Genomic DNA, 57,671 nt, shown 5'->3' with positions numbered 1-57,671 from the left:
CAACACCTCGCTCAAGGTCAATCCGCCGCTGCGCACTGACGAGGATGCCGAGGCCATCCGTCAGGGTGTCATCGACGGTACCGTCGACGCTATCGTTACCGACCACGCTCCCCACACCCCGTGGGAGAAGGCCCGCGAGTTCGAGCTCGCGCCCTTTGGAATGATTGGCCTCGAGACCACGTTGTCGCTCGTGCTCACTGAGCTGGTCAACACGGGCAAGATGAGCGTGAGCCGCATGGTCGAGCTCATGGCCATCAAGCCGCGTGAGATTCTGGGCCTCGATCAGGTTCAGGTCAAGGCGGGCTCTGTCGCCGACCTGACCGTGTTCGACCCCTCCGCAACCTGGACGGTTGGCGAGGACGGTTACGAGTCGCGCGCCGAGAACTCCGGTTTTGCCGGCCGCACGCTCACCGGTCGTGCCACCGATGTATTTGTCGGCGGTAAACAGACGCTTGCCGACGGCTGCATCTGCTAGCATAGCCTTATCGCTTTTGTGCGCGGCGCCCTTGCGGTGCCGCGCTTTCTGTTCGTTTAGACCATGCAACCGCATGGGGGATTGGAGCGTCTATGCCCACACCTTCCACTGCACGCATGCACGACTTCGAGGTCGTCTCGAACCGGGAGATCGCCGACGGTATCTTCTCGCTCGTTATCTCGGCCCCCAAGCTTGCAAGTGCGCTCAAGCCCGGTCAGTTTGTGAACATCGCCGTCCCCGGCGATGCGTCTTCTCTGCTTCGTGTGCCCTTGAGTTTCTACCGCGCCGACGCCGAGGCCGGCACCGTCGAGCTGTGGTACGCTGTCGTGGGCGACGATACCCGCCGTTTGTCCCAGATGGGCCCTGGCTCCACCTCTAACCTGTTGGGCCCCGGTGGCCGTGGCTGGATGGTACCCGAGGGCACCAGGAAGGCACTGCTCGTCGCCGGTGGCATCGGCGTTCCGCCTGTGCTGTGTCTTGCCGGCATGCTTGCCGAGCAGGGTGTTGATGTGGACGTGTGCCTGGGCTTTGGCACCGCTTCCAAGGCCGTGGGTGTCGATGAGTTCCGTGCGCTGGGCGCCACGGTTAACGTGTGCACCGACGACGGTTCGCTCGGCACGCACGGTTTTTGCACCGATCCGGCAGCCGAGCTGCTTGGAGAGGGCGGCTACGACTACGTCGCCAGCTGCGGCCCCGCCGTCATGATGAAGAAGGTCGCCGCCGCTGCCGCCGAGGCCGGTGTGTACTGCGAGGTGTCGCTCGAACGCATGATGAGCTGTGGCTTTGGCGCCTGCAACACCTGCAATGTCGAGACGGTCGACGGTATGAAGGGTGCTTGTATGTGCGGCCCCGTGTTCGATGCTTCCAAGGTGGTGGTCTTCTAGTGGGTACCGTGAACATGGCCGTCGATTTCGGCGGCGTCAAGATGCAGAACCCCATTAACACCGCAGCCGGTACCTTTGGCTACGGTTGGCAGTTCCAGAACTTCTTTGATGTTTCCCAGCTGGGCGCCATCACCACCAAGGGTTGCGCTGCCGAGCCCTGGCCCGGCAATCCCGCGCCCCGCATGGCCGAGATTCCCGGCGGTATGATCAACTCCGTGGGTCTTCAGAACCCCGGCGTGGCCGCCTTTGCCCGCGAGTCCGGTCCGTGGCTCGAACAGCTGTCCAAGGACGGCTGCCAGGTCATCTGTCAGGTTGCCGGTCACTCCGTTGACGAGTTTGTCCGCGCACTCGAGATGTATGTCGAGCTGTGCCCCTGGGCTGCCGGCTACGAGATCAACGTGAGCTGCCCTAATATCGCCGCCGGCGGTGCCGCCATGGGCTCCACGCCCGAGGGCGCCTCTTCCGTTATGGCTGCTTGCCGCAAGGTGACCGATAAGCCGCTGTTCGTGAAGATGGCGCCGGTCAACGTCGCCGAGATCGCCAAGGCCCTCGAGGCTGCCGGCGCCGACGGCCTTTCGGTCATCAACTCCATCCAGGGCATGGCCATCGACGTCCATACCCGCAAGTCCCGCGTGGCCAAGCCCAAGGGCGGCCTTTCGGGCCCGCTGTGCCACCACATCGCCGTGCGCATGGTCTGGGAGGTTGCCCAGGCCGTCGATATCCCCATCAACGGTGTCGGCGGTGTCATGACTGGCGAGGATGCGGCTGAGTTTATCCTGGCCGGCGCCACCTGCGTGTCGGTCGGCATGGCCAACTTCGTCGATCCGTGCGCTTCGCTTAAGATCGCGCATGAGCTCGAGGCCTGGGCCGAGTCCCAGGGCGTAAAGGACATCAACGAGCTGGTGGGTGCTTTCGAATGCTAGAGAATGATGCCCGCGACCGTGTTATCGTCGCCCTCGACTGCGACCGTGAGCGCGCGCTCGAGCTCGCCCACGAGCTTTCGGGCCATGCCGCCTGGCTCAAGGTCGGCATGACGCTCTATTACGCTGAGGGTCCCCAGATCGTCAAGACCTTTAAGGACCTTGGCTTTAAGGTCTTCCTCGACCTTAAGTTCCATGACATTCCGCATCAGGTGCGCGGCGCTGCCCGCTCGGCCTCGCTTGCCGGTGCCGACCTGCTTTCGGTCCACGGCCTGGGCTCGGGTGCTATGCTCGCTGCCTGCCGCGAGGGTGCCGAGGAGGCGCGTGAGGACCGCGCCAAACTCGTCGCCATCACCGTGCTCACGAGCATGAATCAGGATGCCTTGAGCGAGATCGGCGTCGAGTCGCCCGTGGCCGAGGAGGCCGCCCGCTTGGCAAAGCTTGCTCAGGACAGTGGCATCGATGGCATCGTGTGCTCACCGATGGAGGCTCACGACATGCGTGAGCTGCTGGGTCCTGATGCCCTGGTCGTGACTCCGGGTGTGCGTCCGGTGGGTGCCGCCCTTGGTGACCAGTCTCGCGTGGCGACGCCTTCCCAGGCTATCGAGCGTGGCGCAAGCCACATTGTGGTGGGCCGTCCCATCACCGGTGCCGACGATCCGGTTGCCGCCTTTGACGCCATCGTCGCCGAGCTGGTCGAAAACGTCGCGTAAAAGATTCCCCTAAGTCACCACTTTTGGGTCTCATTAGCACAAAATAGCCCCTGTGCCTGCGTAAACTTTCCCATCCTTTGTGTGGAATCGCAGGTCAGGGGCTTAACTTTGGGCGCAGTATATTGCACTTTTTGCGGGTATCGTCTAACCTATGGAGCCGCGATTAGGCATTTTGTACGTTCTACGTGCTAAAATGCCAATTATTGAATCAGATATAACCCAACTATTTGGAGGTACGAATGGCACTCCCTCAGCTTACCGACGAGCAGCGCAAGCAGGCTCTTGAGAAGGCTGCTGCCGCACGTCACGCCCGCGCTGAGCTTCGCGAGCAGATCAAGAAGGGCGAGAAGTCCCTCGAGTCCGTGCTCAACTCCGATGACCCCATCGCTTCCCGCATGAAGGTTTCCACCCTCATCGAGTCTCTCCCCGGTTATGGCAAGGCCAAGGCCGCCAAGATCATGGAGGAGCTCGGTATCTCCGCTACTCGTCGCGTCCAGGGCCTCGGTGTCCGTCAGCGCGAGCAGCTCCTCGAGCAGCTGACCAAATAAGTGAGCGCTCAGGATTCCAAGCTCTTTGTGATTTCTGGACCGTCAGGCGCAGGCAAGGGTACGCTCGTCACTCGTGTGCGCGAGCGCCGCTCGAACCTGGGTCTGACGGTTTCGGCTACCACGCGAGCACCACGCAAAGGTGAGGTCGACGGCGTCAACTACTTTTTTCTGACGCGCGAGGAGTTCGACCGCCGCGTGGCAAACGGTGAGTTTGTTGAGTGGGCCGAGGTCCACGGTAACTGCTACGGCACGTTGGTGAGCGAGGTCACATCCAAGCTCGCCTCGGGCTCGTCTCTGATTTTGGAGATCGATGTCCAGGGCGCCCTGCAGGTGAAGGAGCGTTTCCCCGAGGCCGTGCTGATCTTTATCAAGCCGCCTTCGCTTGAGGTGCTCCGCGAGCGTCTAGTCGGTCGCGGTACCGAGACGCCCGAGACGATTGAGCTGCGTATGGCAAACGCCGCCGATGAGCTTGCCCTTGCCGACCGCTACGACGACGTCGTGGTGAATGACGATCTCGACCGCGCGACCGATGAGCTCGTTCGCGTTCTCGATATGCATGAAAGGATCTGAGGTCCGTGTCCGTTGTAAAGCCTTGCATTGACGATCTTCTGGAGAAGACCGATCACAACCGCTTCCTGCTCGCTTCGCTTGCCTCCAAGCGCGCCTGCGACATCAATAGCATGCTGCGTGGCCAGCACAACCGCGTGCTTGCCGTTCAGGATGTCGATGACATCACCATCGGGCTTTCCGGTGCCGATACCATCTCGATGGCTATGGACGAGATTGTCGACGGCGACATCTCTTACGACGAGGCCCGTTACGAGAAGGCGCTCGGCCACAAGGTTGCTGAAGCCTAAATGGCGGCTCGCGTCTGCCTAGTCCACTATCACGAGGTTGGGCTGAAGGGCAAGAACCGCGCACATTTTGAGCATATCCTCATGGATAACATCAAGGCGGCCTTGGCCGCCTTTTCCGTGAACGCCGTGTCTCGAATTTCCGGTTATATCCTCGTGACCTTTAACGAGCATCAGGCCGACGAGGCGGCGCGTGTCATCCGCACCGTCCCCGGCGTTGCCCGTGTGTCTTTGGCGTATCACACCAACCGCGACCCGCAGGAGTACTGCGCCGCCGCTGTGAAGGCGCTGCGCGAGTTTGGTTCCTTCGATTCGTTTAAGGTGCACGCCAAGCGCTCCAATACTGACTATGAGCTCACCTCGATCGATATCAATCGACAGGTTGGCGAGGTGCTGTGTGAGGTGTTTCCCGATAAAAAGGTCCAGATGCACGACCCCGACGCGATGGTGCACGTTCTGGTGGTTCAGGGTAGTGTCTACGTGTATGCGCGCTCCGAGCGCGGCGTTGGCGGCCTTCCGGTGGGTTCTGCCGGCAAGGTCGTGACGCTTCTGTCGTCGGGTATCGATTCTCCGGTGGCGACCTGGATGCTCGCGCGTCGCGGCGCGGTGTGCGTGCCGGTGCATTTCTCCGGTCGTCCGCAGACGCCCGACACGAGTGAATACCTGGTGCAGGACATCATCCGTGCGCTTGAGCCGGGTGTCCAGATCGGCCGCCTGTACGTGGTGCCGTTTGGCGACTGCCAGCGTGAGATTTCGGTCACCTGTCCCAGCAACCTGCGCGTGATCATGTATCGCCGCATTATGTATTCGGTTGCTGAGCGCATTGCACACATCGAGGGTGCCAGGGCCATCGTTACGGGCGAATCGCTTGGGCAGGTTGCCTCCCAAACGCTTGAGAACATCATGGCCGTCAACGAAGCCGTGAAGATTCCCGTGTTCCGTCCTCTCATCGGTTCGGACAAACAGGAGATCATCGCACGCGCCGAGGAGATCGGTACGTTCGATATCTCGACTGAGGCCGCTCCCGACTGCTGCACGCTGTTTATGCCGCGTCGTCCCGAGACGCACGCCAAACTCGATGCCGTGCACGAGGCCTGGGAGCTGTTCGACCACGAGGAGATGATTGAGCGCCTGCTCAAGCAGACCGAGTACATCGACTTCGAGAGCAACACATATAAGGCCCCTAAGACCTTAAAACGCAAACATTCGGAGCTTGCTCCGCGTGAGATTTACCAAGATCACGAGTAAATTTGTGCATAGACCGACGATGCGCCTGCATCGTCGGTCTTTTGCTATCTGGGCATTTTGCGGCTAAGTGTTCATTTGCTGACGTTTGCCTGAATAAATGGACAGATTTGTGCAAGGTTTTGGTCGGTTTTTGGTTTGACCGCAAAAACCGGTTTTGGGGCGTGGCTGTTGTGGAGCTCCTTTCCTGACACGATGGTGTTGGGAGGTTTTGCTATGGCGCAGCGCGAACAACACGAACGAGTCAAAAAGATGGACCGCTGGGCGGGCAAGCTGCTCGGTCATAAGGCAGTGGTGATGGCGATACTGGTCGTCATTGCGATGGCGAGTGGGCTGGCGATGGCGAACCTTGGCGGCGGTGCCGGCGGTGTGTCGTTTGAGCGCACTGATGGTTCGGGCACGTTAGTGGTGCCGGGATCCGGCGATGCTTCGAGCGGAAAGACATCCGAAGGCTCTTCGCCTAAGGTGTCTGCCGCGGCAGAGGTCTATGTCGATGTTGATGGCGCCGTGGTGTCACCCGGTGTATATCGCCTCAAAGACGGGGCGCGGGTGGCTCAGGCGATTGATGCCGCCGGCGGGCTGGCGCCCGAAGCAGACGTTACGGGGCTTAATCGTGCATCCAAGGTCACTGATGGACAAAAAATTCACGTTCCAACGGTAGGGGAGCAGCAGGTGTCCATTGCGGAAGCCGGTGTTGATGGTGGGGCTTCCGCATCATCAGGCGTCGGTGGCGCAACAGGCCTAGTAAACATTAATACGGCAAGCTCGGCAGAGCTGCAGACGCTCTCGGGAATCGGTCCCTCAATGGCACAGTCGATTATCGATGAGCGGACAAAGAACGGTGCTTTTGCTTCGGTTGACGATCTGATGCGCGTGTCGGGAATCGGCGAGAAGAAGCTTGCCAAAATCAAAGATTGCATCTGCGTATGAGTGCGACCGAGCGAGAGCACGTGATACCTCCGCGGCCCCTGATTCCGTGGACGATGGCCCTGTGTGCCGGCATGTGCGTGAGCTGCGCCTTGGTGCTCAGCATAGCCGCTGATGCGCTGCTGAGGGAGCGGGCGACGGCGGTCGGGCCGCTATGGGCCATTCCCGTTGCGGCAGCGGTTTTCGTTGTGCTGGCTCACTCTTGTGCGAGGCTTGCCCCTTTGAAGCGGTGGCTGTATGCCGCGTCCGTCGGTCTCGTGGCGGGAGCGGTCGTCTCGGCGTGGTGGGCTGTGGGTGCGCTCAGCGCCTCGAGGGCGCTCGACGGTCGAGCGGCAAGCGGCCTCGAGTTTGTCGTGCAGGGTGATCCATCCATAAACGACGACGTGTATTCCTATACCTGCGAGGCACGCGCGGACGGTAAGAACTTGGCAACGGTTCGCCTATCGTGTGATCGTGAGCTCAAGGTCGGGGCGCACGTGCGTGTTATCGGTCGCGTTTCACGTTTTGAGAACGATGCATATGGACGATCGCGCGTGCTCCGAGGCGAGGTGCGCAAGGCTAAAGCCGTTCGAGTCGTGTCGGTCGATGAGGGCTCTCCGGTGCCGCTGCTTCGGCTGAGAAATGGGCTGCTTGCGTCCATCGCGCCTGCGACCGACCCGGCGCGGGCGCTCATAGCCGGTGTCGCCTGCGGTCGTTCGGCCGAGCTGCGCGCCCAGCCGGCGGGCGACTGGTTTTCGGTGACGGGAACGGCGCATCTTATCGCCGTCTCGGGCAGCCATTTGGCTATCGTGGGGTTTGTAATCGAGGGTGTATTGCAAAAGACTCGGTGCTCACGTGGTCTTCAGCGGGCGATATTGGCGATAACGCTTGTCGGCTATGCTGCCTTTACGGGGGCGTCTCCCTCGGCCGTGCGTGCGTGCTGCATGGTGTTCGTGACGCTTGTCGTAAACGGCGCGGGGCGTCGTCGGCACGGCCTTTCGGCACTCTTCGTAACCATGTCCATCTTTGTGCTACTGCGGCCGACGGTGCTGTTCGAGATGGGCTTTCAACTCTCGTGTGCCAGCGTCTTAGCCATTCTGTGCTTTTGTCCCTATGCGACCTACGCTTTGGGTGAGCTAGGTGTGCCATCAGGCTTTGCCAGCGTGCTTTCCGTCACGCTGTGCTCACAACTGGCGACACTTCCCATTACCATTCCTGCCTTCGGTACATTCTCGCTCATTGCTCCGTTGGCAAATGCGGTCATCGGTCCGGTGGTGAGCGTACTGCTCGCTGTGTCGATCGTGCTGGCTCCCTTTTCGCTCGTGGGACCGTTGCGGACTTGGGCGCTCGTTGTGCCCATGATTGCCGCCCGTTGCGCGCTGTTCTTCGAGCAGCTGTTTGCCGCCGTGCCGGGTGCATACGTGAGCGTGCCGCCCGATAGCATGTGGATTTACCTAGTGCCGTGTTTTCTGGCGGTTCTGCTGGTCTGGTGGCCGCGTCCCCGTGCACGTCCTATGGCGGCGGGGCTTGCATGCCTGATGCTCTTGGCTGCGATTCCGTACGTCTATTGGGATCGATTCGCTCCGCCTTCGGTGACGGTGCTCGATGTGGGCCAGGCCGATGCGATTCTTATCCGCCAAGGCGGCGCAGTAGCTCTCGTCGACTGCGGGCTCGACGAGCGTGTGGTTGCGGCGTTGGTTCGCAATAACGTGCACCATATCGATGCCGTTTTTGTGACGCATTGGGATGAGGACCACTGGGGTGGTTTGCCTGCCGTGCTCGAACAGTTTTCGGTCGGAACGATTGCCGTGGCGGCGGATGCGCTGGAGGATGCTCCTGCCGAGGTATTGAACCGACCTGGCGTGGAGTATCGGCAGGTGCGCCGTGGGGATACGGTCGACATCGGCTTATTTTGCGCTCGCGTGATGTGGCCATTCGAGTTCGTGGATGGCGAGGGAAATGAGGACTCGCTTGTCCTGCTGCTCTCTTATGTTCAGGAAGGCAAGGGCCTGCGAATACTTCTCACCGGTGATGCCGAGCTCGACCAAGAGCGGGAATTCGTGCAGGAGGTGGGGGATATCGATGTCCTTAAACTTGGGCATCACGGCTCCAAGGTTTCAGTCGATGGCGAGTTGCTGGACGTCCTGAAGCCCGAGCTTTCCCTCGCAAGCGCCGGTGAGGGGAATCGATACGGCCATCCGTCCGATGCCTGTATCGATGCCGTTAAGGAAGCGGGTGGTGTGTTCGCGTGTACCATCGAACACGGCGACATTACCGTCACACCGACTGCGAATTGCTTTGCGATGCGATGCCAGCGACCGTGACGACGTCGTTGGCGTGTGGTGGGCCTCTGGGCTAGAATGGCACGGAACGAATACGAAGGCCTGCGGGAGGGGGGCGCAATGTCCGAAACCGGTTTGCTGCCGGCATATCTGATCGTCGGTACCGACGGAGTTAAGCGCGACCACGCCGTCTCGCGTATGAAAGCGCGTCTGGAAAAATCGGGTATGGTCGAGTTCAACCTCGACGAGCGAGACATGACCAAGGACCCCGATATCGAGTCCATTATCGGATCGCTTAACACCTTTCCGATGGGCAGTGAGTTTCGTCTGGTAATCCTCGATGGCTGCTCAAAGCTCGCCAAGGCGGTCTCGGAGCCGCTCGTTGGGTATCTGGCGAGTCCCAGCCCCACAACGGTCTGCCTCATCATCGCCGACTCACTTGCCAAGAATACGCGCCTGTATAAGGCAATCGCCAAGATCGACAAGAAGGCTATCGTCGATTGCTCGGGTACCAAGCGCTGGGAACTGCCGCGCCGTGTTCAGCAGATGGCGACGCAGCGCGGTAAGTCGATTTCGACGGCGGCCGCCGAGGAGCTCGTCTCGCGTTCGGGCGAAAACACGCGCATGCTCGATAACGACTTGGCTAAGCTTGCCCAGATGGTCGAGTCGCCTCAGATTGAACTTGCCGATGTTGAGCGCTGGATTGTTCGTACGGCCGAGGTCCAACCCTGGGACTTCCTCAACGCCGTCTCGGCTCGCGATATGCGGCGTTCGCTCGAGCTCTTTAAGCTCCTGCCCTCCAAGAGCTACGTGTGGACTTACACATTGCTGTGCGGTCGCATTCGCGAGCTTATCGTCGCCAAGGCGCTCGACGCGCGTGGGCAGGGTCGCGAGCTGGCCGCAACGCTCAAGCTCCAGTCCTGGCAGGTCAAGAATCACCTGACCTGGGCACGTCGCTTTTCGATGGCAGAGCTCATCGCAGCGCTCGAGGGTGCGGTCGATGTGGAGCTCGCGCTCAAGGGTTCGGCCGATTCTCAGACGGCGCTTTTGCTCTGGATTACGAACATCTTGAGAAAATCGTGATGATACCTGCCTATTTGACAAATTCGTTCTATCCCTTTGAGAGGGAGCGTGCTATAGTAGGCGCTTGCATGACCTCACCGTGTCTCAGAGGTGTCATACATTTTTTGCAAGGAACTCGAAAGGAACTCCAGAAGTGGCAAACATCAAGTCTCAGAAGAAGCGTATCCGCACCAATGAGGCAGCTCGCATGCGTAACAAGGCTGTCAAGTCCGAGCTCAAGACGCTGACCAAGCACGTCCAGTCCGCCGTCGCCGAGGGCGACGCCGAGAAGGCCCAGGCTGCCCTCAAGACCGTCACCAAGCGTCTCGACATGGCTGCCGCCAAGCATGTTATCCACAAGAACCAGGCTTCCAACCGCAAGTCCGGTCTTGCCAAGCTCGTGAACAGCATCAACGCCTAAGTTGTAAATTTCACACCACACAGATTACGCGCATAAATGGAGCCTGTTTTATGGAACAGGCTCCATTTTTGTACCGCTCGGGTAAGATAGTCCGCATGAATACTTCAATTGACATTTCCCACATCCGCAACTTCTCGATCGTTGCGCATATCGACCATGGCAAGTCCACGATCAGCGACCGCATCCTCGAGCTCACCCATACCGTCGACGAACGCGACATGGAGTCGCAGCTGCTCGACACCATGGATATCGAGCGCGAGCGCGGCATTACGATCAAGTCCAATGCCGTCCGCGTTTCCTATGACGCCGACGATGGTGAGACGTATCAGTTCAATCTGATCGATACGCCGGGCCACGTTGACTTTACCTATGAGGTCTCGCGCTCGCTGGCAGCCTGTGAGGGCGCGGTACTCGTTGTCGACGCCACGCAGGGCGTCGAGGCGCAGACCGTTTCCAACGCGACGCTCGCCATGAACGCCAATCTGGACATTGTGCCCGCCATCAACAAGATCGACCTGCCCTCGGCCCATCCCGACGAGGTTAAGACCGAGATCGAGGACGACCTGGCGATTCCCGCCGATGATGCCGTGTGCGTCTCGGGCAAGACCGGCGAGGGCATTCACGATCTGCTGGAGTCCATCGTCTTTTTGATTTCGCCGCCTAAGGGCGATGCAAACGCTCCGCTCAAAGCGCTCATTTTGGATTCGTACTTTGACGAGTATCGCGGTGTGGTGGCTACGGTGCGCGTCTTCGATGGTTCCATCAAAAAGGGCGATACTCTGCTTATGATGCAGGCCAAGGGTGACTTTTTGGTCGACGGCGTGGGCGTCAAGCGTCCTGCCGAGACCCCGGTCGACGCGCTGACCGTCGGCGAGGTTGGCTATGTGGTCACGGGTCTGAAGGACCCCGAGGCTGTGCGCGTGGGCGATACCCTTACGTGGGCTTCGAACCCCTGCCCCGAGCCTCTGCCGGGCTACCGCGAGGCCAAGCCCATGGTCTACACGGGCCTGTTCCCGATCGACAACAAGGACTACGAGAACCTGCGTGACGCCCTCGATAAGCTGCACGTCAACGACCCGTCGTTGGTGTGGGAGCCCGAGACGTCGGTGGCGCTCGGTTTCGGCTTCCGCGTGGGCTTCCTGGGCCTGCTGCACATGGAAGTCGTCAAGGAACGCCTGGAGCGCGAGTTCAACCTGGACCTCATTGCCACGAGTCCCTCGGTCGACTATCACGTCTACAAGACCGACGGCGAAATGATCGATGTCCGCAGTCCGCAGGACCTTCCCGAGGCCACGCGCATCGAACGTATCGAGGAACCCTACCTCAAGGCAAAGATCATCTGCCCGCCTGAGTACACGGGTGCCGTCATGCAGCTCGCCATCGAGCACCGCGGCGTCACAACCGACATGATCCACCTGACGAGCAAATCGGTCGAGATGCGCTTCGATATGCCGCTCGCTGAGCTCATCTTGGACTTCTTCGATCAGCTCAAGAGCCGCACCAAGGGTTACGCCTCGCTCGACTATGAGTTCAACGAATATCGCCCCTCTGAGCTCGTCAAGCTCGACATCCTGCTTTCGGGCGACGAGGTGGACGCGCTTTCGTTTATCGTCCATAAGGACAAGGCATATGGCCTGGCCCGTGGCCTGTGCGACAAGCTCAAGGAGATCATCCCGCGTCAGCTGTTCGAGGTGCCCATCCAGGGTGCTATCGGCAACAAGATCATCGCCCGTTCCACCGTCAAGGCGCGTCGCAAGGACGTTCTTGCTAAGTGCTACGGCGGCGATATCTCGCGTAAGCGCAAGCTGCTCGAGAAGCAGAAAGAGGGCAAGAAGCGCATGAAGGCCATCGGATCGGTCGAGGTCCCGCAGGAGGCCTTTATGGCGATCCTCAAGGTGGACGAGTAGGTCTATGGCGCTTTCTGAATACAGCAAGCGGCTGCTGGGCGCCTATGCCGAGCAGCCGTTCCTTATGGCTCCCATGGCGGGCGTGACCGACCCTGCCTACCGTATCATGTGCCGCCGCCGCGGTGCCAACCTTGCCTACAGCGAGATGGTGAGCGTGGCGGGCCTTGCCTATGCCAGCAATAAGACGTGGCGCCTGGTGCTACCGGCCGACGAGGAGCAGCAGATTTGCGTGCAGCTCTTTGGCTCCAAACCCGATCAGTTTGCGAGCGCCGTCGCTGCCGTCGAGGAACGTGTGGGCGATCGCCTGTCGCTCATCGATATCAACATGGCATGTCCCGCCCGCAAGGTCGTTACCAAGGGCGAGGGCTCGGCGCTCATGCGCACGCCCGACCTGGCCGAGAAGATCGTCGAGGCCACGGTGGGCGCGGCGCACGTGCCCGTGACCGTCAAGATTCGCAAGGGCTTTTATGCCGAGGACCGCAATGCCGCGACATTTGCCCAGATGCTTGAGAGTGCAGGGGCTGCCGCAGTCGCCGTGCATGGTCGTTGCGCCACGCAGCTCTACACGGGCCAGGCCGATTGGTCTGTCGTCGATGAGGTTGCCGACGCTGTCGAGATTCCCGTGATTGGTTCGGGCGATGTGTTCTCGGCCGAGGACGCTGCTGAGCATCTGCACGGCTCGGGTGCCAGCGCGGTGTTTATCGCGCGCGGCATCTACGGCAATCCGTGGGTGTTCGGCGATGCCCGAGCCCTTGCACTCGATGGCACGCCGGTTCCTTCTCGCTCCTCGGTCGAGCGCCTGGAGGCTCTGCGCGAGCACCTGACGTTGACGCACGAGCTTCTGCCGCTCATGTCGCGTGCTCGCACGTACGCAAGCTGGTACTTAAAGGGTATGCCCCATGCCGCCGCCTGGCGCGCTCAGGTGGTGCGTTGCTCTACGTACGAGGAGTTTATGGCGCTGGTCGATGATATCGAGCGCGACGTGGTGGCCTGCGAGGCCGCGCTTGCCGCCGGCGAGTCGGTGCCTGCTCATCCGCTGGAGGCCTAACGGTGGCCGTTACCGCGCTGTACGTGCACGTGCCGTTTTGCGCTCAAAAGTGCCGGTACTGCGACTTTGACTCGCGCAGCTTTGCTGCGTATGATTTGGATGCCGCGCTTGATTCCTATTTTGAGCAGTTGTATGCGCGCCTCGATTCCTTTGGCGACGCCGGGGCGCTTGCGCAGGTCTGCACGGTCTATACTGGCGGCGGCACGCCATCGCTGGCAGGGGAGCGCCTGGTGGAACTTGCCCGGCGTATCTCCATGTGGTGCAAACCCTTTGAATTTACTTGCGAAGCCAATCCTGAGTCCCTGACCGCTGAGCTCGCCACCGCGCTTGCCGAGGCGGGTGTCACGCGCATCTCTCTGGGCGTGCAAACCCTCGACAATACCGAGCTGGCTGCTATTGGCCGCATTCACGATGCTAATCGCGCACTTGCGGCTATCGCGACGGTGAAGGACGCTGGCCTCGATGTGTCGTGCGACCTGATGTGCGGCCTTCCCGGGCAGACGGCCGCAAACTGGCGGAGCACGCTCGATGGCGTGTTGGCGGCGGCGCCTCATCATGTGTCGGTCTACCCGCTCACGCTCGAGGAGGGGACGCCCCTTTACCGCATGGCGTGCCGTGACGAGTCGCTCGAGCCCGATGAGGATTTTCAGGCTTCGTGCATGGACGCGGCGCGTGAGCGCCTGGGTGCGGCCGGCTATCATCCGTATGAGGTGGCGAGCTACGCGCTCGACGGCCATGAGTGCGCCCATAACATTGCCTACTGGACCGGACGGGGCTACCTGGGCCTGGGCCGTTCTGCCGCCGGTATGCTTGATACTGGGGATTTCGACCGTCTTGCAGGTTTGTTCCCCGGCGTGTCTGCTCGAGGCGACGCGTACCGTGTGCGTTTGGTTCAGCGCGACGATGACGCGACGTCGTTTGAGGCCGAATACCTGTCGCAGCGAGAGGCTGCGGCCGAAGACCTGATGCTCGCTTGTCGCATGACGCGCGGTATTGCGTCCGACCTGTTGGTTCGCGCGGCTCGTGTCATCCCGGCCGATGAGCTGACAGCCGCTTGTGATCGCGCGCTCGAATTGGGTCTTGCCACTTGGGTGCCCGAGACGCTCGGGGTCCATGAGGGACCCTTTACTTCGGCAGGTGTCGTCGCGGGCCATGTTCGAGCTCGTTTAGCACCGACACACCTGGGCTGGCTCGATGGAAATGTTCTGTTCGAGCTGTTTTGGGATCTAGCTTAGGCCGCTCGGGTAGAATTACCGGAATATATACGCTGCTGTGAGCAGGAGGTTGCCGCGCATGGCGACGATGAACGAAAAAGATTACTACGAGATTTTAGGTGTCTCCAAGGACGCCACCTCGCGTGATATTCAAAAGGCCTTCCAGCAAAAGGCCCGTAAGCTCCATCCGGACGTCAACAAAGAGCCGGATGCCGAGGAAAAGTTTAAAGAGGTTTCCGAGGCCTACGCCGTGCTTTCGGATGAGCAAAAACGTGCGCGCTACGATGCCATGCGTTCTGGCAATCCCTTTGCCGGTGCCCCTACGGCTTCGCCCTATGGTGGCGGCTATGCCGGCAACACGGGCTATGGCAATCCCTTTGAGGGCGGCTTTCCTTTTGGCGGTGCCTGGGGCCAGCAGCGTCGCGGCCAGGCTGCCTACAATCCCGAGAACGGCGCCAACGTGGTCGTCGATATCAAACTGGACGCCAAGGAGGCCAAGGACGGTGCCCGCAAGACCGTCCGCTATACGCGCTTCGATACCTGTGGTCACTGCGGCGGCTCGGGTTCTGTCTCCACCGAGCATGCCCATACCTGCCCGAGCTGCGGTGGCCGCGGGCACATCGACGTCGACTTGTCCTTCCTGTTTGGTGCGGGCACGTTCCAGTCGGTCTGCCCCGAGTGCGGCGGTTCCGGTAAGGTCGTGGCCGACCCCTGCCCCGATTGCGGTGGCAGCGGTCGTACTCGCGTAACCTCCGAGCAGACGATTGAGTTTCCTGCCGGCACGCACGATGGCGACGAGGTCCGCATTAGCGGCATGGGTCACGCCGGCACTAACGGTGCCGCTGGCGGTGATCTAGTCGGCCGTGCCCATGTCGAGTCCGAGCGCTTGGAAGGCAAAGCTCGTACCGGTTTTTACCTGATGGGCATCGTGGCGCCGTTTTTGGTACTCTCGGCCATCTCGGGCGTGTTCTCGGCCTTTGCTGTGATGTGCTTTATTCCGTTTACCATGGGCCTGTTCATGGTGCTTTCGGACGGCGTGCTTCATCGCAGCCTGCTGTGGTGGAAGCGCGGTGCGATGCAGTTTGCCAACGGTTTTGCCAATGGCTTCATGTTCGCGCTCGTGTCGGTTTGGTTCGCGAGCTGCTCGCAACGGGCCATGCTTTCGCCTTACGGAATGCAATAACATCAAACCCTCTGTTTGCGGTTGGCCCAGCTTGGGTATAGGACGCACTGTGACAATAATGAAAGTCGGAAGGATTCGGTCGTGTCGGAAAATAGGGATTACTACGAGGTACTTGGCGTCGACAAGGATGCCGACGCGCGGACGATTAAGCGCGCGTTTCTAAAGAAGGCCCGTACCGTACACCCGGACGTTTCGGACGACCCCGAGGCCGAGGCCAAGTTCAAGGAGCTCAACGAGGCCTATTCCGTTCTTTCCGATGAGCAGAAGCGTGCTAACTACGACCGTTACGGCACTGCCGACGGCCCTGGTGGTTCGGGCTACGTCGATATCAACGATATCTTTGGTGGTATGGGCATGGACGACTTGTTCTCGTCGTTTTTTGGCGGCGGTGCCGGCGGTGGCGCCCGCAGCCGTCGCGAGCGTCGTCGCGGTCGTGACATGGCCATCTCGCTTTCGGTGACGCTCGAGGAGGCGGCGCTCGGCTGCAAAAAGACAATCAGCTATGACCGCTTTGCTCCTTGCGAGGACTGCAATGGCACCGGTAGGGCAGAGGGCGCACAGGAAAAGCAGTGCGGCCGCTGCCACGGCACGGGCTATGTCACGACGGTTCAGCGATCGTTTTTGGGCCAGGTTCAGTCTTCCTCGCCTTGCCCCGACTGCCATGGCGAGGGCACGGTTATCGACCATCCCTGCGAGACCTGCGATGGTCAGGGCCGCACGCCTTCGCATGAAAAGATTGACATCGATATTCCCGCCGGCGTTTCGACCGGTCGACAGCTGCGTGTGAGCGGCTTTGGCGAGGCCGGTCTTCGCGGCGAGCCTTCGGGCGACTTGATTGTCAACGTGCGCGTTGCCGACCATGAGCGCTTTAAGCGCAACGGTGACGACCTGTACCTGGTGAGCGATATCTCGATTGCGCAGGCTGCGCTCGGCTGCGAGATCGATGTCGAGGGCATTATGCCCGACGAGGTCGTTAAGGTGTGCGTCCCCGCCGGCGCCCAGTACGGCGACACCGTGAGCGTCAATAATTACGGCATGCCGCGCATTGGCGGTGGCGGTTCGCGTGGCCGCTTGATCGTGCAACTGCGCGTGGTCGTTCCCACCAATCTTTCCAATAAGCAGCGCGAGCTGCTCCGTGCTTTTGCCGATGAGATGGGCGATGACGTCGCTTCCGGTAAGAAGTCGGTGACCGACCGTATCAAGAGTGCCCTCGACGATATCCTCGATTAAGGAGCCCGCGTGCTCGCACCCCATATTTCCGTCGTCAACCTCGGCTGCCGTGTCAACCGGGTTGAGTCTGACCGTATCACTGCCGATCTTATGCGCCTGGGTTTTGCTATGGTGGAGCCCCAGGATGCCGACCTGATCGTCATTAACACCTGTGCCGTTACGGGCGAGGCCGAGGCCAAGACCCGTAAGGCCGTCCGTCATGCGCTGGCCCATCCAAATGAGCCCTATGTAGTCGTGACCGGATGCGTGGTCAATTTGCATCCCGAGGAGCTGTTGGAGCTTTCGGATCGCGTGATTGCCGAGCCGTCTAAGATCGATGTCGCCGAACGTGTCTGCGATGTGCTGGGTGTCGAATCCGATAGTGTGGCCGCCTGCAGCGACAGCGATGTGGTCGACGCTCTGGGTCGCTCGCGTCTGGGTGTGAAGATCCAGGATGGCTGCAACCACCGTTGCACCTATTGCATCGTGTGGAAGGCCCGCGGTCCCGAGCGTTCCGTGCCCGTCGAGTCCGTGCTTGAGCAAGTTCGCGAGGCCCAGGAGGCCGGCGTGCCCGAGGTGGTGCTGACCGGTGTGAACCTGGGTGCCTACGATGGCAAGAGCGCGACCGACGAGCATGTCGAAATCGATGAGCTGCTCGAGGCCATCATGGAGCGCACGACTATTGCGCATGTGCGCATTTCCTCGGTCGAACCCATGGATATCTCTGAGCGCCTGCTTAAGGTTATGGCGCGCTATCCGCAGCGTATTGCCCCGTTTTTGCACCTGCCCGTACAGTCCGGCTGTACGGCGACGCTGCATCGCATGGGTCGTCCCTATAGTGCCGAGGCCTTTGAGGACACGGTGCGCATGATTCGCGCCATCCTGCCGCAGGCGTCTCTTTCGTGCGACGTCATCGTCGGTTTTCCTGGTGAGACGGACGAGGAGTTCGAGGAGTCGCTGGCGCTGTGCCGCCGCGTGGGGTTCTCGCGTATGCACGTGTTCCGCTACAGTAAGCGTCCCGGTACCCTTGCTGCCGACATGCCCGACCAGGTGCCGCCCGAGGTTATGGCCGAGCGCAGCCGCCGTATGCGAGACGCGGCGCAGGAGCTCGCTATCGCCGACGCTCGTCGTCGCGTGGGCACCGTTGAGCGCGCCGTGCTCGAGTATGGTGACAACCTGACGCTCGGTTCGTTCCATCATGCCCGTCTTGACGATACCTGTGGACTTACAGCCCCGTGCCTGCTCGATGTTGCTATCATCGGAGTCGATGATTCCGGCTTGGTCCATGCGCGCAGGGAGGTCCATGGAAGCCTCGAAGATTAGACTTACCGTTCCCGAGGGAGTTGATCCCTCGCGTGTTTTGGGCGCCGGCGACGGCGTCCTTCGTGCGCTCGAGAGCTTGGTTCGCGCTCACGTGGTCGCCCGTGGCGATAGGATCTCCGTGAGCGGCGACCCGGACGAGGTCGAGCTCGTGGCTCGCTTTTTCGAACATGCTTTTCGCGAGGCGGCGGCCGGTCGTACCCTGTCTGCCGACGATGTCTCGCGTTGCCTGGCCGTCTTGCGCGACGGCGAGCATGAGGCCACATCGCTTCGCGATGACGTGCTGCTTTCGTATCGCGGTCGCGTCATTCGTCCCAAGACGCTTGGGCAAAAGCGCTATGTGGATGCCATTCGCTCGCATACCATCACCTTTGGCTTGGGTCCTGCCGGTACCGGTAAGACCTATCTGGCCATGGCGCTCGCCGTTGCCGCGCTCAAGCGCCATGAGGTGGGCCGTTTGATCTTGACGCGTCCGGTTGTCGAAGCAGGGGAGAACCTGGGCTTTTTGCCCGGCACCCTCGAGGAAAAGATCGATCCGTACATGCGCCCGCTCTACGATGCCCTTTTTGACATGATGGATCGTGAGCGCACCGATGAGCTTATGGAGCGCGGCGTGATCGAGATCGCCCCGCTCGCCTACATGCGCGGTCGTACGCTGAGCGATGCTTTCGTGGTGCTCGACGAGGCGCAAAATACCACGCCCGAGCAGATGAAGATGTTCCTGACACGCCTTGGATTCAACTCCAAGTTCGTGATTACCGGCGACCTCAGCCAGCGCGACCTGGTGGGTCGTCGTGGTGGCTTGGCGGATGTCGAGAAGATTTTGGGCCGTGTCGACGATGTGGCATTTTCTCACCTCGAGCGTGCCGACGTGGTGCGTCATGCCCTAGTGGGTTGTATCGTTGAGGCATATGATGCTTATGATGACGTGCGTGAGCAACGCTCACGCGACCGAAAGGAGTCCCGTTGAGTGTATTGATCAGCAACGATGCCGAGCTCGATACGCTGCTCGATGCTCAGGAGGTGGAGCACATCTGCGAGGTCGTGCTTGCCGCCGAGGGCGTTGAGCGTGAAGTCGAGATTTCCCTTTCGTATGTCGACGAGGACGAGATGCACGAGCTCAACCACGAGTGGCGCGGTATCGACCGCACCACCGATGTGCTCTCGTTTGAGTGCGATTCGGCCTTTGACGATGACATTCCCGCCGATGAGACGCTCGAGCTCGGCGATATCATCTTGGCCCCGCAGGTTATTGCCCGTCAGGCCCCCGGTTTTGGCAATAGCCCCGCTGACGAGTGCCGTCTGATGCTCGTTCACGGCATGCTGCACCTGCTGGGCTATGACCACATCGAGGACGACGAGGCCGAGGTTATGGAGGCCCGCGAGGACGCTATCCTGCGCGATCTGGCGCTCGAGCGCGGCGAGGATCCCAAACTGGTTCACGTCGGCCCCATCACCAATCATGCCCACGACTAGGAGCCGTTTATGATTCCCGGATCGAACAAGGACCATCCGTCCTTTTTAAAGTCGTTCTCCTACGCCATGGAGGGCTTCGTCACCGCCGTCAAGACCGAGCGCAACATTAAGGTCATGCTCGTGGCGGGCGTGTGCACCGTCATTGCCGGCTGCATCGTGGGGCTCGACATTGCCGAGTGGGCCACGATTATCATCTGCTGCGGCCTGGTGATTCACGGCGAGCTGTGCAATACCGCCATGGAGGCCATTGTCGATCTGGCGACCCAGGAGCTCCATCCGCTGGCAAAACGCGCCAAGGACATCGCCGCCGCCTCTGTATACGTTCTTTCCATCACCGCCGCGATTGTGGGCGTGCTGGTATTTGCCCACGCGCTCGGCTTTATTTAGAAAGGGATTCCCATGTCCGACAATATGCAGTCTACCGATGAGATTTTGGACGACGAGTCCCCGGATGCTAAGGCGACCGAGGCCTATGAGGAAGTCGAGGAGTTCGACCCGTTTGAGGGCATGAGCGACGAGGAGCTCGACGCCCTGTGCGATGAGGACGACAGCCTCGCGGGCTTTGGCGACGTTGAGCCCGGTTTCCGCAGTGGCTTCGTGGCCTTGGTCGGCCGCCCCAACGCCGGTAAGTCAACGCTGCTCAACGCCTGCTATGGCAAAAAGGTCGCCATCACCTCGCCGGTGGCCCAGACGACCCGCCGCCGCATGCGCGCCGTCGTCAACCGCCCCGGCTACCAGCTGGTCTTTGTCGATACCCCGGGTATCCACAAGCCCAAGGACGGTCTAGGGTCCGAGCTGAACAAGAGCGCGCTGTTCGAGCTGAACGATGTCGATGTTGTCGCGTTTTTGATTGATGCCACCAAACCGATCGGCAGGGGAGACGCCTGGGTTGCCGAGCGTGTCAAGAATGCCCGTTCCAAGAAGGTCCTGGTGCTCACCAAGGCCGATGAGGCCGACCCCGCACAGGTCATGGAGCAGCTTAAGGCAGCCCACGAGCTTATGGACTTTGACGACGAGATCGTGACGTCGTCGGTCAAGAACTTCAACGTCGATGCCTTTATCGAGACCGTTGCGCACTTTTTGCCCGAGGGCCCGCGTTGGTTCCCCGAGGACCTGGGTACCGACGCTTCTGACGAGACGCTCGTTGCCGAGTTTGTGCGCGAGAAGGTCTTGCGCCGCACCCGTGATGAGATCCCTCACTCCGTTGGCGTAATCTGCGACGCGCTCGAGCAGACCAAGAAGGTGCTGCGCGTGCACGCCACTATTTACGTCGAGCGCGAGGGCCAAAAGGGCATCATCATCGGCAAGGGCGGCGAGATGATCAAGCATATCGGTATCGACGCCCGTCGCGATCTTGAGCGCATTTTTGGCACGCAGGTCTTTTTGGAGCTGGACGTGAAGGTCAAGGCCGGCTGGCGTGACGACGAGGCCCAGATTCGCCGCTTTGGCTACAACGCCGAGGACTAAGGACGCGCAGCGCGCATGGCAGGCTCCCGGACATATCGCACGAAGGTGCTCGTGCTCGACAAGACCAAGCTCAAAGAGACCGATCTGATTCTGACGATGCTTGACGAGCGGGGTCGTCAGGTTCGTGCCGTGGCAAAGGGGGCCCGCAAACCCGGTGGGCGCTTGGCGGCGCGCTGCGAATTATTCTGTACCGTCGATATGCTGCTCGCACATGGACGCTCGCTCGACGTTGTTTCTCAGGCCGAGCTTTTGGAAGCGCCGGTTGGCGCCGCGCCCGATTACGAGACGACCTGCGCCGCAAGCGCGATTGCCGAGGTCGCGCGCGTGTGCTCATTCGAGGACGCCGAGGACCCGTTTACCTTTGTCATCACGCAGCGGGCGCTCACGCTTGTCGGCTGTGGGCTCGACTCGGCACATATGGACCTGCTCGTGGCGGCCTTTGTCTTTAAACTTCTGTCGCACGTGGGCTATCGACCCGATTTTTCGGCCTGCGTGCTGTGCGGAGACCCCATGCTGTCGTACTTTTCGCCCCAGGCGGGCGGGCTCATGTGCGGTTCGTGCGCGTCGAGCGTTCCGGGTGCCGAGCTGGTTTCGACCGGTGAGGTCGAGTGGCTGCGCGCCCTCATGTCCATGACCTTCGATGCACTCATGGTCGAGCGAATCGACCCGCATACGGCGGCGTTCTTGCTCGGGCTTTCGCATGTGTGGGCTGCGACGCACACCGACCAGCGCCTCCGTGCGATGGAATTCATGTTGGGTCGGTGATGATGCGCATGGGCGGTCTGCTTGTGGTAACATACCGACCTGTTGGTACCTCGACCTTGGATGCTCGCTCCACCGACGGCTTCCCAGTCCGAGGCGAATAGTGTCGCCCGCGGGCGACAAGAAACGAAAGGTGAAACAATGACTGTTTCCAAAGAGCGCAAGGCTGAGCTGACTGCCCAGTTCGGTAACACCCCGGTCGACACCGGCAACCCCAAGGTTCAGGTCGCCATCCTGTCCGAGCGCATCAAGGAGCTGACCGAGCACATGAAGTCCCACCAGAAGGACTTCCACACCCGTCGTGGCCTGCTCATGCTCGTCGGCCGTCGTCGTCGTCTTCTCTCCTACATCAAGAAGAACGACATCGTCGAGTACCGTGAGCTCATCAAGGCTCTGGGCATCCGCGACAACATCCAGTAAGGATTTGTACATGCTAAGAGCGTCCTGCGCAGCGGGGCGCTCTTTTTGTGTAAGGGCGCGAACAATCACGCTCTGAAGCGTGGCGGGGGCAGGGGGCCCGCGTCACATGAGAAGCCCACAGGCAAGGGGCCTGTGGGGTAAAGGAGAACAATGACACTCGTATCCAAGACCTTTGAGCTGTACGGCAAGACCTACACCTTTGAGTCCGGCGAGCTTGCCAAGCAGGCCACCGGCGCCTGCCTGGTCAAGCAGGGCGACACCACGATGCTCGACACCGTGGTTGTCTCCAAGGAGCGCAAGAACTACGACTTCTTCCCGCTGACCGTCGACTTCAACGAGAAGATGTACGCAGCCGGCCGCATCCCGGGTGGTTACCTCAAGCGTGAGGGCCGTCCCAGCGAGAAGGCCACGCTCACCGCGCGCATGATTGACCGTCCGATTCGCCCGAGCTTCCCGGACGGCTTCCGCAACGAGGTGCACATTGTCGCCACCTCGCTCGTCGCCGACCAGGTCAACCCCTTCGACGTCATCAACGTCATGGGTGCCTCCCTGGCCATGACGCTCGGCGGCGTGCCCTTCGAGGGTCCGCTTGCCTGCGTGCGCATCGGCCGCAACGTGGAGACCGGCGAGTTTATCGTCAACCCCACCTATGAGGAGCGCGAGAACTCCGATCTGGACCTGGAGCTGGGTGGCTCCGCCGACTTCATCTCGATGGTCGAGGCCGGCGCCGAGGAGATCTCCGAGGACGACATGCTCGCCGCCATGAAGTTTGGCCAGGAGGCCCTTGCTGCCTTCTGCCAGGCTCAGGACGAGTTTGTCGCCGAGTGGGAGCAGGTCAACGGCGCCATCGTCAAGAAGGAGTACCCGCTCGACCAGCCCGTCGAGGAGGTCCAGGAGCGCATCTTCGCCCACTACGACGAGATGGCAGCCGCCCTTCGCGACGCCGACAAGCTCTCCCGTATCGGTAAGGTCGAGGCTCTGAAGGAGTCCATCCGTGCCGAGTTCACCGAGGAGGAGCAGTCCGCTTGGGAGCGCGAGATTCCCGTGGCGCTCAAGAAGCTCGAGAAGAAGGCTATGCGTACCATGGTCGTCGAGACCGGCGAGCGCGTCGACGGCCGTGCCGCCGATGAGATTCGCCCCATCATGGTGAAGGATAACTACCTGCCGCTCGTTCACGGCTCCGGTCTGTTCCAGCGTGGCCAGACCCAGGTGCTTTCCGTCCTGTCGCTCGGTATGCTCAACGAGGGCCAGCGTCTGGATACCATCGAGCCCACCGAGGGCAAGCGCTACATGCACCACTACAACTTCCCGCCGTTCTGCACCGGCGAGACCGGCCGCATGGGCAGCCCCAAGCGCCGCGAGATCGGCCACGGCAACCTAGCTGAGCGCGCTTTGCTTCCGGTGCTCCCCGACGAGAACGAGTTCCCCTACGCCATCCGCGTCGTCTCCGAGGTCATGGAGTCCAACGGCTCCTCTTCGATGGCTTCGACCTGCGGCTCCACGCTCGCCCTTATGGACGGCGGCGTGCCCATTAAGCGCCCGGTCTCCGGTATCGCCATGGGCCTGATCCAGGAGGAGGGCAAGACCGTGGTCCTGTCCGACATCCAGGGTCTCGAGGACTTCCTTGGCGACATGGACTTTAAGGTCACCGGCACCACCGAGGGCATTACCGCTCTGCAGATGGACAACAAGGCCACTGGTCTTACCTTTGACATCTTGGCCCGCGCCCTGCAGCAGGCCAAGGAGGGTCGCGCCTTCATCCTGCAGAAGATGCTCGATGTGATCCCCGAGCCGCGCCACACCACGCGCAGCACCGCTCCGCGTATCGTCTCCATCCAGGTTCCGACTGACAAGATTCGCGACGTCATCGGTTCCGGCGGTAAGGTCATCCGCGGCATCCAGGACGAGACCGGCGCTTCGGTCGACATCCAGGAGGACGGCACCGTCTTTGTCGGCGGCACCGGCGAGTCCGTCGATCAGGCTGTCGAGCGTATCAAGCTCATCATCAAGGTTCCCGAGCCGGGCGAGGAGTACACCGGTCGTGTGGTCTCCATCCAGCCCTTCGGCGCCTTCGTCAACCTGCTGCCCGGCAAGGACGGCCTGCTGCACATCTCCCGCGTCGCCAAGGGCCGCGTGGAGAAGGTCGAGGATGTCCTTAACGTGGGCGACGAGGTCAAGGTCGTCGTCATTGAGGTCGACGATCGCGGCAAGATCTCGCTCGATCGTCTTGACAAGCCCGAGGCTCCGGCTCGCGCCGAGGGTACCTCCGAGGGCGACGGCGAGCACTTCCAGCGTCGTGAGCGTCCGCGTCGCGAGCGCTCCGAGCGCAGCGACCGTCCGCGCCGTCCCGGCGACAACGGAGGCCGCAAGCCCCGCCGTCACCACGACGCCGAGTAACAGCCGTACATAAGCAGCACCGCAAGGGCGACTCCGGACAGGGGTCGCCCTTTTGCTTGCGCCCGGGAGGGCCGCATATGAAATTTCCTGCTCTACAGTCCTGCGCAAGACGGAAAGCACATTAAGTGCTTTCCTTTGCGTGCGGAACTCGCGATAAACTTCATATGCGGCCCTCCCGGGCGCAAGCAAAAGGACTGGTTAGTGCCGCTCGCAATTTAGTTAGACAGTCTATTCAGTAGTCAGATTTCGGATTTGTAGATAGACGCTGCAGCATTTCCCCAGATAAAATCGACCAAAATTAACCTGTCCCTTATTGGCCGGTTTCCCGTGGGGCGGGCACTGATGAAGTTTATCGCGAGTTCCGCACGAACAGGAGGCCACTTAATGTGGCCTCCGTCGTGAGCAGGACTGTAGAGCAGGAAACTTCATCAGTGCCCGCCCCACGGGAAACCGGCGGGATAGACCAGTTCAGATGGGGCTTTGATGCATGGGTGGTCTGTTGTTGTGCAAATGGGTATCATACTGTAGTTATTGCATCGACTCTGCGATGCATGTTTGTACGTTCCCGACGGTCGGTTTGCCAGAAGCGCCCCGTCGGTTGTTCCAGACCCGTTTCGAAGAAAGGAAACCACACTAACCTATGGCAGCTAAAAAATCATCTCCCTTGAAGATCATCCCGCTCGGCGGCCTTGATGGCATCGGCAAGAACATGACGGTCTTCGAGTGCGGCGACGACATGGTGCTCGTCGACGCCGGTCTTATGTTCCCGGATGACTCCCAGCCCGGTATCGACCTGGTGCTTCCCGACTACACCTATGTTCTGGAGAACGAGGAGAAGCTCCGCGGTATCATCGTTACTCACGGCCACGAGGACCACACCGGTTCGCTTCCGTACCTGCTGCAGGACCTCAACAACAAGGTGCCCATCTTCTCGAGCAAGCTGACGCTTGGCTTTATCGAGGGCAAGCTTTCTGAGTTCCGCATCCGCGCACCCAAGTTCCGCGAGGTCAAGGGCGGCAGCCATGTCAACCTCGGCGGCATCTCGCTCGACTTCTTCTCGATGACGCACTCCATCCCCGGCGCTCTGGGCGTGTTCATCCGCACCAATCAGGGCACCGTTATGCACACCGGCGACTTTAAGCTCGACCAGACGCCCATCGATGGCGTTACGCCCGACTATGCCGCTATCAGCCGCTTTGCCAAGCAGGGCATCGACCTGCTGCTTTCCGACTCCACCAATGCCACGGTTCCCGGCTTTACCAAGTCCGAGGCCGAGGTTGGTCCCAACCTGTTGCACGCCATCAAGAACGCCCCGGGTCGCGTGTTCGTCGCGTCGTTCTCGAGCCACATCCATCGTCTGCAGCAGATCTGCGATGCCGCCCGCAAGTGCGGCCGTAAGGTCGTTGTGACCGGTCGCTCCATGCTCACGAACACCCGCGTGGCGCGTGAGCTGGGCTACCTCAACATCGATGACGCCGATATCATCGATGCCTTCGATATCGATAACCTGCCCGACGATAAGATTGTCGTCATGTGCACCGGTTCGCAGGGCGAGCCGCTGTCGGCCCTGTCCCGCATGGCCAATGGCGAGCACAAGACGCTCTCCATCCACGAGGGCGATACCGTTATCCTTTCGGCAACTCCTGTTCCTGGCAACGAGAAGGCCGTCCAGCAGGTCGTCAACAGCCTGGCCAAGCTCGGCTGCGACGTGTGGGATAAGAACCGCGCTCTCGTCCACGTCTCGGGTCACGGTAGCCAGGAGGAGCTCAAGCTCCTGATGGCCATGGCCAAGCCCACGTACTTTATGCCGGTTCACGGTGAGGCCGTGCATCTGCGCGCCCATGCGCAGCTGGCCCGCAAGATGGGCATCAAGGACGATCATATCTTTATCCTCGATAACGGCGACACGCTCGAGATGCGCGGTGGTATCGTCAAGCGCGGTACGCCCGTCGAGTCCGGTGTCGTTTACGTCGACGGCCTGCGTATCGGCGATACCGACCCCATCGTCCTGCGCGATCGCCAGAAGCTCGCCAACGACGGTATGGTCACGGCCGTTGCCATCGTCTCCCTCAAACACAAGAAGATCGAGGCCATCGAGTTCTCGGGCCGCGGCGTCTCGTTTGCCATCGACGACCAGTTCTCCGAGGATGCCTCCGCGTCCATTATGAAGACGATCGAGAAGGGTAAGTTTAGCTTTACCGGCAGCGGTTCCGATGCCATTCGCAAGGCCGTGCGCGATTCGCTCTCTAACTTTATCTGGAGCCGTACGCGCACCCGTCCGATGATCATCCCGGTCGTCATGGAGGTTTAGTTTGGCGCGCGGATCTGCACAAAACGCCAAAGGCAATAAGGCCAATAACCAACCGGCATCTGCTAAGGGTGCCGGTTCCCATCTGCGTGCCAATAAGGGCCACGAGTCCGAGTTTGATGAGTTTGAGCCCCTGGTCGAGCCTTCGGCCAATCGCGATATCGCCGGTGTGGTCATCGCCGTTTTGGCGATCGCGTCCTTCATTGCCGTGATCTCTCCGGCAACAGCGCCCGTGACGGCTGCGGTTGCCGGTTTCTACCACCTGGGCTTTGGTCTGGGCGCCTACGTGCTGCCGATCGTCATCTTGCTGTTTGCCGCCACGCTCTTTTTGGGTGAGGACTCGCCGCTCAACGTGCGCTCTGTTGCGGGCGGCGCCTTGGTCTTTATCGCCGTCGTCTCCATTCTTTCGCTGATGGTGCCGGGCACGAGCGATTCGTGCGACCTTATGTTTACGCCGCAGAACCTTTCCGTGTCGGGCGGCTACATTGGCGCCTTTATCGCAAGTGCCTTGCAAAACGCCTTGGGTAAACCTATCGCCATGGTTGTCTTGCTGGGGCTTGTCGTCGTTGGTTTGGTCATTATCGGCTTTTCGGTGGGTGGCGTTTTGCGCTCCGCACGCGATCGCGCTGCCGATTTTGCCGAGCGTCGACGTGCCGATGTCAATGCGAGCCCGTGGGGCGATGAAGAGGCCCTGTCTGTTCCCGGCGTCGCTCGTCCGCACCTGAGCATTTTGCGCCAGAAGGGGACTGACGCCGCGGTGACCACGGTCATGGGTGGCGATGTCGACCCGGTTTTGGATGACGACGAGGACGATGACCCGTTTGTCGACGTATCCGAGTCGGTTGAAGCCGAGCGGGCCAAGACCACGCTGCTGCCGCGCCGTCATGCCAAGAAGGGCAAGACGGTTCCCAAGCTCAATACGAGTGAGCCCGACCCGTCTTGGTCCGATAGCGAGATTGAGCTCACCGAGGGCGATGACGAGGACGACGAGGCTCCGATTGAGACCGCAAAGACAACTTTGCTGCCGCGTCGCCATGCAAAGCGCGGCCAGGTCACCGGACAGCTTTCGATGGAGGACGATCCGGACAAGGTTGACGAGTCCGAGCCGCCGTTTGCCGTGAACCCTGTTTCGGCCGCACCTCAGATTCCCGACTTCTTAAAGCATCCCAAGGTTGCCGATGCGCCTGCCACGAGTGCTGTCGAATCGGCTGCGGCTCGTGATGGGGGAGCGGACGGCGGCGCCGCAGATAACGAGGGCGAAGAAGAGGACGGCCTCAAGCTTCCGCCGCTCGAAATCCTACATGCCAACCCGCAGTCGGCTTCTGCCGCGTCTTCGGATAAGGAGCTGGAGCAGACCGCTGAGTCACTGCAATCCACCTTGCTTGAGTTTGGCCGCAGTGCCCGCGTGGTCGGCTGGATCGCCGGCCCCACGGTGACGACCTTTAAGCTGCAACCTGGCGAGGGCGAGCGCGTGAGCAAGATTTCGAGCCTCGAGGACGATATTGCGCTTTCGCTCGCCGCCCAGTCGGTTCGTATCTTTGCCCCGATCCCCGGCACCTCTCTCGTTGGTATCGAGATTCCCAACCGCAAGCGCCAGAACGTCAATCTGGGCGACGTGCTGCCCTATGTGAAGGGCGGTCCGCTCGAGCTCGCCATCGGCCGCGACGCCGAGGGCACGCCGGTTGTCGCCGACCTCGCCAAGATGCCTCACCTGTTGATTGCCGGTACGACCGGTTCTGGTAAGTCGGTGATGATCAACTCCATCATCACGACCTTGCTCATGCGCGCCCTTCCCGAGGACGTTCGCCTGATCATGGTCGACCCCAAGCGCGTCGAGCTTGCGGGCTATAACGGTCTGCCGCATCTCTATGTGCCCGTGGTGACCGAGCCCAAGCAGGCCGCGAGCGCTCTGCAATGGGCTGTGTCCGAGATGGAGCGTCGCCTGAAGGTCTTCGAGCGTCTCAACGTGCGTAAGATCTCGACCTACAACGAAAAGCAGGCTGCTGGCGAGTTTGAGCATTACGACAATCCGCCGCAAAAGATGCCCTACCTTGTCATTATCATTGACGAGCTCTCTGACCTGATGATGGTCGCCGGTAAGGATGTCGAGGCCTCGATCGTGCGTATTGCACAGCTGGGCCGTGCCGCCGGTATTCACCTTATCGTTGCCACGCAGCGCCCCAGCTCCAACGTGGTGACGGGCCTCATTAAGGCCAACATCACCAACCGTATCGCCTTTAACGTCGCCACGGGCATCGACTCGCGCGTCATCATCGACCAGATGGGCGCCGAGAAGCTCACCGGTTTGGGCGACATGTTGTTCTCCAAGGTCGACTGGGGCAAGCCCCGCCGTATCCAGGGCTGCTTTGTCTCGGATGATGAGATCAACGAGATTGTCGAGTTCGTCAAGTCGCAGAGTGAGCCCGACTACCACGAGGAGATTCTGTCCGCCGTGGCGCCCGCTTCCATGTCCATGGCTGGTGGCGGCGGCATTGTCCGCACCGGAGTAGCCGAGCCGCAAGACGATGATCCGCTCATTTGGGAAGCCGCCCATATTGTGGTGGAATCGCAGCTTGGCTCCACATCTGGCCTGCAACGTCGTCTGAAGGTTGGCTATGCGCGTGCCGGGCGTATTATGGACATGCTGGAAGAAAAGGGTGTCGTCGGCCCGCCCGACGGTTCCAAGCCGCGCGAGGTCCTGTTGGACGAGGAGGGGCTTGCCGCGCTGGAATCTGTCGACGCCGAGATGGCACGTGAAGATCGTGAGTTTGGAGGATTCTGATGGCTGCACGCTTTGGTGACATGCTGCTCGAGCAGCGTCGCCGAATGGGCCTTTCCATTCAGCAGGTCGCCAACACCATCAAAATCAGGCCGCAGATCATCGAGTTTTTCGAGACCGGTAACTTTGCTTCGATGCCGCCGCGCGGCTATGCGCAGGGCATGATTTCGAGCTATGCTCGCTTTTTGGGCCTCAATCCGCGCGAGGTCGTCAATGCCTACTTTGACGAGCTGATGGCATACGAGCGCGAGACGTCGCAGCAGGGCGGTCGTTTTCAGGACGCCGCCGGCTATGTCAATTCACGTTCCTCGGTGGATAATGGGCGCTTCTTGATGGTTCAGGGTGGTCGCTCAACGCGTTATGGTCAGCGTCCGCAGCAGGCTGGCTATATTACCGAGACGGGTTCGGGCGAGGAGATTCGCTCACAGCGTGACCGGTTCCGCAGTACGCCGATGCCCGAGGACCGTGCACTTCCCGCTGCCCGCGGCGTGGCGCGTGACCCTCGTGCCGGCTACGGCGACGGCGGCTATTCCGATCGCGGTCACCGTGGTATCTCCACCGGACGTTCTCGCAGTGGCTATGCGGACGCCGATGCCACGCAGGTGACGCCGCGTCTTCGCTCTCAATCACAGCCGTATGGCCAGCGCTCTTCGGCTCCACGTGCGTGCCAGCGTGGCTATCAAGGCCGCGGTGAACTTGCGCCCCGCTCGGGTCAGCGCAGCCTTCAGGGCCAGGGTGGCTATCGCGGCCGTTCCGACAGCAATCGTGGTCGTATGCCTCAGGGAGGCGGCCGCAGCAGTTCCAGTCGTGGACGCGGCGGTTCCCGTACTCCTCAAAACAACGGTCTCGATCCGCGTATCGTCTACGCCGGCATCGGTGCCGTGGCGTTGCTGCTGATCGTGCTCATCGTGGTACTTCTGCGCGGCTGCGCATCTTCGACGCCCGAGACCACGCCCGAGACGCCCACTGCTACCAAGACGACGCCCAAGAAGTCCTCTAAGAAGACCGAAACGGTCGACGAGGATGAGGACACCGATGAGGCGACGGATGAGTCGACCGATTCGGACGCCACCAAGACGACGGCTAAAAAGGAAGAAAACGAGGTAACGAAGGTCAAGGTCTCCGTTGCCAAGGGAAAGACCGCCTGGATTGAGGTCAAGGTCGATGGCAAGTCGGTCTATGGCGCCCAGGCGACTGGCCCCTTTGAGCAGGAGTACACGCCTGAGTCCTCGATCGAGATCACCACGTCCAAGCCTTCCGATGTCACCGTTACCAAGAACGGCGAAAAGGTCCGTTACGATACCAAGACCTCGGGCGTGGCGCGTGTGACGATCACCGTTCCCAAGAAGGAGACGACTGGTTCCGAGAATGGTGAAAGTTCTGATGGTACCGACACCACCGATGGTGCCGACACCACCGACGGCACCGATGCCCAATCCACGGATGGCGCCGATACCGCAACTGACGGCCAGACGCCCACCGATTCTACCGACTATTCGTACGATAGCTACTAAGCCGCTCGTACGCGAAAGGAAACATCATGGCTAAAGATTCCAGCTTCGACGTCGTGTCCGAGGTCAACATGCAAGAGGTCGACAACGCCTTCCAGCAAACCACGCGTGAGATTTCCCAGCGCTATGACCTGAAGGATTCCGGCGCCACGATCGAGCTTTCGAAGGGCGACAAGCTCTTTACGATCAACGCCCCGGCCGACTTTGTCTCCAAGCAGATTATCGACGTGCTGAGCTCCAAGCTCATCAAGCGCGGCATCGACCTCAAGGCTGTCTCGTGGGATGCTCCGCAGGCGGCATCGGGCGGCACCGTGCGCGTGCTCGGCCATATCGTCGAGGGTATCGACCAGACGACCGCCAAGAAGATCAACAAGGACATCAAGGACCAAAAGCTCAAGGTCAAGGTGACTATCGAGGCCGACAAGCTGCGTGTTTCCTCTGCTTCGAAGGACGCGTTGCAGACCGTGATCCAGTTCCTGCGCGACCAGGACTACGGCCAGCCGCTGCAGTTCACCAACTACCGCTAATATCATTCGAAAGGACTGCTCTCCAACATGGATACACCGTTGGGCTCCGTGCTCTACATCACCCTCGGGTGCGCTAAGAACGAGGTTGACACCGACCGCATGCGTTCTCTTTTGACCGCCGCGGGCTACGAGGAGGCATTCGACCCACAGGATGCCGATATCGCCATCGTCAATACATGCTCGTTCCTCGCCTCCGCAACGTCCGAGAGCATCGAGACCACGCTCGAGCTCGCCAACGAGGTTCAGGACGGCGTTCGTTCTTGTCCCATCGTCATGTGCGGCTGTGTGCCGTCGCGCTATGGCGACGACCTGCCTGACGAGCTGCCCGAGGTCGCTGCCTTTGTGAAGGCCGACGAGGAGGATGGCATTGTGACGGTCATCGATGGCGTGCTGGGTGTCGAGCGTGAGATTGCCGCCTATATTCCGCAGGTCAAGCGCACCGTCGAGGGCGCTGTCGCCTACGTCAAGATCTCCGATGGCTGCAACCGCTTCTGTAGCTTCTGCATGATCCCGTATATCCGCGGTCGTTATCACTCGCGCAATGCCGAGAGCATTATTTCCGAGGTGCGCGACTTGGTTGCCGGTGGCGTGCGAGAGATCGTGCTGATCGGCCAGGACACGGGTATTTGGGGCACCGACTTTGCCGACGAAGACGTCACCGATGGCTCGCCGCGCAATCTGGCGCAGCTGCTGCATGCCGTCGCCGAGGCCGTGCGCCCGCACAACGTCTGGGTCCGCGTGCTCTACCTACAGCCCGAGGGCATGACCGACGAGCTTATCGATACGATTCGCGATACGCCCGAGGTACTGCCTTATATCGATATCCCCGTGCAGCACTGCGACGCGCGCATCCTCAAGGCTATGCGCCGTTCTGGTTCGCGCCAGGAGCTCGAGGACCTGTTCCGTGATCTGCGTGAGCGTATCCCCGGCATTGTGATCCGTTCCACGGCCATGGTCGGCTTCCCGACCGAGACCGACGATGAGTTCCGCGACCTTATCGACTTTATGGACACCGTCGGCTTTGACTACACGAGCGTCTTTGCCTACTCGCAGGAGGAGGGCAGCCTGGCCGCTAAGATGGAGGGTCAGGTCGATGAGGAGGTCAAGCTCGAGCGCGCCCAGGAGGCCATGGACCTGGCCGAGTCGCTCGGTTTTGCCGCCACCGCCGCACATGTGGGCGAGCGCGCCCAGGTGATTGTCGACGGCATCGAGGAGACCGAGGACGGCGCCGAGCTGATCGGCCACGCTTGGTTCCAGGCGCCCGATTCCGATGGCGCGGTGCACTTGGACGCCAGCGAGGCGTCCGTGGGCGATATTCTGACGGTCGAGTTTACCGATAGCTTCTGCTATGAGCTTATCGGCCATGTTGTGGAGTAGGAGAGCATCGTGGCAAACGAGAGCAATAAGGAACTGACGAGTGTTTGGACGCCCGCCAACATCGTGACGTGCGTTCGCATCGTCTTTATCCCGGTGTTCATGATCGTGTCGGCGCTTTCTCACACGAGTGTTGCCGGTACAGATTGGAGCACCTTCGACGGCCCGCTCGCCGCCGCTGCCTTCATTCTGTATGTGATCCTGTCGTGCACCGATAAGGTCGACGGTTATCTGGCGCGCTCGCGCAACGAGATTACCGATTTCGGTAAGTTCTTGGACCCCATCGCCGATAAGCTGCTGGTGTTCTCGGCTCTGCTGCTGTTCTTGGATTTTGGCGCTGTGACCGTGTGGTCCGTGTTCATTATCCTGTTCCGTGAGCTTCTGGTGAGCGCCCTTCGCATGGTCGCGAGTGCCGCCGGCGTGGTCGTTGCCGCCGATAAGCTTGGCAAGTACAAGACGGCGACCACGATGGTCTCCATCTGCGGTTACCTGTGCGTCTTTGCGATGGCCGGCTTGCACCTTGGCCCGCTGGCGCTGACGCTCGGCATCTACTCGGTGTCGCGCTTCCTGTACGCCGTTGCCGTTGTCCTGACCGTTATCTCGGGCGCCCAGTACTTCTGGAACTGCCGCAAGATCGTCTTTTCGGTCTAGGTCCTGGTGGGTATGACGGACTCTTTTGAGCAGATTTCCGCACATAACGAGGAGCTGGCGCGTCATATTGTCGAGCGCGCGAGCGCTCGGGGCGTGACGGTTTCGACGGCTGAGTCGCTGACAGCAGGTATGATTGCCTCGACGATTGCCGATATCCCGGGCGCCTCGGCGGTGCTGCGTGGCGGTGCGGTGACCTACTGCGATGAGATCAAGCATCGCGTTTTGGGCGTTGATCAGGAGACGCTCGACCGCTATACCGCGGTGTCGCATCAGACCGCGCGCGAGATGGCGGCGGGTTCGCTGGAGCTGTACCAGAGCGATATTGCAGTGAGCGCAACGGGTTATGCCGGCCCCGGCGGCGGCACTGAGGACGATCCGGCTGGCACTTTCTATATTGGCTGGGCGTATCGCGCGGCTGATGGGGAAGTGCCGGTCGTGGACTCTGTGCGCTGCCACTATGAGGGCGACCGTTCGTGTGTTCGTGCCCATGCGGTCGCGGAGGCATTGGGACGCATTGCCCTTTTGCTCAACTCTATGGAATAGACGTGTTTTAAGGGGCCTTAGGGCCCCTTAATTGTGGAGATAGGGACCTCTGACAAATTCAGCGTTTTTGCTGGTCATAGGTTTATTTTCGCCTTCCTTGCTTATATTTGGCCCTATGTGGTCAAGCATTTGGTCAGTATTTGGTCGGCGTTTGGTTGGGTTTTGGAAAGACTGCCTGCATATGATTTATCTGAACGGTTGACCACGAACAGCCGTTCGTTTATTATCGATGCAGGTTGTTAAGAGGAGGGCTTTTCATGGCCAAGAATTCAGGTCCCGTACGTACCGTTCATGCTCGCACGACGGGTAAAGAGCGCGATGAGATGATCGCCACCACCAAGGCCGAGATCGAGAAGAAATTCGGCCAGGGTTCCATCATGAGGTATGGTGACGGCGGCCCCGAGCTTGAGGTTGAGGCCATCCCCACGGGCGCTCTGGCACTCGATGCCGCTCTGGGTATCGGCGGTGTGCCGCGCGGCCGTATCGTCGAGATTTACGGTCCTGAGTCCTCCGGTAAGACGACGCTTTCGCTCGAGATCCTGGCCGAGGCCCAGGCAATGGGTGGCGTGGTGGCATTTATCGATGCCGAGCACGCGCTCGATCCCACGTATGCCGCGCGCATTGGCGTGGATATCGACGAGGTACTGATTTCCCAGCCCGATACGGGTGAGCAGGCGCTCGAGATTGTTGACATGCTCGTGCGTTCCGGCGCCATCGATGCCATCGTCGTCGACTCCGTCGCCGCGCTGACCCCGCGTGCCGAGATCGAGGGAGAGATCGGCGATACCACGGTCGGCTTGCAAGCTCGCCTGATGAGCCAGGCGCTCCGCAAGCTTGCCGGCTCGCTGTCCAAGTCCAACACGACGTGCATCTTCATTAACCAACTGCGTGAGAAGATCGGCGTCATGTTCGGCAACCCCGAGACCACGACGGGCGGCCGCGCCCTTAAGTTTTTCTCTTCGGTGCGTATCGACATTCGCCGCATCGACAGCATTAAGCTTAAGGATGAGGTTATCGGTAACCGCGTGCGCGCCAAGGTCGTTAAGAACAAGGTGGCAGCTCCGTTCCGTTCTGCTGAGTTTGACATCATGTACGGTACGGGCATCTCTAAGGAGGGCTCGATTCTGGACATGGCTGTCGAGTGCGGCATCTGCAAGAAGATGGGCTCCTGGTTTGCCTATGGCGAGGACAAGCTCGGCAACGGTCGTGAGGCCGCCAAGGCGTTCCTGCGCGAACACCCCGATTGCGCCGACGAGATTGAGCATAAGGTCCGCCTTGCCTGCGGGCTTGAGTTTGACGACGATGCTCCATCCGAGGTCGAGCTGACCGATCAGCCTGCGCCTGAGGAGTTTGACGAGCTTTACGCCATCGATGGTTCCGCCATGCTCGATGATGACGACGAGTAGCGGTTACGCTCATGTCGTATACGGTGACCGAGGCCACGGTCGTCTTTCCCGATAAGAAGGCGGCCTCCTCGTTCTCGAGCGGGTATGCGTCCAAAAAGCCTTGCGCACATATCGATTGTGAGCTTGAGGGCGGTTTTGAGCGGTCCATTTGGATTCCCGCGCGGGTCGCGCGCCTGTATGTCAAAAACCGCCCCGATCTTCCCTGTGATTGGGACAACTTTCGTGAGGCGGTGCAGCTCGTCGAGCGTAAATGTGCACTTACCATGGTGACCGAGATGCTATCGCGACGCGACCATGCGACGGGCGAGGTCCGTGACAAGCTGGCTCGCTACGGCTTTCACCAGACCGCGATCGATTTCGCCGTCGAGCGCGCCACCGAGTATCGCTTTTTAGACGAGAACCGCTTTTGCTCGTACTTTATCGAGGAACGCAAGCGGCGCGGTTGGGGACAGCGTAAAATCGAGACCGAGCTCAAGCGCCGTCATGTCGTGCTCGATGACATTCCCGGTTATCCCGAGGACTATTTTGCCGTCGAAGACGATTTGGCGCGTGCGTCAGCCCTGCTCGCCAAGCGGCGTGTTCCAGAGACGCGCGGATTCGAAAAACTGGTTCGGTTTTTGATGGGCAAGGGCTTCTCGTATCACATCGCCGCCGATGCCGTTAAGGCACGTCTCGATGCCGAACGTGAGGAATGTGCGGTTTAGGCGTATGCGTTTTGTGGCCCTGCCGTTCACCGCGTTTTAGCCGCCGTGCTGGGGCCATTTATTTGACAGTTGTTGTGGTTCAACGTACGATAAACACTGTCATTTGCTTTGTGATATGTGCTCATCTGTGATGAGTTTGTTTATATGTTTATCTGTATCCGACCCGCATAAGCTGCGCCCATATTACTCAAATGTCGCGAGCCGTTCGTAAGGACGGTTCGCTTTGTTGTGTAACGAATCCATAAAAAGGAGTGAGCATGCCTATCATCGCAGCGCTCGTTGGCATCGTTTTGGGTGCCATCGCCGCCATTGCCTACATGCGCACCGCCAAGCAGGGTAGTCTTCACGAGGCCGACGAAAAAATCCAGTCGGCACACGCACAGGCTGAGTCCCTGATCGGTGATGCCAAGCGTCAGGCCGAGACCCTCAAAAAAGAGGCTCTGCTCGAGGCTAAAGAGGAGATCATCAAGAACAAGCAGGCCGCCGAGGCCGAGGACAAGCAGCGTAAGAACGAGATTCGTACGCTCGAGAACCGCGTGATGCAGCGCGAGGAATCCCTTGATCGCCGCAACGACGCTCTCGACAAGCGCGAGCATCAGCTGTCCAGCCAGGCCGGTCAGGTCGAGAAGCGCTCCCGTGAGCTCGAGGAGCTCTGCGCAAAGCAGACCTCCGAGCTCGAGCGTATCGCCGACCTTACCCGCGAGGACGCCCACAAGGAGCTCCTCGATAAGGTTCGCGGCGAGGTCACCCACGAGGCCGCCACGATCATTCGCGAGTCCGAGCAGCAGGTTCGCGCCGAGTGCCACAAGACCGCCCAGGAGATTCTGTCTCTGGCGATTCAGCGCTGCGCTGCCGACCACACTGCCGAGGTCACCGTTACCTCCGTGCACATTCCCTCTGATGACCTCAAGGGCCGTATCATCGGTCGCGAGGGTCGCAACATCCGGACCTTCGAGCAGGTTTCCGGCGTCAACCTCGTGATCGACGACACGCCCGAGACCGTCGTTCTTTCGAGCTTCGACCCGGTCCGTCGTGAGACCGCCCGTGTCGCCCTCGAGAACCTCATCGCCGACGGCCGCATTCACCCTGCCCGTATCGAGGAGATGTATCACAAGGCCGCCGACCTGGTTCAGCAGCGCGTGCGCGAGGCTGGCGAGCAGGCTGCCTTCGATGCCGGCATCCACGACCTGCACCCCGAGATCGTCAAGACCCTTGGTGCCCTGCGCTACCGTACCTCGTTTGGTCAGAACGTGCTTCAGCATTCCCTCGAGGTCTCTGATCTGTGCGGCGTGATGGCTTCCGAGCTTGGCCTGGACGTTGTGACCGCCAAGCGCGCCGGCCTGCTTCATGACCTGGGCAAGGCAATCGACCACGACGTCGAGGGCCCGCATGCCGTCATCGGCGCCGAGCTTGCCCGCCGTTATGGCGAGAAGCCCGTTATCGTCCACGCTATTGAGGCTCACCATGCCGATGTCGACCCCAACACGGTGCTCGATGTCCTGGTGCAGGCCGCCGATGCTGTCTCTGCCTCTCGCCCCGGTGCCCGTCGCGAGTCTGCCGAGAACTACATCAAGCGTCTTGAGAAGCTCGAGGAGATCGCCAACTCTCATGACGGCGTCGAACGTACCTATGCCATGCAGGCCGGTCGCGAGGTCCACGTCATGGTCCAGCCAGACAAGATTTCCGATGCCCAGTCCACGGTTCTGGCTCACGATATCGCCCATCAGATCGAGGAAGAGATGGAGTATCCCGGTCAGGTGCGCGTCGTCGTGATTCGCGAGAGCCGCGCTGTCGATATCGCTAAATAACATGAGCGACGCGAACGAGCTCATCTCATTTATCGCGTCGATGTCGGGGGAGGGCAACCTTCGCGTCGAGGAGAACCTTGGCGAGGGGTATGTCCGCCTCCGCGTTTCGGAGGCCGAGCGGCGCCAGGCTAAGCACGACATTCAGCATGTCGAGGACATCGTCATCGAAATGCTCCGTAATGCTCGCGATGCCGGCGCCGACAAGGTCTATCTCGCCACGACCAAGGAAGATGGCGTCCGCACGCTTGTCTTTCTGGATAACGGTTCTGGCGTTCCGCAGGATATGCAAGAGCGAATCTTTGATGCCCGCGTTACCTCCAAGCTCGAGAGCATGAAGATGGACCGTTGGGGCGTTCACGGTCGTGGCATGGCATTGTTTTCGATCAAGCAGAACACCGACGAGGCCCGTGTGGTCACGTCCGGTGTCGATCTTGGTTCAGCCTTCAAGGTGAGCGTTGCGGCTAACCGCCTCAGTGAGCGTGCCGATCAGTCCAGCTGGCCCCAGGCCGTCAAGGATGAGGACGGACGTTATGTCTGTGCTCGCGGTCCGCATAATATTATTCGCGCTGCTTGTGAGTTTGCGCTCGAAGAGTTGCGTGGTTGCGATGTCTATCTTGGTTCTCCGTCTGAGATTGCCGCGACCCTTTATGCTCAGGCGTCAAGCCGGCTCGATACGTCTCGTCTCCTGTTCATTGATGACGAGAGCGAGCTTCCGGTTGTCGATCGTTTAGGCCTTGCTTCTGATGCCGAGGACTTTATCCGTATCTGTTCGGGTTTGGGTCTTGAGATGTCCGAGCGCACGGCCCATCGCATTTTGGTAGGGCAGATTAAGCCCGTTCGCGGTGTGACCGCGCGTCTGCTGCGCGAGCGTGATTCGTCCTCGCGTGCGCCGGCTCCTGTCGATCTCGCGAAGGATCGTCGCGGGCTACGTATTGCCAAGGATGACATTGCACAGTTTTCGCGTGCTGTGGAGCGCGACTTTAATGACCTTGCTGCCCGGTACTATCTCAACCTTTGCGGCGACCCAAAGATTCGTGTTTCGCGTGATCGAATCACCGTGACCTTTGATCTTGCCAAAGAGGAATAGTGCCTTTACCGAGTCCACTCGGTACGATACAGTTATTGCAGTTAAAACGTACTTTTAAATGCAGGAGTTTCTTCATGGATTGCCTGAAGGTATCAAGCAAATCATCGCCCGCGTCCGTTGCCGGCGCCATCGCCGGCATGGTCAAGGATGGTGTACCCGTCAACATCCAGTGTGTCGGCGCTGGTGCCGTCAACCAAGCCATTAAGGCCGTTGCTATCGCGCGCGGTTTTTTGATTCCAACCGGTTTTGATATTTCCTGCGCGCCCGTGTTCTCCGACATCCTCATTAACGGGGAGTCGCGCACGGCCATCCGCCTTTCTATCTACGTTCACCAGATCAATCGAGCTGCTATGGATAACGTCGTCATGGATGATGTTAAGCCTGTGGCATAGCTTCTGCTTGCCTCGTTCCGCTCCCCATCGTTAGGACTTATGCACATGGACCAGCGTTCCGTACGCGATATTCTTGCCGGTAAAACCTACTTTATCCGCACCTTTGGCTGCCAGATGAATCAGCACGACTCCGAGCGTGTGAGCGGTCTGCTTGATTCGTATGGCTGCCTCATGGCGCTCGATCCCGCGCATGCCGATATCGTTGTCTTCATGACGTGCTGCGTGCGCGAGGCCGCCGATACTCGCCTGTACGGTCAGTGCAATTCCTGCAAAAGCCTGCCGCCTTCGCCTTCGGGCAAGCGCGTGGTTGCCGTTGGCGGTTGCATCGCGCAGCGCGATGGCGAGGGCCTGCTCACCAACGTCGATAATGTCAATGTCATTTTTGGCACGCATTCCATCGCACATGTGGCCGAGCTCATTGCCGAGGCGTTCCTTGATGGTAAGCGTCATATCCGTGCCAATGAGCATGAGGATACGGACGCCATGAGCATGCCGTGGCATCGCGAGACCCAGTATCACGCTTGGGTGCCCATCATGACAGGCTGCAATAATTTCTGCACCTATTGCATCGTGCCGTATGTGCGTGGTCGCGAAAAGAGCCGCCCCTTCGAGGAGATTGTCGACGAGGTGACCGGTTTGGTACGCCAGGGCGTGCGTGAGATTACGCTGTTGGGCCAAAACGTTAACTCATATGGTCGCGATCTGTTTGGCAAGCCGCGTTTTGCCGATCTGCTGCGTGCCGTGGGCGATACGGGTGTGGAGCGTATCTTCTTTACGTCTTCACATCCCAAGGACCTGCTGCCCGAGACCATCGATGCCATGGCCGAGACGCCTGCCGTTATGCCGCAGCTGCATCTGGCCGTCCAGTCAGGTTCGACGCGGATCCTCAAAGAGATGAATCGCCGTTATACACGCGAGGACTATCTGGGCCTTGTCGATCGCATTCGCAACCGCATGCCCGACATCGCGCTCTCGACCGACATTATCGTTGGCTTCCCGGGTGAGACTGAAGAGGACTTTGAGCAGACGTTCTCACTTGCCGAGACGGTCCGCTATGCTCAGGCCTATACCTTCATCTATTCCAAGCGCGCCGGTACCCCGGCTGCCGAGATTGACGATCCTACGCCGCATGAGGTTATTCTCGAGCGTTTCAACCGCTTGGTTAAGGTTATCGAGACCACGGCATACGAGTATAACCAGGGTGAGCTTCATACTGTGGTTCCGGCGCTCATTGAGGGAACGAGTAAAAAGAACGACGCGGTCCTGCTGGGCAAGAGTCCCAAGAATCAGACTGTGCACGCGCCTATCCCCGAGGGTTACAGCATCGATCAGCTTGTTGGCAAGATCGTTGATGTTGACGTTGACGTTGCCAAGACCTGGTATTTGTCCGGCTCCGTTGTGGGCGAGCCTCGCTAATGGTTGCTCCCGGGGCAGGTCTTTCCGCCGTTGCGATCGTCGGTCCGACGGCGGTTGGTAAGAGCGATGTTGCCGACCGTTTGGCAGCCCGTCTTTCGTCCGAAGTGCTGTCGTGCGACGCGATGCAAATCTATCGCGGCATGGACATCGGTACCGCAAAGATGGCGCCCGATGAGTGTACGGCGCCGCTGCGTCTCGTCGACATTGTAGAGCCGGGTGTGGCATATTCTGCTGCGCTTTATCAGGCTGACGCTCGCGTGCATGTTGAACGTCTCCTTGGTTCGGGTTGCCTGCCGGTTTTTTGCGGAGGTACGGGGCTATATCTCAAGGCCGCCCTTGATGAGATGGACTTTCCCTCGGGTGAACTTGAGGACGATCGTCGTGCGGGCTATCAGGAGCTTGCCGAGCGTATTGGCGAGGAAGAACTGCATGCCCTGCTTGCCGAGCGTGATCCAGAATCAGCTGCTGTTATTCATCCCCATAACGTGCGGCGTGTGATTCGCGCGCTCGAAATGCACGATGATGGGGTTTCCTATGCGCAGCAAAAGTCGCAGTTTAGTGTTCCGCGCGAGCATTATCATGCGTTATGGTTTGGCCTGACGCGAAATCGCGAGGTGCTCTATGAACGCATTAACCTGCGCGTCGATCTGATGTTTGAGCAGGGTCTTGTCGACGAGGTCCGCGGTCTTATGGACCAGGGGCTGGGAGATGCCCTGACGTCGATGCAGGCAATTGGCTATAAAGAGATCATCGATGCTTTCAATGGCGTGATGAGCATGGATGAGGCTCGCGAACTCATTAAGATGCGTTCGCGTCGTTATGCCAAGCGTCAGCTTTCGTGGTTTAAGCGCGATGACCGTATCGTGTGGTTTGATATGGATGAATGTACGATCGATGGGGTCGTTGAGGATATCCTGCATCGTATTGAGGCTGCCTAATGGCCCGTTTCCCCCTTGTTCCCACGGCACCCGAGCCCGAGCGTGCCATTTTAGTTGGTGTTGAGTGGCGCGACAATGCATGGCCACTCGATCGATCGCTCGATGAGCTGGAACGCCTTGCCCACACGGCTGGTGCCCAGTGCGTGGCACGCTTGTCGCAGCGTTTGGTAAAGCCGTATCCTAAATCGTTTATCGGTTCCGGTAAGGTTGAAGAGCTGTGCGGCCTGGTGCATCGCATGGATGCCGATGTCGTTATTTTTGACGACGACCTGACCCCCTCGCAGCAATCCTATTTGGAGAAAGCCGTGGGCGAGCCGGTAAAGATTATCGATCGTACAGCACTGATCCTGGATATCTTTGGCCTGCATGCTCAGACGCGTGAGGGACGCCTGCAGGTACAGCTGGCACAGCTTCAATATTTGTTGCCTCGCCTGCGTGGCATGTGGAGCCATCTCGCCAAGGAGCAGACGCGCGGCGGCATCGGCTCACGTTTTGGTCAGGGCGAAAGTCAGCTCGAGGTCGACCGTCGCCTCATTCGTAATAAGATCGCTGCGCTTCGTCGTGAGCTCAAGCAGGTTGAACAGCGTCGTGATGTTCAATCCAAGAGTCGCATTGAGTCACCGGCGTTTCGCGTCGCGTTAGCCGGTTATACCAATGCCGGTAAATCGACGTTACTCAATCGTCTGACCGGCTCTACGGTACTTTCGCGGGACAAGCTGTTTGCTACGCTCGACCCGACGACGCGTTCGTATCGTCTGCCCGGCGGTCGCGGCATGACGATTACCGATACCGTCGGCTTTATTCAAAAGCTGCCCCATGGTCTGGTCGATGCCTTTAAATCGACGCTGTCCGAGGTTTTGGGCGCCGATCTAATTCTCAAAGTCGTAGATGCGTCTGACGAGGACTATGAGCGGCAGCTGGAGGCTGTCGACCGCGTGCTTGATGAGATCGGCGCCGGAGAGCGTTTAACGCTGACCGTATTCAATAAAATCGATCTTCTCGATAGCGTCGATCGATTGAGTTTCCGTCGTCGCTATCCGGAGGCCGTTCTGTTCTCGGCCCAAACGGGCGAGGGGCTCGACGATCTCGTCGACCGGATTGCTCGCGAGGCAGCTGCCACCGATGTGTTGCTCTCCGCTGATATCCCGTATCGTGAGGGCGCTCTCATCACGCTGGTGCATGAGCAGGGAACCCTTCTGCATGAGGAATATCTCGAGGACGGCGTTCGCATTGTGGCGAAGTTGCCGGCTCGTATTGCACCGCTGCTCGAGCGTTATCGCACCGAGTAGACGAGCTCCAAAATGCCCAGAATGATGGGCTGATGCAGCAGATAAAAGAGGAGAGCGTGACGTCCAAGGCTGGCGAGCGCCGGCAGGGGGTTGGCGTAGGCCCAGCTAGGGACGGTCTTATCGATTCCCTGCGCTATGTGTGCGGCGAAGTATCCTGCAAGATACATAAAGATAAACGGGATGATGGGGTAGTAATCACCTGAGATAAACCCAGGGCTCGGAAATCCCAGCCACGCCAGGTAGGGGACAGGGTAGATCGTTTTGGGGATGCTCCAGGTGATTACGAACAACATAAGGCATAGGGGCATGCCCCATCTCGCCGTTATCTTCTTAAGGACGGGATCGGTCAACGCCACGATGCCGGTGCATGCGGCCATGCAGTAGATGATGCCAAAATTAACCGAATCGTCGACTGAGACAAGTGTTGTTGCCAACCAGACAACGAGTGCTGCTAAGGCGTATTTGGCGGCACGTTTGATATTGTTGCGCGAAAGGGTGCACATCCAACCGGCGATAAACAAAAATACCCAGCTGATGCTGGCGCGCCAGATGTCTTGAAAGGCTGACTGGGTAAACCAGGGCATATCCCAGCCGTACAGGTAGGCGAGATCATAGCAAGCGTGAAAACCTGCCATAGAAATCATCGTAAACCCGCGGACGGTATCAAATATGGTGATGCGTTTTTGCATTACGAGAACCGGCGCATCAAGCCGACGACTTTGCCCAGGATAACGGGATTCGTTGCATAGATAGGTTCCATGGTGTCGTTCTCGGGCTGCAAGCGCACACGCCCCTGCTCCTTGTAGAACGTCTTGACGGTCGCCGAACCATCAATCATGGCCACGACAATTTCGCCGTTCATGGCACTCTTTTGTTCACGGACGATGATGTAATCGCCATTGAAGATGCCGACATTGATCATTGAGCTCCCATGCACCTCAAGGATAAAGGAACCCTGATCAGTGGCGATTTCGGTCGGGATAGTAAACGTGTCTTCGATATTCTGCTCGGCCAGAATGGGAATCCCAGCCGCGACGCGACCAACGAGCGGTAGCGAGACCGTTCCGCGAGGTGCGGTGGGCTCGTCAGATTTAGAAATTGAGACAGAGGAACCATCCTCGTTAAAGAGTTCCAGGGCGCGCGGTTTGGTGGCATCGCGCTTGAGTAGCCCGCGCGCCTCCAGGGCAGAGAGATGGGCGTGCACGGTGCTGGGGGAGGAAAGGCCCACGGCAGAAGCCATCTCGCGCACGCTGGGCGGATAACCCTTCTCCTGCTGATATTCCTTGATGAAGTCGTAAATTTGCTGCTGACGCTTGGTAATTTTGCGAGCCATCAGGGCATCCTCTCTACCCATGTCAAACAAATGTTCGAATTTTGCTTGACAGGAACAACTGTTCGAAGATAATAATAACCGAACATTCGTTCTCGCGCTAGACATTTTTGTCCGCGCGGCTTGATAAAACTGTTCTCAGCAAAACACGCGAGAGGAGAACATGATGAACGTAACGAATATGGTCCAGGGAAACCTCGCCCTTAAGCTCGAGACGCCTGCAGAACCCACTTTTACGGTTGTTCAGGGTGGCCGCTCCGGCTTTCAGCCTTTGACCGTAAAGCCTGCGCGCAATCAGCAGGCTGTAGTCGCGCCGGCCCGCGTTGCCCTGAAGGTTCCGACGATTGTCGCCGTCGCCGTTGCGCTTACGCTCTTCTTTGTCCTCGCTATGTCGGTCTTTAGCACTCGTCACGCCGCGTATGCCGAGTCCGTTTCCAACATTACCTACGAGACCATTCGCGTTCAGCCTGGCGATTCTCTTTGGTCGATTTCCGAAGAATATCCAATCGAAGGCCTTTCCACGCAAGAGACTTCCGACATGATCCGTAGCGTCAATCATCTGGAGCATGGTTCGCTCGCCGCCGGTGCGCATCTTAAGGTTCCTGCTCGTTCGTAATCATTATCGCGCTGCGCATGGTACCCTTGTTATCGTTTAAGAGGAGGTACCATGCGCTGTCCCAAATGCGGCAAGGCACATACCCGCGTCGTTGATTCCCGTATGCAGGAGTCAAATAACACCATTAAGCGCCGTCGCGAATGTTGCTCGTGTAACTACCGCTTTACAACGTTTGAGCGATGCGAGGACCCTATCGAGGTCATTAAGTCAGATGGAACTAAGCAGCGGTTCGATCGCAATAAGCTTCTTGTCGGCTTGATGCGCGCCACCATCAAGCGCGATATCGACACTAAGAAGCTCAATGAGATTATCGATGACATCGAGGTCGAGCTGCGCTCTCGCACACTGACGGCCGTCACGTCCCATGAGTTGGGTGACATGGTGCTCAAGCGCTTGGCCAAGATCGACAAGGTGGCGTACATCCGCTTTGCCTCGGTCTACCGCGATTTCAAAGACGTCGATGAGTTTCTGCAAGAGCTCGACAAGCTAAGGTGATTCCATGTCCAACATTACCGTCAACATAAAGCGTCTCGATCCCACCGTCGAGCTTCCCAAATACGCCCATCCCACCGATGCCGGCTTGGATTTGCGCTCCAATGAGGACTGCGTCCTGAAGCCCTTCGAACGCCGTCTGGTCTCTACGGGGCTGGCCATCGCCCTGCCCGATGGCTACGCCGGCTTCGTTCAGCCCCGCAGCGGCTTGGCCATCAAGCAGGGCCTGTCTATAGTCAACACGCCGGGCCTCATCGACGCCCACTACCGAGGAGAACTCAAGGTTATCCTCATCAACCTGGATCCCTCCATTAACATTCAAATCAATAAAGGCGACCGCATAGCCCAACTCGTCATCCAAGAAGTCCCCACGGTCAACCTCATAGAAGTAGAAGAACTAGACAAAACCGACCGAGGCAACGGAGGCTTCGGCTCCAGCGGCATCGCCTAGGGCGCTCGTATCCCTCCCGCCCGGGGCTTACCTATATCATTCCATGCTCAAACATTCTCGCGTCGCTTCGCTCGCTGCGAAACTGCGCGTGGAACGATATGTGAGAGAGGCGGGCGGGCGGCTACTCGCTTGAAAAAATATTTACATTCTAGTAAGCCAATGCGACAAAGGAATAATCCCTTTGTCGCATTGGCTTACTGTATTTAGATTTTCCGGTTTCGCCTTTGAAGGTTCTAGTGGTGGGGAATCTGGTATAGCTGCTAGTACGTAAACGCAGCTTACCTGCGGGAGGCCCCTATATATCGTCCCACGCGCAGTTTCGCAGCGAAGCGAGAATGTTTGAGCATGGGATGATATATAGGGGCCTCCCGCAGGTAAGCGGACATAAAGACGCTAGCGGATATGCGCGGGTTTTCCGCCCCAGTAGAAGCGGCAAAAGGCTCTTTTGCGCTTTTGGGGTTTGCCTACGAGCTCCATGGTTGCGATGGCTATGTCTTCGGCTGCGTGTGGGCGGCGTAGTACTTCGCCGTTGATGAGCAGTGCCTTGAGCGACTCAGGATGATCGTGGAGATGACGCAACGTCACGATGAGCTCTCGTGCGGTGGTGACATGCATGCTGGCGCCCATGCCGGTGAGCATGGTGGTGTTGGCCTTTTCCTGGCCATAGGACTTGCCCAGCAGGATCATCGGCAGGTGTGCGCACAGGCATTCGGTGACGGTGAGTCCGCCCGATTTGAGAATTGCCAGGTCGCAGCCGTGCATAAGCGCTGCCATATCATCGACATAGTCCAGAACCGTGACGTTTTCGAGCTTCATGGCGTCGAAGAGCGTTTTGAGGCGGGTGGCATATTCGGTGTCTTTGCCCGGCAAAAAGACAAAGTGCATGTCTTCGAAGCTGCGTAGGAAGGGGAGGGTGCGGTCCATCTCCGCGCGAAAGCGAACGTACGGTTGAGGCAAGCTGGCACCGGCCATTACCAGCACGACGGTCTTGTCGGTGGGGAGGTTGAACTTAGCTAGCTCTTCCTCGCGATCGTAATCCGTGTCGAATCCGGCGCGAATAGGAATGCCGGTAATGCGAATCTTTGTCTCGAGCACCTTGCGCGGACGCAGCGTTTCGGCCATAAATTCGTTGGCAACACAGAATAAATCGGTGTCCTTGTGGGGCCACCATCCCTCGACTTCGTAGTCGGTCGGTACGCAGATGACCGGATAATCGATACCCGTAATTACGCGGGCGCCCACGGCAACATTGGCTGCTGTGATGTGCGTTGCAACCACGGCTATGGGCCTGCGGCTACGAATATATTCGTTGAAGGCGGGGAACATAATTCGCGACCATGCCGTTCCGCCACCCCAGAGAAGATGTCCCGTAAGCGTATATCGCCAGGTCAGGTCGTAAATGGGGCGCGTGGCTCCCGTAAAAGAAGCCGCGGTCTTATTGCCGTCGAATTTAATACGTCCAAAATCAAGGATATCGAGCACTTCAATCTCAATATCCTCGGGGATGCCATTGGTGCCGCGGATGAGGTCGAATGCCTGCGCTATCGCATTTGCGGCGGCCTTGTGGCCCGAGCCAACGGAGGCGTGCACGATGGTCACGAGAGGTTTTTGTTGAGCCAGGAGCGTGGTTTGCTCCGATTGGGGAGTGCTGTGCGTGAGCAGGGGAGCGTCGTCACTCGTCTGCGCCTGGTCCATCGATAACTCCCCTTCAGCTTTGTAATACGGATTTATCATTGTAGTGCATGAGTGTCACGTTCACGTAAATTTGGGTATGAGCGCAAAGAACGTCAATGTTTCGACGAGAGGATGTTCCATGACTACCGATCAGCCGATCGATGTTGCGATTATCGGTGGCGGCCCCGCGGGCTATGCTGCCGCCATTTATGCTGCGCGTGCCAACCTGACGACGACCGTGATTGAGCAGGGCATGTCGGGAGGGCAGATCGCCACAACCAATGAGGTCGAGAACTATCCGGGTTTCCCGCTCCTGAGTGGCGCCGAACTTGGCGAGCGTTTTCAGCAGCATGCAGAGGGCCTGGGAGCACAGGTTACATGGAGCATGGTTACGGGTATCGATTACGATGCCGATGCAGCGTTGTTTACGGTGCATCACGATATGGGCGATACGCTGGCCTCGAGCGTTATCGCTTGCATGGGTGCCACGCCGCGTCCGGCAGGTTTCGCAGGCGAGGATACGTATCGCGGTCGTGGCGTTTCATATTGCGCAACATGTGACGGCATGTTTTTCCGCGGCAAGCAGGTTTTTGTAATCGGTGGTGGCAATTCGGCATGCGAAGAGGCGCTGTTCCTGTCCGACATTGCCAGCAGTGTGACCATCGTGCTGCGCCGCGACCAGTTTCGTGCGCCCGATGGTGTTGTTCAGAAAGTACTCGCAAAGGACAATATTACAGTTAGGTACCAAACTAGTATTGTGGAGCTATCGGGCGAAGCCATGCCAACGACGATTACCTTTAAGGACAATGCATCTGGCGAGACTCATACCGAGTCATTTGAACCTGGCTCGTTTGGCATCTTTGTCTTTACGGGGATGCTGCCGCATACCGAGCTGGTTGAGCATCTAGTCGATCTGGCTCCTGACGGCGGCATTGTCACCGACGATTCGATGGCCACCCGTACGCCCGGCTTATTCGCAGCCGGCGATATCCGTTCCAAGCGTTTACGCCAGGTTGTGACCGCCGTTTCGGACGGAGCCATAGCAGCAACGAGCGCATACGCGTTTCTCCGTGAATAAGTACGATAATACATCTTATGTAAGGTTGCTATCTTTAAACAAAGTGGTTGGACGATGCATCAATGTGTTGTCCAACCACTTTTACTTGCCGGCTATGTGGTATGCAAAACTAGATAACCTAGAATACAATATAGAAAAAGAACGGAGGACCTTTATGAACCACGTTAAACACGTTATTCCGATGTCCGATTCGTCGGTAAGCATTAAGCCCGAGGATATTCAGCCCACGGTGCTGCCCGATGCATTCATTCAGTCCGATATCGTGCGTAAACTCAATACGTTGAGTCTGCCGCGCTATAACCAGTTGCCCAATGTGACACTCTACCGCGACCAGGTCATTGAGTATGTTGCGCTGTGGATGGAGCCGCTGTCCATTTGCGTTGAGCACCCTGTCATTACGCCATCGATGATCAATAACTACGTGAAGGTCGGCCTGGTGCCTGCTCCGGTCAAAAAGCAATATGGCCGCGAGCAGATTGCCCGCCTGATCGCTATCTGCCTCTTTAAGCAGGTGCTACCTATTGCTGCGGTGCAGGCACTCTTTAACATTCAGCGTTTGAGCTACGATGCCCCGACGGCCTTCGATTATGTGGTCGATCAGCTCGAGGCATCGATTCGTTCGGCGTTTTCCGTCGAGCAGGCGCCGGTTCCCGATACGGCGCATCAGGTAACGCGTGAGTCGCTGCTTGTGCGCAGTGCGGTTTCATCCTTCGTTTCGAAAGCGTACCTGATGAGCTATCTAAAGTTTAATGGGTTTAATAGCTAGCCGACGTATAAAACGGGCGGAACAAAGGGCTATCTGCCACTTTGTCCCGCCCGTATTTTTGCTTGGTTGGACGTTATTGGCCCGAAGCCACGCCCATGCCGTAGCCGATAATGAGCCCATACATTTCGGCATAGTATGAATCTAGCCCGTTACAGGGCATGATGATAGTCTTGGAGCCTGGCCAGCGCTCCACAATTCGGCTGGCAAGTGCTTGGGCGCCTGCCTCATTCTCGACATGGTCGATAACGACCTCGCCGCCCGTAAAACCTTCGGCTTCCATGGTGTCGATGATCTTGTTGAGCATCTTCTTTTCGCCACGCGTGTGCCCGACGAGCTCGATTTTACCGGCCTCGCTCGCCGTGCCCAAAATGCGAATATTGAGCTTGTTGGCAATGACGCCGGCTGCCTTAGGAATGCGTCCTGCCTTTGCAAGGTTCTCGTAATTACACAGGCTAAAGAGAATCTTGCTGTTTTGCTCGAGACTGTCGAAGTAAGCGCAGGCGTCCTCAAAGGAAACGTCCGGGTTACTTGCAAGATAACGATCAAACAGCAAGAAGATCAGATCCATCTTGCCGCCTGCTGCCCGCGAATTGACCAGGTGAATCTGACGATTGGGCTCCTCGGCAAGTACCATATCGCGTGCCGTAGCGGCAGCGTTATAGCTTCCAGAGACACCCTCCGAGATTGGCATGCAGATCGTCTTGTCGGCGAGCTTAAAGAGCTCAGCCCACTCCCCCACGCTTGGGCAGGCGCTCGATGATGCGCTGGCTTCCGACTGAATGGCAACATTAAGCTCGTGAACATCGAGCAAAAGGTCGTCGACAAATTCGCGCTCCCCTACTCGAATTTTGAGAGGAGCGAATGCAAAGGTGGTACGGGGTGCAGTCGGTTGCCAATCGCGAAGATTGCAGCTCGAATCTGAGATAAGTGCCCAGCTCATTGAGGGTCCTTTCTAGTTGTTCCCCAACAATTATAGCCATCTTTTTGATTGATTGGACGGCTATCTAGTTTTGAATACTAGATAGCCGTCCTGATTTTATGGCAAACGGTAGGGAAAAAAGAATGGGCCTCGTGACTCAAGATCGCGAGGCCCACGTTCGTTCGCTGCAGTAATAAATTAGTAGCGCACGAAAATGTAATTGTTGTTCATGCCGGCGGCAACGGAGCTGATGATGACGCCCGTTTTGTAGTCGGAAGCATGGATCATCTGACCATTACCGATATAAATGCCGGTATGGTAGGAGTTAACCACAACATCGCCGGGTTGCGGATCGGACACACGGGTCCAACCCATGAAGTCGACCGTGGTGCCCAGACGGCAGTAGCGTCCCGTGAGGCAATAGCTTACAAAACCGGAGCAGTCAAAGCTGTTCGGTCCAATGCCGCCCCAAGAATACGCATAGCCGAGCTTGCTGTAGGCGCGCGAAACAACGGAGCCACCATCAACAGACTGACTCGGTGCTGAAGGCGTGGGAGCCGGAGCGGGCGTGGGGGCAGGCTGCGGTGCGGGAGCCGGCGTGTTGCCGCCCTGGTTGTTGTTATTGTTGGTCTGGCCGCCATTGTTGGTGTTCTCGGTCGTACCGGCGGTGTCGTTGCTCACCGTGGCCTTTTCGGCGGTGCTAGCATTAATGCCAGCCTGCAGCGCAGCGTTGGCCTCGGCCTCGGCAGCGAGCTCGGCCTGCAGCTGCGAATCCAGGGAGTTTACGACGTTCTGGGCTTCAGCCTGCTGGGCATTAAGCTCGTCGACCTTCTTTTGCGTGGTGGCGACGTTCTTCTCCTGCTCGGCCTGCTTATCGGTGAGCTGCTGCTTAAGCTCCTTGACCTCTTGAATGGTCTGAGCTTGCTTATCGGAAACTTTGCCGTAGTAGAACAGACGGTTGAGCATATCGCTCAGATCATCGACACCCGTCAAAACCTGAAGCAGGCTCAGACCGCCGGTTTTGTACTCGCCGGCGACATAGGTCGAGAGCTTGGCCTGACCATCGGCGATCTCCTGCTGCTTTTGCGTGATCTCGCCGGCAGTCTGATCGAGCGCCTGCGTCTGCGTGGCAAGCTCATCGTAAATCTGCTGGGTTTGGGTGCCGATCTGCTCGAGTTTCGTACGAGCAGCGGCAAGGTCGGATGCGGTATCGGCGTAGGCAGGAGCCGCGAGGCCCAAGCCCAAAACACAAGCGAGGGTTGCCGTAGCAGCGCAGCGTGCCATGTTTTTGTGCGTGTTTGCTGTGCGCATGTAGCTTCCTTTCCAGTAACTAAGGGTAACGGCTAGCCTACCGTCACCAGGCTAAAGAGCTCCACATCGTCATCAGACGGCGTGAGCTTCTCGCGCGGGTTGAGAAACGCAAGCTCAAGTATACAACCGTAACCGATAAGCTTTGCGCCCATATCTCGCACCAGTTTACCTGTTGCCTCGACGGTTCCGCCCGTCGCGACCAAGTCGTCCAGAATCAACACGGTATCTTTAGAGCTGATAGCGTCGGCATGGATCTCAATTGAATCGGTGCCGTACTCGAGCTCGTAGCTCTGGCTTACGGTCTCGCGCGGCAGCTTGCCCGGTTTACGTGCGGGAACAAAGCCGGCGCCAAGGGCTACAGCCACCGGTACGCCAACCATAAAGCCGCGAGCCTCGGGACCCACGACCTTGGTGATCCCCATGCCGGCAAAGTGCTCGGCGAGGGCATCGGTCATGGCTTTGAGCGCCTCGGGATTGCCAAAGAGCGGCGTGATGTCTTTAAAGACGACTCCGGGCTCGGGATAGTCGGGGATGTCGACGATTTGAGATTCGAAGTCGTACATTGCATGACCTTTCAATGAGTTGCCGAAATATCAGCAGCGGTTATTTGCCCGCGGTGACGGTGCCGGAGTGCGAAGGGGCGACGACCTTGAGCGGCTTTACGAGAGAATCCTCGTGCGAAGCAGGCGCGGCAGTTTCTTCGTTTTTGGCCTTGGTGGACTCGGAGCGAGCGATTTCCTCATCGAGTGCATCGATGTCGGCGTCCTCGACCACGGCGTTGAGCGACTCAAAAACGCGGTTTTTGAGCAGCGCGGTGTGCACGCCCTCCGTCAGGTCGTGAAGCTTCTTAAACGCACGCTCGAGCTTGGCGTCGCGCTCGTCATCGGAGGTATCCATGCCGAGCATGCTCACGAGCACCTGCTCAAACATCGAGGACTCGCGGTTGGCGGAAGACACGTACTGACGCAGGTTGCGCGGCTCGATATGGAAGCGTGACAGCTCGGAGCAGTAACGGATGATCGGAAAATCGCGACCATCGACGAGCTCACGATTCTGCGGACTCTTGATGATGCGAATAAGGTCGTTCTCGGCGAGCGAGCGGATAAACGAAATCTCGACGCCCAACATATCGGGAATGGTCTCGATGGGATGCAGCTTTTGTTTAGTCTCCTTGGGCTCCGTCTTGAGCGGAACATCGGACAGTAAGCCCACCTCGTAGGCGAGCGTTGACAGGTCCGTAGCGTTTTCCAAGCGCTGCTTAATCACGTTGAGCGGCATGTAGCGGGTCTTCTGCAGGTGCAGAATGACCTCCAGGCGATCAACGTCCTCCTTGGAGTACTGACGGTATCCCTTAGGCGTACGATGAGGGGTAATGAGCCCCTCATCCTCTAGAAATCTAATTTTTGAGTTCGAAAGATCGGGGTATGCGCCTCGAAGAAGGTTGACGACTTGGCCGATACTCAAATAGTTGCGTTCGGCCATGCCCTACTCACCGGTTTCGATGCGCTCCGGCGTGCTCTCGTGGTAGATGAGCGTAAACGTACCGATCTGGACGGATGAACCATCGTGCAGCGGGGCTGCATTGACGATGGCACCGTCGACCCAGGTGCCATTGAGCGAGCCCAAGTCCTCGATGCGAGCCTGGAGCCCCTCACGAATAATGCGCGCGTGGCTGCGCGAAACGGTCATGTCATTGAGGAAGATGCCGTTCGCAGGATCGCGGCCGATGGTGGTCACGTCGTCCTCGAGCTCAAAGGCGGCACCAGTCTGCGGACCCTTGACGATGGACAGAACGGGGGCGGTGATGCGCACGTTGGCCATGAGGTCGGGAACGGTGACGTCGCTTGAAGGCACGCGGAATACGCAGGTAGCGTCAGCAGTCTTATCATTCTGAGGCATATTGTTAACCATGTTGTCCATGACAACCCCTAACTTATCGCGGACGTGCCGCAAATAATGAACCGTACGTAATCATACCCCAACGAATCAGTCTTCGATTTCAGGGTTCAGAAAGTCGATGTCCTCGTCCTCGGGATGCGCGAGAGCCTGTTTAATGGCCACTCCGCCCTTAATGGAATAGATGACAGCCGTGAGCATGGAGAAGATCACGCCGCCGTACACAAAGAAGATGCCGAGGGGCACCGAGCTTCCGTTGAGGCCCGGGAAGGCCGTAAGGGTTGAAGGTAAAAGATGCAGGCCGTCAATAACGGGGAACCCGAGCAGCATGAGCGAGAAGCCGGTCATGAGCAGTGCAGTGGCAATCTTTCCGGGAAAGACGACATCGATGGGGCGACGGTGATAATGACGAACGATAAGCGTGCCGATGCCCAGATAGATGTCGCGGCCAATAATGAGCACGCAGACCCAGATGGGCAGCTCTCCGCGGACCACCAGCCCAAGTACGCCGGTGAACAGCAGCGCACGGTCGCAGATGGGATCCATGACCTTGCCGAGCCACGAGACCGTCTTGGTCATGCGGGCGATCTGACCGTCCATCCAGTCGGTAGAGGCGGCAACGGCGTAGATAACGATGGCGATGACGCGGTTGTTATCCGTCACAAACAGGTACAGAAATACCAGGGTGAGGATCAGGCGCGTAAAGGTGATGAAATTGGAGATCGTAAAGATCTTATTCGACGGGTAATCGGAAGTGCCGATAAGCTCCTTTTTGATCTTCTTTTTGATGCCCACAGGACTCCCCCGCTGGTTAACGACAAAACTTTCGATACTATACCCGTTCCGGCGATGTCTATCCAGCGTAAGCATAGAGAGTCCAGACATGAGGAAGGCGCTTTTGGGCGGCGGTGGATTTCACATTCGTGTACATCAGCCTCCAAACATGCCGATAAAAGTCGGTTTTGGAGGGTGATGTACACGTTTTGATTCGGTGATTACATCGATCGGGAAAGTTGTTGCCTTAAGCAAATTAATCATGATGTGCGGGTCGAGAAGGGTTGGCGCCAAAAGAACCCAACGGCCGTTATGGCTTCGTTAGAAACGCGCCCCACCATGGATGGTGAACCCGAAAGGTAAGGCGCACGGGCACGGTGACTCGGCCCGCGCTCCCGGAAGAGAAAGGATAAACCCATGGGTTACATGCTCGAGACGCGTGGGCTCACCAAGCGCTTCGGCCGCGGCGACCAGGCGCAGGACGCCGTGGCCGATGTGAGCCTTCATATCCGCGAGGGCGAGGTGTACGGGCTGCTCGGTCCCAACGGCGCCGGCAAGTCGACAACGCTCAAGATGATCTGCGGGATGCTGCGGCCGACGGCCGGGGAGATCCTCTTTGCCGGGCACGCCTGGCGCCGCGAGGATCTCTACGCAATCGGCAGCCTCATCGAGGAGGCGCCGCTCTACCCCAACCTCACCGCGCGCGAGAACCTGCGCGTGCGCACCACGCTGCTGGGCCTTCCCGAGAGCCGCATAGATGAGGTGCTCGCCGCCGTGGACCTCGCGGACACCGGGAAGAAGCGCGCCGGGCGCTTCTCGATGGGCATGCGGCAGCGCCTGGGGCTCGCGCTGGCGCTGATCGCCCGGCCACGCCTGCTCGTGCTCGACGAGCCCACCAACGGCCTCGACCCCATCGGCATCGAGGAGCTGCGCGACCAGATCCGCGGCTTCGCGGCGGCGGGTACGACGGTGATCGTCTCGAGCCACATCCTCTCCGAGGTGCAGCAGATGGCGGACACCATCGGCATCATCTGCGGGGGGCGCCTCGCCTACGAGGATGCGCTTCGGCCCGGGCAGGACCTCGAGGAACTCTTCATGAGCTTCTGCCGGGAGGGGCGACGAGCGCGCGGGGAGGTGGCGGCATGACGGGCGAGAAAGGCGGCCTGCTCGCGGCCCTGCGCGCCGAGGCCCTGAAGTCGCGCCACGCGGCACCGGTTCGCCTGGCCGTGCTCATGGCGCTGCCGATGCCGCAGCTCGGCGCGATGCCCTACCGGGGCGTGCAGATCTTCAGCGCGTGGAACTACTGGTACGCGCTCTTCCTGCCCGTGTGTCTCTCGCTCGTGGTGGCGTGCGTCGCGCGTGCGGACGCTCGCACGCGGATGCGGGGGCTTCTGGGCCTGGGCTTCCCGCTCGGGCGCGCCTGGTGGGCCAAGGCGCTCTGGTGCCTCGCGCTCTGCACGCTCTCGAACCTCGTGGTCTTCGGCATCTACCTCGCGGGATCGGCGTTCTCCTCGCAGGGCCTCACGGCCGCGGGCACGCTCACGATGCTCCTCTGCGCGCTCGCCAACACGGTGACCGCGGCGTGGATGATCCCCGCAGGGCTCTTCCTCACGGCGCGGCTCGGCATGCTCGCGGGCATCTTCTGCCCGCTCGCCGCGCAGCTCGTGGGTGGGTTCGCCTGGTCGCTGATGCCGCTGCCGCAGCTCTTTCCGCCGTCGGCGAGCATGGTCATCCCCACGAGCTTCATTCCCGTGCTGCCGAGCGGCGAGCCGCTCGCGGCGGACATGGCGCTCGGCGGGGCGCTCACGGCGGACGGCATGCTCACGCTGGCGGGCCTTGCGGTCAGTGCGCTCGCGTTCGCCGCGCTCACGGCGGCGGGCGCGGCCTGGTTTGCGCACTCCGAGGAGAGGTGATGGCCATGACACGACTCTCCGATCCGACGCCGCGCATGACTCTCCCGCGGGCCCTGCTTTCCGAGGCCCTGCGCCTGGCGCGCTCCCCGCTCTCGGCGGTGCACCTCGCCTGCGGCCTGGCAGCCGGTCTTGCCTGCGGCGAGTACTTCTCCGTAACCCGATGGGACCCGGCGCTGGGCGCGGACGCCTACGCCCAGTTCCTCGGCGCCCTCATGCCGCTCATGTCCGCCATCGTCTGCGGGCTCGCCGTGGACGAGGAGCGCGCTGCCGGGCGCCTCGCCAACCTCACGGCGGTCCCCTCGCGCGGGCGCGCCGTCGCGGCGAAGCTGCTCGCCCTTGCGGCGCTCGGCGCGGGCGCGCTGGCCGTGGCGCTCGGCGTGTTCGGGGCCGTGCTCGCCGTCGCCGGGCGCCTGCCGCTCGGGCCCGCTCCGCTTGCGGCCGCCTGGGCGGGCATCGTGCTGGGCAGCTTGCCCCTCTACGCGCTGGGGCTCGGCGTGGCCCTGCGCCTCGGCCGCAACGCCGCCATCGGCGCCGGCGCGGCGGGGGTGCTCCTCGCGTTCTTCTCGGTGGGCGGACTTGCGCACGGCCTCATGACCGGCGAGCTCACCGGCGCTCTGGCGACGCCCCTGAGCTGGGTGCCGCTCGCCTGGCCCGCGCGCCTGGGGTCGCTCGGGGTGGAGGCCTTCATCGACGCCGCACGCGCGGCGGGCCCTCTCCTCACGACTGCGCTCGCTAGCCTCGTTCTCACCCTGGCAGCCGACGCCGTCCTTCTTGCCTGGTTCTGCCGCTTCGAGGACGGGAGGGTAGATGCGTAGGAAGCCGCTCGCCGCCATGTTCGTCCTCCTCTCCGCAGCGCTCGTCCTGGGCGGGAATGCCCTGCTCGACGCCGGCTGGGGGTCGGCGCTGCGCTCGATCGCCGACCGCGTGCTGCCTAACCCTGAGATCGCCATGTTGTTAGCGTCAATATATTTTTCACCATTTTCACCAACGTATTTTCGCCAATCG

The 57,671-nt window shown here is 59.6% G+C and carries 58 protein-coding genes (1 of these 58 running past the window's edge); 49 read left to right on the top strand and 9 right to left on the bottom strand.

The features are described from left to right. The 40 genes from DWW51_RS03405 to hflX all read left to right on the top strand — a co-directional run. A protein-coding gene (locus DWW51_RS03405) for a dihydroorotase (protein WP_117773528.1) crosses the window boundary here: on the top strand, nt 1-475 show its 3' portion. 815 nt of this gene lie to the left of the window's left edge; 475 of the gene's 1,290 nt are visible here — the last part of the coding sequence; the start codon falls outside the window, past its left edge; it ends in the stop codon at nt 473-475. Between the two features lie 116 nt (nt 476-591). Beyond that, on the top strand, nt 592-1,359 hold the full coding sequence (locus tag DWW51_RS03400; protein WP_117736693.1) for a dihydroorotate dehydrogenase electron transfer subunit: 768 nt from the start codon (nt 592-594) through the stop codon (nt 1,357-1,359). A gap of 14 nt (nt 1,360-1,373) precedes the next feature. Next, entirely contained in the window at nt 1,374-2,282 is a 909-nt protein-coding gene (locus DWW51_RS03395) for a dihydroorotate dehydrogenase (protein ID WP_006236128.1), read from the top strand. Beyond that, complete coding sequence (pyrF, locus tag DWW51_RS03390; RefSeq protein WP_117773527.1) at nt 2,276-2,992, top strand: orotidine-5'-phosphate decarboxylase; 717 nt, start codon at nt 2,276-2,278, stop codon at nt 2,990-2,992. Before DWW51_RS03395 ends, pyrF begins: the two co-directional genes overlap by 7 nt. Before the next feature lie 239 nt (nt 2,993-3,231). Further along, entirely contained in the window at nt 3,232-3,540 is a 309-nt protein-coding gene (gene mihF, locus DWW51_RS03385) for an integration host factor, actinobacterial type (RefSeq protein ID WP_006236130.1), read from the top strand. Beyond that, a complete protein-coding gene (gmk, locus tag DWW51_RS03380; RefSeq protein ID WP_099431806.1) occupies nt 3,541-4,110 on the top strand; it encodes a guanylate kinase in 570 nt (189 codons plus the stop codon). A gap of 5 nt (nt 4,111-4,115) precedes the next feature. Next, on the top strand, nt 4,116-4,397 hold the full coding sequence (locus tag DWW51_RS03375) for a DNA-directed RNA polymerase subunit omega (RefSeq protein WP_035138532.1): 282 nt from the start codon (nt 4,116-4,118) through the stop codon (nt 4,395-4,397). Then, the gene (thiI, locus tag DWW51_RS03370) at nt 4,398-5,642 is read left to right on the top strand and encodes a tRNA uracil 4-sulfurtransferase ThiI (RefSeq protein ID WP_117773526.1); all 1,245 of its coding nucleotides are present in this window, start codon (nt 4,398-4,400) and stop codon (nt 5,640-5,642) included. A gap of 213 nt (nt 5,643-5,855) precedes the next feature. Further along, a complete protein-coding gene (locus DWW51_RS03365) occupies nt 5,856-6,569 on the top strand; it encodes a ComEA family DNA-binding protein (RefSeq protein WP_117773571.1) in 714 nt (237 codons plus the stop codon). 218 nt (nt 6,570-6,787) lie between these two features. Continuing rightward, nucleotides 6,788-8,869, top strand: a complete 2,082-nt coding sequence (locus tag DWW51_RS03360; protein ID WP_161194496.1) for a DNA internalization-related competence protein ComEC/Rec2 — start codon at nt 6,788-6,790, stop codon at nt 8,867-8,869. Between the two features lie 78 nt (nt 8,870-8,947). Further along, a complete protein-coding gene (gene holA / locus DWW51_RS03355; protein ID WP_117773524.1) occupies nt 8,948-9,910 on the top strand; it encodes a DNA polymerase III subunit delta in 963 nt (320 codons plus the stop codon). A 133-nt stretch (nt 9,911-10,043) separates the two neighbouring features. Beyond that, nucleotides 10,044-10,310, top strand: a complete 267-nt coding sequence (gene rpsT / locus DWW51_RS03350; RefSeq protein ID WP_022094714.1) for a 30S ribosomal protein S20 — start codon at nt 10,044-10,046, stop codon at nt 10,308-10,310. Between the two features lie 95 nt (nt 10,311-10,405). Then, nucleotides 10,406-12,217, top strand: coding sequence for a translation elongation factor 4 (lepA, locus tag DWW51_RS03345; RefSeq protein WP_117773570.1), 1,812 nt, complete (start codon nt 10,406-10,408; stop codon nt 12,215-12,217). 4 nt (nt 12,218-12,221) lie between these two features. Beyond that, on the top strand, nt 12,222-13,265 hold the full coding sequence (gene dusB / locus DWW51_RS03340; RefSeq protein WP_117773523.1) for a tRNA dihydrouridine synthase DusB: 1,044 nt from the start codon (nt 12,222-12,224) through the stop codon (nt 13,263-13,265). A gap of 2 nt (nt 13,266-13,267) precedes the next feature. After that, a complete protein-coding gene (hemW, locus tag DWW51_RS03335) occupies nt 13,268-14,500 on the top strand; it encodes a radical SAM family heme chaperone HemW (protein WP_117773522.1) in 1,233 nt (410 codons plus the stop codon). Nucleotides 14,501-14,558: 58 nt separating this feature from the next. Next, complete coding sequence (locus DWW51_RS03330; RefSeq protein WP_197032154.1) at nt 14,559-15,662, top strand: DnaJ domain-containing protein; 1,104 nt, start codon at nt 14,559-14,561, stop codon at nt 15,660-15,662. 81 nt (nt 15,663-15,743) lie between these two features. Next, nucleotides 15,744-16,892, top strand: coding sequence for a molecular chaperone DnaJ (gene dnaJ / locus DWW51_RS03325; RefSeq protein WP_117773521.1), 1,149 nt, complete (start codon nt 15,744-15,746; stop codon nt 16,890-16,892). 9 nt (nt 16,893-16,901) lie between these two features. Further along, a complete protein-coding gene (locus DWW51_RS03320; RefSeq protein ID WP_117773520.1) occupies nt 16,902-18,194 on the top strand; it encodes a MiaB/RimO family radical SAM methylthiotransferase in 1,293 nt (430 codons plus the stop codon). Continuing rightward, nucleotides 18,175-19,161 (top strand): PhoH family protein, encoded by a 987-nt coding sequence (locus tag DWW51_RS03315; protein WP_117773519.1) that lies wholly within the window; start codon nt 18,175-18,177, stop codon nt 19,159-19,161. The genes DWW51_RS03320 and DWW51_RS03315 overlap by 20 nt, the downstream gene beginning before the upstream one ends. Next, on the top strand, nt 19,158-19,667 hold the full coding sequence (gene ybeY / locus DWW51_RS03310; RefSeq protein ID WP_117654802.1) for an rRNA maturation RNase YbeY: 510 nt from the start codon (nt 19,158-19,160) through the stop codon (nt 19,665-19,667). Before DWW51_RS03315 ends, ybeY begins: the two co-directional genes overlap by 4 nt. 9 nt (nt 19,668-19,676) lie before the next feature. Next, the gene (locus tag DWW51_RS03305; RefSeq protein ID WP_117639888.1) at nt 19,677-20,054 is read left to right on the top strand and encodes a diacylglycerol kinase family protein; all 378 of its coding nucleotides are present in this window, start codon (nt 19,677-19,679) and stop codon (nt 20,052-20,054) included. A gap of 12 nt (nt 20,055-20,066) precedes the next feature. Then, the gene (gene era / locus DWW51_RS03300; RefSeq protein WP_197032153.1) at nt 20,067-21,134 is read left to right on the top strand and encodes a GTPase Era; all 1,068 of its coding nucleotides are present in this window, start codon (nt 20,067-20,069) and stop codon (nt 21,132-21,134) included. Nucleotides 21,135-21,149: 15 nt separating this feature from the next. Then, a complete protein-coding gene (gene recO, locus DWW51_RS03295) occupies nt 21,150-21,899 on the top strand; it encodes a DNA repair protein RecO (protein ID WP_117773518.1) in 750 nt (249 codons plus the stop codon). A gap of 138 nt (nt 21,900-22,037) precedes the next feature. After that, nucleotides 22,038-22,316: a 30S ribosomal protein S15 gene (rpsO, locus tag DWW51_RS03290; RefSeq protein ID WP_035138510.1), complete on the top strand. Its 279-nt coding sequence runs from the start codon at nt 22,038-22,040 to the stop codon at nt 22,314-22,316. A gap of 150 nt (nt 22,317-22,466) precedes the next feature. After that, nucleotides 22,467-24,713: a polyribonucleotide nucleotidyltransferase gene (locus tag DWW51_RS03285; protein ID WP_117773517.1), complete on the top strand. Its 2,247-nt coding sequence runs from the start codon at nt 22,467-22,469 to the stop codon at nt 24,711-24,713. Between the two features lie 640 nt (nt 24,714-25,353). Next, entirely contained in the window at nt 25,354-27,024 is a 1,671-nt protein-coding gene (locus DWW51_RS03280; RefSeq protein ID WP_117773516.1) for a ribonuclease J, read from the top strand. Nucleotide 27,025: 1 nt separating this feature from the next. After that, a complete protein-coding gene (locus DWW51_RS03275; RefSeq protein ID WP_231501558.1) occupies nt 27,026-29,803 on the top strand; it encodes a DNA translocase FtsK in 2,778 nt (925 codons plus the stop codon). Further along, the gene (locus tag DWW51_RS03270; RefSeq protein WP_117773515.1) at nt 29,803-31,314 is read left to right on the top strand and encodes a RodZ family helix-turn-helix domain-containing protein; all 1,512 of its coding nucleotides are present in this window, start codon (nt 29,803-29,805) and stop codon (nt 31,312-31,314) included. Before DWW51_RS03275 ends, DWW51_RS03270 begins: the two co-directional genes overlap by 1 nt. 26 nt (nt 31,315-31,340) lie before the next feature. Next, nucleotides 31,341-31,838 (top strand): YajQ family cyclic di-GMP-binding protein, encoded by a 498-nt coding sequence (locus tag DWW51_RS03265; protein ID WP_117758513.1) that lies wholly within the window; start codon nt 31,341-31,343, stop codon nt 31,836-31,838. 27 nt (nt 31,839-31,865) lie between these two features. Further along, nucleotides 31,866-33,215: a 30S ribosomal protein S12 methylthiotransferase RimO gene (gene rimO / locus DWW51_RS03260; protein WP_117773514.1), complete on the top strand. Its 1,350-nt coding sequence runs from the start codon at nt 31,866-31,868 to the stop codon at nt 33,213-33,215. 99 nt (nt 33,216-33,314) lie between these two features. Continuing rightward, entirely contained in the window at nt 33,315-33,863 is a 549-nt protein-coding gene (gene pgsA, locus DWW51_RS03255; RefSeq protein WP_231500751.1) for a CDP-diacylglycerol--glycerol-3-phosphate 3-phosphatidyltransferase, read from the top strand. 12 nt (nt 33,864-33,875) lie between these two features. After that, nucleotides 33,876-34,406 (top strand): CinA family protein, encoded by a 531-nt coding sequence (locus DWW51_RS03250; protein WP_117773513.1) that lies wholly within the window; start codon nt 33,876-33,878, stop codon nt 34,404-34,406. 257 nt (nt 34,407-34,663) lie between these two features. Further along, complete coding sequence (gene recA, locus DWW51_RS03245) at nt 34,664-35,812, top strand: recombinase RecA (protein ID WP_022094695.1); 1,149 nt, start codon at nt 34,664-34,666, stop codon at nt 35,810-35,812. Nucleotides 35,813-35,823: 11 nt separating this feature from the next. Further along, a complete protein-coding gene (locus tag DWW51_RS03240; protein ID WP_117773512.1) occupies nt 35,824-36,516 on the top strand; it encodes a regulatory protein RecX in 693 nt (230 codons plus the stop codon). A 257-nt stretch (nt 36,517-36,773) separates the two neighbouring features. Next, entirely contained in the window at nt 36,774-38,324 is a 1,551-nt protein-coding gene (gene rny, locus DWW51_RS03235; protein WP_117773511.1) for a ribonuclease Y, read from the top strand. Nucleotide 38,325: 1 nt separating this feature from the next. Beyond that, nucleotides 38,326-39,411: an ATP-binding protein gene (locus DWW51_RS03230; RefSeq protein ID WP_117773510.1), complete on the top strand. Its 1,086-nt coding sequence runs from the start codon at nt 38,326-38,328 to the stop codon at nt 39,409-39,411. Between the two features lie 74 nt (nt 39,412-39,485). Then, complete coding sequence (locus DWW51_RS03225; protein WP_006235982.1) at nt 39,486-39,803, top strand: stage V sporulation protein S; 318 nt, start codon at nt 39,486-39,488, stop codon at nt 39,801-39,803. A gap of 45 nt (nt 39,804-39,848) precedes the next feature. Further along, complete coding sequence (miaB, locus tag DWW51_RS03220; protein ID WP_117773509.1) at nt 39,849-41,219, top strand: tRNA (N6-isopentenyl adenosine(37)-C2)-methylthiotransferase MiaB; 1,371 nt, start codon at nt 39,849-39,851, stop codon at nt 41,217-41,219. Beyond that, the gene (miaA, locus tag DWW51_RS03215; protein ID WP_117773508.1) at nt 41,219-42,157 is read left to right on the top strand and encodes a tRNA (adenosine(37)-N6)-dimethylallyltransferase MiaA; all 939 of its coding nucleotides are present in this window, start codon (nt 41,219-41,221) and stop codon (nt 42,155-42,157) included. The genes miaB and miaA overlap by 1 nt, the downstream gene beginning before the upstream one ends. Then, nucleotides 42,157-43,446: a GTPase HflX gene (gene hflX / locus DWW51_RS03210; protein ID WP_117773507.1), complete on the top strand. Its 1,290-nt coding sequence runs from the start codon at nt 42,157-42,159 to the stop codon at nt 43,444-43,446. Before miaA ends, hflX begins: the two co-directional genes overlap by 1 nt. On the opposite strand, the gene DWW51_RS03205 is transcribed toward hflX, so the two are convergent. Continuing rightward, nucleotides 43,431-44,135, bottom strand: coding sequence for a heparan-alpha-glucosaminide N-acetyltransferase (locus tag DWW51_RS03205; protein ID WP_117773506.1), 705 nt, complete (start codon nt 44,133-44,135; stop codon nt 43,431-43,433). The genes hflX and DWW51_RS03205 overlap by 16 nt on opposite strands. After that, complete coding sequence (gene lexA, locus DWW51_RS03200) at nt 44,135-44,779, bottom strand: transcriptional repressor LexA (protein WP_040359862.1); 645 nt, start codon at nt 44,777-44,779, stop codon at nt 44,135-44,137. The genes DWW51_RS03205 and lexA overlap by 1 nt, the downstream gene beginning before the upstream one ends. Before the next feature lie 163 nt (nt 44,780-44,942). Between lexA and DWW51_RS03195 the strand changes: the two genes are divergently transcribed. The 3 genes from DWW51_RS03195 to dut are packed head-to-tail and all read left to right on the top strand — an operon-like array spanning nt 44,943 to nt 46,335. Then, a complete protein-coding gene (locus DWW51_RS03195; RefSeq protein ID WP_197032152.1) occupies nt 44,943-45,392 on the top strand; it encodes a LysM peptidoglycan-binding domain-containing protein in 450 nt (149 codons plus the stop codon). 51 nt (nt 45,393-45,443) lie between these two features. Beyond that, nucleotides 45,444-45,887: a transcriptional regulator NrdR gene (gene nrdR / locus DWW51_RS03190; protein ID WP_022093781.1), complete on the top strand. Its 444-nt coding sequence runs from the start codon at nt 45,444-45,446 to the stop codon at nt 45,885-45,887. A gap of 4 nt (nt 45,888-45,891) precedes the next feature. Continuing rightward, nucleotides 45,892-46,335 (top strand): dUTP diphosphatase, encoded by a 444-nt coding sequence (gene dut, locus DWW51_RS03185; RefSeq protein WP_117773504.1) that lies wholly within the window; start codon nt 45,892-45,894, stop codon nt 46,333-46,335. Between the two features lie 393 nt (nt 46,336-46,728). On the opposite strand, the gene DWW51_RS03180 is transcribed toward dut, so the two are convergent. Beyond that, on the bottom strand, nt 46,729-48,030 hold the full coding sequence (locus tag DWW51_RS03180; RefSeq protein ID WP_117773503.1) for a glycosyltransferase: 1,302 nt from the start codon (nt 48,028-48,030) through the stop codon (nt 46,729-46,731). Nucleotides 48,031-48,148: 118 nt separating this feature from the next. On the opposite strand from DWW51_RS03180, the gene DWW51_RS03175 reads away from it, so the two are divergent. Beyond that, nucleotides 48,149-49,087: an NAD(P)/FAD-dependent oxidoreductase gene (locus tag DWW51_RS03175; protein WP_117773502.1), complete on the top strand. Its 939-nt coding sequence runs from the start codon at nt 48,149-48,151 to the stop codon at nt 49,085-49,087. Nucleotides 49,088-49,241: 154 nt separating this feature from the next. Next, nucleotides 49,242-49,853 carry a DUF1836 domain-containing protein gene (locus tag DWW51_RS03170; RefSeq protein WP_192934515.1) on the top strand — a complete coding sequence of 204 codons (612 nt, stop codon included), beginning with the start codon at nt 49,242-49,244 and terminating at the stop codon, nt 49,851-49,853. A 73-nt stretch (nt 49,854-49,926) separates the two neighbouring features. On the opposite strand, the gene DWW51_RS03165 is transcribed toward DWW51_RS03170, so the two are convergent. From DWW51_RS03165 to DWW51_RS03140, 6 genes are all read right to left on the bottom strand, one after another. Next, entirely contained in the window at nt 49,927-50,793 is an 867-nt protein-coding gene (locus tag DWW51_RS03165; RefSeq protein ID WP_117773501.1) for a DegV family protein, read from the bottom strand. A gap of 177 nt (nt 50,794-50,970) precedes the next feature. Further along, nucleotides 50,971-52,083 (bottom strand): NlpC/P60 family protein, encoded by a 1,113-nt coding sequence (locus DWW51_RS03160; RefSeq protein ID WP_197032151.1) that lies wholly within the window; start codon nt 52,081-52,083, stop codon nt 50,971-50,973. 32 nt (nt 52,084-52,115) lie between these two features. Continuing rightward, a complete protein-coding gene (locus DWW51_RS03155; protein WP_117773500.1) occupies nt 52,116-52,646 on the bottom strand; it encodes an adenine phosphoribosyltransferase in 531 nt (176 codons plus the stop codon). Between the two features lie 40 nt (nt 52,647-52,686). Further along, a complete protein-coding gene (locus DWW51_RS03150) occupies nt 52,687-53,565 on the bottom strand; it encodes a MerR family transcriptional regulator (RefSeq protein WP_117773499.1) in 879 nt (292 codons plus the stop codon). A 3-nt stretch (nt 53,566-53,568) separates the two neighbouring features. Further along, a complete protein-coding gene (locus DWW51_RS03145; RefSeq protein WP_192934514.1) occupies nt 53,569-54,003 on the bottom strand; it encodes an FHA domain-containing protein in 435 nt (144 codons plus the stop codon). Nucleotides 54,004-54,069: 66 nt separating this feature from the next. After that, nucleotides 54,070-54,774 (bottom strand): CDP-alcohol phosphatidyltransferase family protein, encoded by a 705-nt coding sequence (locus DWW51_RS03140; RefSeq protein ID WP_089573364.1) that lies wholly within the window; start codon nt 54,772-54,774, stop codon nt 54,070-54,072. Nucleotides 54,775-55,170: 396 nt separating this feature from the next. Here DWW51_RS03140 and DWW51_RS03135 point away from each other — a divergent pair, with 396 nt between their 5' ends. The 4 genes from DWW51_RS03135 to DWW51_RS10355 form a co-directional block, all read left to right on the top strand. After that, a complete protein-coding gene (locus tag DWW51_RS03135; protein WP_055250122.1) occupies nt 55,171-55,899 on the top strand; it encodes a lantibiotic protection ABC transporter ATP-binding protein in 729 nt (242 codons plus the stop codon). Beyond that, nucleotides 55,896-56,666 carry a hypothetical protein gene (locus DWW51_RS03130; RefSeq protein WP_117773498.1) on the top strand — a complete coding sequence of 257 codons (771 nt, stop codon included), beginning with the start codon at nt 55,896-55,898 and terminating at the stop codon, nt 56,664-56,666. Before DWW51_RS03135 ends, DWW51_RS03130 begins: the two co-directional genes overlap by 4 nt. After that, nucleotides 56,666-57,481 carry a lantibiotic ABC transporter permease gene (locus DWW51_RS03125; protein WP_117773497.1) on the top strand — a complete coding sequence of 272 codons (816 nt, stop codon included), beginning with the start codon at nt 56,666-56,668 and terminating at the stop codon, nt 57,479-57,481. Before DWW51_RS03130 ends, DWW51_RS03125 begins: the two co-directional genes overlap by 1 nt. Then, nucleotides 57,474-57,671: hypothetical protein (locus tag DWW51_RS10355; RefSeq protein WP_231501556.1), on the top strand; the 198-nt coding region annotated here is incomplete at its 3' end. The genes DWW51_RS03125 and DWW51_RS10355, both read left to right, overlap by 8 nt.

The organism is Collinsella sp. AF15-51 (assembly GCF_003462845.1).
In the GTDB taxonomy this organism is placed as follows: domain Bacteria; phylum Actinomycetota; class Coriobacteriia; order Coriobacteriales; family Coriobacteriaceae; genus Collinsella.
Note: the sequence above shows the minus strand (reverse complement) of the source record. Positions and strands in the feature narration are given on the sequence as shown.

Coding starts and splice junctions, on each gene's coding strand:
- DWW51_RS03400 (WP_117736693.1), top strand. CDS start 592: ATGCACGACTTCGAGGTCGTCTCGAACCGGGAGATCGCCGACGGTATC.
- DWW51_RS03395 (WP_006236128.1), top strand. CDS start 1,374: ATGGCCGTCGATTTCGGCGGCGTCAAGATGCAGAACCCCATTAACACC.
- pyrF (WP_117773527.1), top strand. CDS start 2,276: ATGCTAGAGAATGATGCCCGCGACCGTGTTATCGTCGCCCTCGACTGC.
- mihF (WP_006236130.1), top strand. CDS start 3,232: ATGGCACTCCCTCAGCTTACCGACGAGCAGCGCAAGCAGGCTCTTGAG.
- thiI (WP_117773526.1), top strand. CDS start 4,398: ATGGCGGCTCGCGTCTGCCTAGTCCACTATCACGAGGTTGGGCTGAAG.
- DWW51_RS03365 (WP_117773571.1), top strand. CDS start 5,856: ATGGCGCAGCGCGAACAACACGAACGAGTCAAAAAGATGGACCGCTGG.
- holA (WP_117773524.1), top strand. CDS start 8,948: ATGTCCGAAACCGGTTTGCTGCCGGCATATCTGATCGTCGGTACCGAC.
- lepA (WP_117773570.1), top strand. CDS start 10,406: ATGAATACTTCAATTGACATTTCCCACATCCGCAACTTCTCGATCGTT.
- dusB (WP_117773523.1), top strand. CDS start 12,222: ATGGCGCTTTCTGAATACAGCAAGCGGCTGCTGGGCGCCTATGCCGAG.
- DWW51_RS03330 (WP_197032154.1), top strand. CDS start 14,559: ATGGCGACGATGAACGAAAAAGATTACTACGAGATTTTAGGTGTCTCC.
- DWW51_RS03315 (WP_117773519.1), top strand. CDS start 18,175: ATGGAAGCCTCGAAGATTAGACTTACCGTTCCCGAGGGAGTTGATCCC.
- DWW51_RS03305 (WP_117639888.1), top strand. CDS start 19,677: ATGATTCCCGGATCGAACAAGGACCATCCGTCCTTTTTAAAGTCGTTC.
- era (WP_197032153.1), top strand. CDS start 20,067: ATGTCCGACAATATGCAGTCTACCGATGAGATTTTGGACGACGAGTCC.
- recO (WP_117773518.1), top strand. CDS start 21,150: ATGGCAGGCTCCCGGACATATCGCACGAAGGTGCTCGTGCTCGACAAG.
- rpsO (WP_035138510.1), top strand. CDS start 22,038: ATGACTGTTTCCAAAGAGCGCAAGGCTGAGCTGACTGCCCAGTTCGGT.
- DWW51_RS03285 (WP_117773517.1), top strand. CDS start 22,467: ATGACACTCGTATCCAAGACCTTTGAGCTGTACGGCAAGACCTACACC.
- DWW51_RS03280 (WP_117773516.1), top strand. CDS start 25,354: ATGGCAGCTAAAAAATCATCTCCCTTGAAGATCATCCCGCTCGGCGGC.
- DWW51_RS03270 (WP_117773515.1), top strand. CDS start 29,803: ATGGCTGCACGCTTTGGTGACATGCTGCTCGAGCAGCGTCGCCGAATG.
- DWW51_RS03265 (WP_117758513.1), top strand. CDS start 31,341: ATGGCTAAAGATTCCAGCTTCGACGTCGTGTCCGAGGTCAACATGCAA.
- rimO (WP_117773514.1), top strand. CDS start 31,866: ATGGATACACCGTTGGGCTCCGTGCTCTACATCACCCTCGGGTGCGCT.
- pgsA (WP_231500751.1), top strand. CDS start 33,315: ATGATCGTGTCGGCGCTTTCTCACACGAGTGTTGCCGGTACAGATTGG.
- DWW51_RS03250 (WP_117773513.1), top strand. CDS start 33,876: ATGACGGACTCTTTTGAGCAGATTTCCGCACATAACGAGGAGCTGGCG.
- recA (WP_022094695.1), top strand. CDS start 34,664: ATGGCCAAGAATTCAGGTCCCGTACGTACCGTTCATGCTCGCACGACG.
- DWW51_RS03240 (WP_117773512.1), top strand. CDS start 35,824: ATGTCGTATACGGTGACCGAGGCCACGGTCGTCTTTCCCGATAAGAAG.
- rny (WP_117773511.1), top strand. CDS start 36,774: ATGCCTATCATCGCAGCGCTCGTTGGCATCGTTTTGGGTGCCATCGCC.
- DWW51_RS03230 (WP_117773510.1), top strand. CDS start 38,326: ATGAGCGACGCGAACGAGCTCATCTCATTTATCGCGTCGATGTCGGGG.
- DWW51_RS03225 (WP_006235982.1), top strand. CDS start 39,486: ATGGATTGCCTGAAGGTATCAAGCAAATCATCGCCCGCGTCCGTTGCC.
- miaB (WP_117773509.1), top strand. CDS start 39,849: ATGGACCAGCGTTCCGTACGCGATATTCTTGCCGGTAAAACCTACTTT.
- miaA (WP_117773508.1), top strand. CDS start 41,219: ATGGTTGCTCCCGGGGCAGGTCTTTCCGCCGTTGCGATCGTCGGTCCG.
- hflX (WP_117773507.1), top strand. CDS start 42,157: ATGGCCCGTTTCCCCCTTGTTCCCACGGCACCCGAGCCCGAGCGTGCC.
- DWW51_RS03205 (WP_117773506.1), bottom strand. CDS start 44,135: ATGCAAAAACGCATCACCATATTTGATACCGTCCGCGGGTTTACGATG.
- lexA (WP_040359862.1), bottom strand. CDS start 44,779: ATGGCTCGCAAAATTACCAAGCGTCAGCAGCAAATTTACGACTTCATC.
- DWW51_RS03195 (WP_197032152.1), top strand. CDS start 44,943: ATGAACGTAACGAATATGGTCCAGGGAAACCTCGCCCTTAAGCTCGAG.
- nrdR (WP_022093781.1), top strand. CDS start 45,444: ATGCGCTGTCCCAAATGCGGCAAGGCACATACCCGCGTCGTTGATTCC.
- dut (WP_117773504.1), top strand. CDS start 45,892: ATGTCCAACATTACCGTCAACATAAAGCGTCTCGATCCCACCGTCGAG.
- DWW51_RS03180 (WP_117773503.1), bottom strand. CDS start 48,030: ATGGACCAGGCGCAGACGAGTGACGACGCTCCCCTGCTCACGCACAGC.
- DWW51_RS03175 (WP_117773502.1), top strand. CDS start 48,149: ATGACTACCGATCAGCCGATCGATGTTGCGATTATCGGTGGCGGCCCC.
- DWW51_RS03170 (WP_192934515.1), top strand. CDS start 49,242: ATGAACCACGTTAAACACGTTATTCCGATGTCCGATTCGTCGGTAAGC.
- DWW51_RS03165 (WP_117773501.1), bottom strand. CDS start 50,793: ATGAGCTGGGCACTTATCTCAGATTCGAGCTGCAATCTTCGCGATTGG.
- DWW51_RS03160 (WP_197032151.1), bottom strand. CDS start 52,083: ATGCGCACAGCAAACACGCACAAAAACATGGCACGCTGCGCTGCTACG.
- DWW51_RS03155 (WP_117773500.1), bottom strand. CDS start 52,646: ATGTACGACTTCGAATCTCAAATCGTCGACATCCCCGACTATCCCGAG.
- DWW51_RS03150 (WP_117773499.1), bottom strand. CDS start 53,565: ATGGCCGAACGCAACTATTTGAGTATCGGCCAAGTCGTCAACCTTCTT.
- DWW51_RS03145 (WP_192934514.1), bottom strand. CDS start 54,003: ATGGACAACATGGTTAACAATATGCCTCAGAATGATAAGACTGCTGAC.
- DWW51_RS03135 (WP_055250122.1), top strand. CDS start 55,171: ATGGGTTACATGCTCGAGACGCGTGGGCTCACCAAGCGCTTCGGCCGC.
- DWW51_RS03130 (WP_117773498.1), top strand. CDS start 55,896: ATGACGGGCGAGAAAGGCGGCCTGCTCGCGGCCCTGCGCGCCGAGGCC.
- DWW51_RS03125 (WP_117773497.1), top strand. CDS start 56,666: ATGGCCATGACACGACTCTCCGATCCGACGCCGCGCATGACTCTCCCG.